The sequence below is a fragment of the Paraburkholderia madseniana genome (assembly GCF_009690905.1).
Taxonomy (GTDB): domain Bacteria; phylum Pseudomonadota; class Gammaproteobacteria; order Burkholderiales; family Burkholderiaceae; genus Paraburkholderia; species Paraburkholderia madseniana.
In genome coordinates, this window is sequence record NZ_VOSW01000038.1 from 1 (window position 1) to 57,671 (window position 57,671).

Consider the following 57,671-nt stretch of genomic DNA (forward strand, 5'->3'; position numbering starts at 1 on the left):
AGTGAACATCTGGCGCGGCAGCGTCGTCTGGTCGGCGCCCGCGAGGAACAGCGTGACCACCACTTCGTCAAACGATGTCGCAAAGGCGAAAAGCGCACCTGACATCACACCAGGTGCGATCACCGGCAGCGTGACGCGGAAGAACGTCTCAACCGGATTTGCGCCCAGCGACAGGCTCGCACGCACGAGGTTATGGTTGAAGCCCTGCAGTGTTGCCGCGACGGTCGTGACGACGAACGGGGCGCCGAGCGCCGCATGCGCGGCGATCAGACCGGTATAGGTGTTCGCGAGTCCGAGCGGGGCGAAGAACAGGTACATGCCGACGCCGACCACGACGACCGGCACGATCATCGGCGAGAGCAGCACAGCCATCAGCAGACCTTTGCCGTGGAAGTCGGCCTTAGTGAGGCCGATCGCAGCGAGCGTACCGAGCACGGTCGCGACGACGGTCGCCGATGGCGTGACGATAAAACTGTTCTTCGCGGCCATCCGCCACTCGTCCGAACTGATCAGGTGCTCGTACCAGCGCATCGAGAAGCCCGGAATCGGATAGACGAGAAATGTGCTCGACGAGAACGACAGCGGCACGATCGCGAGGACCGGCAGGATCAGATACAGCAGCGTCAGCACGACGAGCACGCGCAGCGCGACGTACCACGCCCGCTCGGCGAACGACATATGCGGCGCGAACAGCGGCCTGGCAAGTTTCATGGTCAGATTCTCCTTGTTTCGCGTAATCGTCGGCTCAACTGAGGCTGAGTTTTGAGCGCGTGAACCGGCCGTACACCGCGTACAGCACCAGCGTTGCCGCGAGCAGCAGCCCGCCGAGCGCGCACGCCATGCCCCAGTTGATCGTATCGTTCGTGTAGTAGGCGACGTAGTAGCTGACCATCTGGTCGTCCGGGCCGCCGAGCAGTGCAGGGGTGATGTAGTAGCCGATCGCGAGAATGAACGCGAGCAGCGCGCCGGCGGCGACACCCGGATAGGTCTGCGGCACGTACACTCGCCAGAACGCCGCGAACGGATGACTGCCGAGCGATACGGCCGCGCGCTGGTAGGTCGGCGGAATCGACTTCATCACGCTGTAGAGTGGCAGGATCATGAATGGCAGCAGGATGTGCGTCATCGAGATGTACACGCCGACGCGGTTGAACAGCAGCGCCAGCGGTTGCGCGATCAGCCCGCTGCCGATCAGCGCCTTGTTGACGAGCCCGTCGTTTTGCAGCAGCACGATCCACGCCGCGACCCGCACGAGCACCGAGGTCCAGAAGGGAATCAGCACGAGGATCATCACGAGATTCGCGCGGCGCTCGGACAGTCGCGAGACCCAGTACGCGAGCGGATAGCCTAGCAGCAGCGCGAACAGGGTGACCGCCATGCCGATCAGGAACGTGCGGCCGAAGATTGTGAGGTAGATCGACTGCTCGGGATCTGCGTGCACGATATGGCTGAAGCCGTCCTGCTTGTGGTCGAGTGCGGCGAGCAGATAGAACGGCGAGATCTGGCTGCCGTTTTTCGCGATCGCCTGCCAGTAGGTGGCGTCGCCCCAGCGCGCATCGAACTCGATCAGCTTCTCGCGCGTCTGCGCGGGCGTCAGCGGCTGGTCGCTGCTGCCCTTGAGCGGCATCGCGCGCGCCGTTTTCGCCACGAACGAACGAAAGCCGGGAATTTCCAGGTTCAGACGCGACGCGAGCGTACCCATTCCGTCGGTGCCGGCGAGCTTCGTCATGTCGGCTGCGAGCGCGGCGTAGGCCGCGTCGGGTGGTGGCACGTGACGGTCCCAGCCCGACAACGCCGCGACTGTGTTCGGCAGCGCCGTCGCGATCTCGGGGTTCTGCACCGCGCGTGTGAGCAGCGCGCCAATCGGCACGACGAAGATGAGCAAAACGAAGATCGCGAGCGGCGCGATCAAGAGGAGCGCCATCGCCCGTTTACGAGCCCCGGCTAAGCGGAGTTCGCGCTTGAGCGCGGCCGTCGACAGTGTCGACGAGGAAGGGGCGATCGTCATCGTATTCAACGTTTTTCTCCGGCCGGACCGCGACCCGGCGGAATGCCGCACGACGCGATGCGCGCCGCGCGGCCGGTTGGGTCAGAAAAACATCCGCACGCTTACTTCGCGGCCCATGCGGCGAAGCGCTGCTCGAGTTCGTCGCCGTGATCGGTCCAGAAGCCGATGTCCTGCAGGGTTGCGTCTTTGGCGTTGGTCGGCGAGTTGGGGAGGTTCGCGAGAGTCTTGGCGTCGAGCGATTTGAGCGCCACGACATCTGCCGGGCCATACGCGATATGTTGCGTGAACGCCACCTGCGATTTGGGCGTGAGCGTGTACGCAATGTACTGCTCGGCGAGCGCCTTGTTCGGCGTGCCCTTCGGAATCACCCAGTAGTCGAGGTCGTATATGCTGCCGTTCCACATGACCTTCAGGTTCTGGCCTTCTCTTTGTGCGGCGTCGATGCGGCCGTTGAACGCGGTCGACATCACGACATCACCGGCGACGAGGAACTGCGGCGGCTGCGCACCCGCCTCCCACCACTGGATGTAGGGTTTCAGCTCGCCGAGCTTCTTGAACGCACGATCCTGGCCGGTCTTCGTGGCGAGCACCTTGTACACGTCCTTTGGTGCAACCCCGTCGGCCATCAGCGCGAATTCGAGGTTGTAGCGCGCGCCTTTGCGCATTGCGCGCTTGCCGGGGAATTTCTTGATGTCCCAGAAATCGGCCCAGCTGGTCGGCGCCGTCTTGAGTTTGTCGGCGTTATAGGCAAGTGCCATCGACCACACAACGAAGCCGACCCCGCAGGTCTGCGGCGCTTCAGGGACCAAATCCGACTTCTTCGCGATCTTCGACCAGTCGAGCTGTTCATACAAGCCCTCATCGCAGCCGCGGTTCAGCTCACCCGACTCGACCTCGACGACGTCCCAGTTGACGTGCTTTGCCTCGACCATGGCCTTCACCCTGGCCTGCTCGCCGTTGTACTCGACGACAGTGACCTTGTTGCCGGTCGCTTTTTCAAACGGCTCGTTGAATGCGATGTTCTGCACTTGCCCCCAACTGCCTCCGAAGTTGACAACCGTCAGTTCCGCAGCGGATGCGGGTGCTCCGGACATCACCAGCGTGAGCGCGAGCACCGTGCAGGGCGCGGCAAAGTTTGCTCGAGTGATCATGGTTCCTTCTCCTCAATGACGAAAACGAATCGTTGTGTCGGACTGGCCAGCGTAGAAATCGTGTAGACAGCTACGCAAAAACGCGCAGATGTTCAGGCGCGAATGCGAGTGTCACGGGCGCGCCGGGTGCAAATCGTTCAAGTGCACCGGTACCGATCGGTACCTTGACGAAACATTCGTCTTGCCCTTTGAACGCGCAGCGCATCCGCACGTGGTCCCCGAAATAGATCAGACTGCGAGCCTCTCCCGCCAGCGCGTTTGCCGCTGCGTCGTTCGCTCGATCGCTGCCGTACACTACGTTCATGCGCTCGGGGCGAATGCATGCGATGGCGGAGGCGCCCGCCGCCGCGTTGCCGATATTGCGGCCGACGAGCCGCGTTCCGTCGTCAAGCCGGAAGTCGCAAAATTCGCCGTCCACTGACGCGATCGTCCCGCGCAACCGGTTGCTGTCGCCGACGAAGTTCGCCACGAACTCGTTGCATGGCGATTCGTACATACGGTCTACGGTGTCGAGCTGCTGCACGACACCTTTGTCGAATACCGCGACCCGGTCTGACATGGTGAGCGCCTCGTCCTGATCATGTGTGACGTAGACGAACGTCAGGCCGAGTTCTGCGTGCAGGGACTTCAGCTCGTACTGCATGTGCTCGCGCAGTTGCTTGTCGAGCGCGCCAAGCGGCTCGTCCATGAGCACGAGCTTGGGTTTGGACACGAGTGCGCGTGCGAGCGCGATGCGCTGCTGCTGGCCACCTGACAGTTGTGCCGGATAGCGCTTCTCGAAGCTTTCCATGCGTACCATCCTCAGGGCTTCGTTCACACGCGCGGCACGTTCGGTAGCAGGCACCTTGCGCACACTGAGGGGATACGCCACGTTCTGTCCTACCGTCAGGTGCGGAAACAACGCATAGTTCTGAAACACCATGCCAATGTCCCGCTTGTGAGGGGGGACGTTGTTGAGCAGCTTGCCGTCGAGGTGGATCTCGCCACCGGTAGGAAATTCGAAGCCTGCAAGCATCATCAGGCAGGTCGTCTTGCCGGAGCCCGAGGGTCCGAGCAAGGTGAGAAATTCTCCGCGGTAGATATCGAGATCGAGCGATTTGACGACGAGCGACTCGCCATCGTAAGTTTTCCTAACGCTTCGAAAGCTGACAATCACTTCTTGAGTCTTCGGCACAGCTGCCTCCGTTCAACGCGACAATTACCAACAGAATGCGGAGCGAAGCGGCGAGGTCAACCCGCGTCTGTGAGAGCCCGCTCCGCAACCTCGTCCACGGCCTGCTTCACGATGCCAACGATCTCGTCTGCCTCGTCGCGGCTCATCACGAGCGGCGGTGCGAAACCGAGGATGTCGCCGTGCGGCATGGCGCGCGCGATCAGACCTCGCTGCAGCGCGGCTGCGGCAACCCGCGGCCCGATCTTCAGAGCCGGGTCGAAGGGCTTGCGCGCCTCCTTGTCTGCCATGAATTCCAGCGCAGCCAGCATGCCCGTGCTGCGCACCTCGCCCACCAGCGGGTGTGAGCCGAACGCTTCACGCAGTTGCGCGCCGAAGTAAGAGCCAACTTGCGCGGCGTTTTCCACCAGCTTTTCGCGCTCGATGATCGTGAGATTGGCGAGCGCCGCGGCCGCACACACCGGGTGCCCGGAATAGGTCCAGCCATGTCCCATCGGTCCGTGCTCCTGCGAGCCCCGCGCAATCACATCCCAGACCTTTTCGCCCACGATGACACCTGAGAGCGGCGCATACGCGCTCGTGAGTCCCTTCGCAACGGTGATGAGGTCGGGCTGGATGCCAAAGTGCTGCGCACCCATCTTCGAGCCGAGCCGGCCGAAGCCGCACACGACTTCGTCGCAGATCAGGAGAATGTCGTGCTTTTTCAGCACCTGCTGGATCGCGGGCCAGTAGCCGGCTGGAGGCGGCAAGATCCCGCCGGTGCCCATTACAGGCTCACCGATGAAGGCTGCGATTGTGTCGGCACCTTCACGTTTAATCAGCTTTTCGAGTTCGTCCACGCAGTACGATACGAACGCGGCCTCATTCATTCCCGTGGGCGCCTTGCGATACCAGTGGGGGCAGACCGTGTGCTTCACGCGCTCGATCGGTAGATCGAAATGCTGATGGAAGCTCGGCAGGCCCGTGAGACTGCCCGTCACAATGCCCGAGCCGTGATAGCCGCGCTCGCGCGAGATGATCTTCTTTTTGTTCGGGCGGCCCAGCACGTTGTTGTAGTACCAGACGATCTTGATCTGCGTTTCGTTCGCGTCCGAGCCGGACATGCCGTAGTAAACCTTCTTCATGCCGGCCGGCGCCCACTCCATGAGGCGCGAAGACAGCTCGATGATTGCGTCCGACGAATGGCCGACGTAGGTGTGGTAATAGGCAAGCTGCTTTGCCTGCTCATACATGGCGTCGGCGACTTCGGTACGGCCATAGCCGATGTTCACGCAGTAAAGTCCCGCAAAGGCGTCGATGTATTGCCGGCCTTCATGATCTTCGATGCGGATGCCGCTGCCGCCGCGCACGATCTTGCCCGGCAGCGCGCCGCTTTGGTGATCGTGAGCGTGCGTGGACGGATGCATGAAATGCGCACGGTCCTGCTCGAACAGTGCGTCGATCGATTGAGTCATGTCGTCTCCTGATTCGGGCTCGAGCCGTGGCTTGGGTAGCGAGGCGCTGGCCCGGATAACAATGGTTTTATTGCATTGCACAGCGAATTTCTTCGGAAACCACCTAAATCGTCTTACATGGTAGACACAATCTACTATGGAAGATACACTAGCAGACAGAAAGTGAGCCATCAAGCGTTTTCAAAAAAGCTTGTGACGATGCGCTAGACTCTCGCCGACCCCCTTATGAACAGTCATAGATGAACAGTCTTATGGAACTTCCACCTGAAGCTGCAGGCGACCACGACGAGTTAAATCAGGAGTTTGGGCGCCGCATGCGCGCGCTGCGGGAGCGCGGCGAGCTGACACTCGAAGAGCTGGCGACGAGATCTGGCGTGAGCCGGGCCATGCTTTCAAAGGTCGAGCGAGGCGAAAAGAGTCCGACCATCGGGGTAGCAAAACGGATCGCGCACGCCCTCGAGACGACACTGAGCTTCCTTACCGGCGGCGTCGAGGATCGGCAAGCCGTAGCGGTAGTTCGGCGTGAACAGCGGCATATTTTCCGGGACAGCGAAACCGGCTTCGAGCGCCACATTCTTTCTCCGACCATGGTTGGTAGCCAGGTCGAGTTGCTCCAGCACTGGCTGCCGGCCGGCGTGTCCACAGGCATGATGCCGGCTTACCGAAGCGGAACAGAAAAGCACGTGACAGTGGCAGAAGGGGAGTTGATCGTTTCGTTGCCGGGCCAGGAAATTCGCTTGTCGGAAGGTGACACTCTGTTCTTCGAGGCCAGGGTCGAGCACGCCTTCAGCAATCGCTCCAGAAAGCATTGCTCCTATTACCTGGTCATCTCCCGGCGCGACGACAAGTAAGTCGGGCAAGCTGTGGCCGCCCAGAAAGGGTGGCCGTTGACATTCTCCTATCGTAGATATATTCTACTTGCACATCCCGGAAAGTGCCGGGAACCAGCCTCGCGGGTGTCTCGTTCCTTTGATCGCCCAGGTCGTGCCATCTCTTCATCCCGCTTTAGCAGTTTTCATAAGGAGTGCAAATTGGAAAACGCAAACCCGAATCTTGAAGTAGGGGAGCTCGACCTGAAGTTGGCCAATCTCCGCATCGGTGGTGCATTTGCCCTCGGCGCTGAGCTCGACGGCCGGATCGTGAATATCACGCAGGCTGGCGCTAACTTCGAGTTGCCGGCGCCGGCTGATATGGACGATTTGCTTCAGAACGACCGTGCTGCCGACGTATCGGCGATCGTGAACCGCCTTCGGCAGGACGGCGGAATCGAATCGGTTGAGGTACGTGAGGCTGCTTTCGCTCCCCTTGTCACGCGGCCGCGGAAGATCATCTGCGTGGGGTTCAACTACCAGGCGCATGCGGCGGAGACGGGAACGCCCATTCCCAAGGCGCCGCCAATCTTTAGCAAGTTTGCGAACGCACTCAATCACCATGACGGCGACATTGAACTGCCTACTATGGTAGACAAGGAGTTCGACTACGAGACGGAACTCGTGATTGTGTTCGGGCGGAAATGCAAGAACGTGTCGAAGGAGAATGCGCTATCCGTTGTTGCGGGCTACGCGGTCGGTAATGACTTCAGCGCCCGAGGTCTGCAGAACATCACGACGCAGTTTACGGCGGGGAAAATGTCGGATGGTTTTGCTCCGCTGGGCCCCTGGCTCGTTACCCGGGATCGCGTGCCGGACCCGAACAACCTGAGGTTGCAAACCTGGGTGAACGGCGAAATCAGGCAGGACAGCAGCACCGGCGAAATGATCTTCGACTGCCGCGAGATCATCCGCTACGTGGCCAGCATCATGACGATCGAGCCGGGCGACATTCTGTTTACTGGGACGCCGCCGGGGGTGATCTGGGGGAAAAAGGTGCCGCGCGACGAGCGTCAATGGCTTAAAGCGGACGACAAAGTGGTGTCCGCGATCGAAGGGCTCGGTGAGCTCGCCATTCATCTTCGCTGAGAACGGGGCAGCCATGAGCCATGACGCGACGATCGAGCGACTGTACGTTCTCGACGCAGGCATAGCGCAGGTCGACGATGCCTCGATTTACTCTCCCGGATTCAATGTCGGCAAGCCGATGACGTTAAGCTGCAATGCGTATCTCATCCGCCATCGCGGACAATGGATGCTATGGGACACCGGCACCCAGGACGATCTGATCGGCGAGCCGGAAGGCCGGATCATCGCCCACGGTATCCGCGGAACGATCAGCAAGACGATCGCGTCGCAACTTCAGGAAATCGGGGTTGAGCCTGATGAAATCGGTACGCTGGCGCTTTCGCATGCGCATTACGACCATGTAGGCAATTGTCGGCTGTTCACGAAGGCCGAGTGGATCGTGCAGACGGCTGAATATGAAGCCATGTTTGGCCCGGATCCTGACGCTTTCGGATTTAGGCCTGACCTGTACGGCATGCTGCGTAACAACAGGCTCAGGTTGATCGAGGGCGACCACGACGTTTATGGAGACGGCGCCGTCCGTATCATTTTCACGCCCGGCCACACCCCTGGCCATTGCTCGCTGTTGCTGAATCTTCCCGAGACCGGGCGAGTCGTGTTGAGTGGCGATATTGCTCACAATCGGCGTAACTTCCAATGCAGATGCGTTCCTTCTTTCAATGTCGACGCACAGCAGTCAATTGCGTCGATGAACAGGGTCGAAGAGCTTTTGGCGGCTGAAGGTGCGACGTTATTCGTCAATCATGATATTGCCCAGAATGCAACCTTGCCTCATGCACCTGACTGGCTCTCCTGATTGTGTATGTATTGGTCGGCGTCCGCACGGTGCAATGTTCGATTACGCGCATCGCATTGGAACGGCACAATTCGCAGCTGTTCGGCGGCGTCGTCCACAACGACGCCACGCGAGAACGTAATCTTGACGTGTAGATTGACCCGGAGCGCGGTTTCATGCTGTTCGATTCCGACAGCTAGGTCGTGGAGCTCGAGGCGGTGCCGAGCGTGCCGCTCGATATCGAAACCGGTCTTCGCGGGGAACGGCCAAGCACTTCTCGCATTGCTGATAACAGCGCGGGGATGCCAGGTCGTTCTGGCGCTGCTATCCCGTGCTGGCGAAGGCCGGCAATATTGGGCGACTCGGATCATGCCTTACTCAAGCTCTGCCTGGATCGCGTTGGATGGTCGCTGACGGTATCGATGACGGTACTCCGCAGAAGTCGTATTCGGATGCCCAGTTTTCGTAATGTTTGAACGAAAGCGCACATTGACTCTCCGATGCAGTCTGTCCAAAGCCGATAACTGCCGACTGGATTTTTCGGTATGGCTGACGGTATCGTCGCTACCCGACTGGGCGGAAAGGCCGTCTCCAGAAGGATCCCGGCCACCGATTGACGATCGAGTGGGAGTGATTCAAGGTGCTCCCGGGTCGTTCCGGGAGGTCCGGTTTTTCCTGTTTCTCCTTTAAAAAAGATGAGGTTATTGTCCGGTGTGGTCTGCTGTGATCCGGGCAATACCTGGTGGAAATGTCGGTATCGGTGACGGTACCGACATTTCTTCCTCGGACGGCCTTGTCCGATACCGTCAAATCAGTCTGACGGTATCGGTTGACGGTATACGTTCGAGGAGTCCCTATGCTCACAGACATGCAGTTGCGAGCGCTGAAGCCGGCCAAGAAGATCTACAAGGTTGCCGATCAGCGGGGGCAATATGCAGCAGTGATTCCTGCAGGCGCGGTGAGCTTCCGGTACGGACTACCGGGTGAACGGTCGCCGGGAAACCCTGGTTATCGGCCGCTACGATCCATCACTTTAAGCACGGAAGCCACGCAAGCCAGACGAACTCGGATTCGCAATGGCTATAGCCTCCCGGAAGCCCGGCTTCTACGCGACCAAGTCTACGGAGCAATCCAGCGCGGAGAGAGTCCTTCACGTTCGAAAGTCGAGAAACGGGTCGAGGCGACCGAGGTGCTAACGTTTGGTAAGTGGGCGGAGAAATACTTTGTGGAGACTGCTCTTGCCGACTCCACACGAGCGATGCGCAAATTGGTATAAGAGCGGAATCTCACGTCGGAATTTGGCCGGCTGAAGTTGGAAGAGATCACGCCCGCACGATTGATGGCGCGCTGCGAGAAGATCAAGGGGAGGGGCGCCGCGGCCCCTGCCGTGCGGGCGCGCGACATCGTTCTGCAGGTCTATCGTTTCGTGCAGGCGCGGGGACTAAAGGTGGACAATTCCGAAGGAACGGATGAAGGCCGGTCTCCCCCACATTGTCTATCTGAGTCAACAGGCTCTGGACATTCTGGTCGCATTCAAGACATGCTTCGGAGCGAGTTCGTACGTGCATTCCGGCCGCTATGAGACGGCCTCCCCAATAAGTTCGGCGACTCTGAACCGCGTCATTGACCGCACGGTCAAGCTGATACGCGACGGCGGGGCAGATTTTGATCCTTTCACGGTGCACGATCTGCGTCGGACGGCCAGCACGCTGTTGCACGAAGCAGGGTTCAACACCGACTGGATCGAGAAATGCCTCGCTCACGAACAGCGTGGCGTGCGCGCGGTCTACAACAAGGCGGAGTATGCAGAGCAGAGGAGGGCGATGCTCCAGGCGTGGGCAGATATGCTGGACGGCTGGATTGCTACGAATCCAAAGGCGAAGGGCGAAAGGCCATAGCTGACTGATGTTCGAAGCGCCGTGGTATGGGGCGAAGAGACCACGGTGCCGGGCGACACAAGATCCGGCAGCCGTCTCTCCAGTCTTTCGTTGTCAGCGCCGTTTCTCCCGATCACGGCTGCCTCGCCCTTGGTCTCGCCGCCCCTCTACCCGCGCCCTGAGTCTGAAAGTTGTCCACCCGATCAGCGAACCCGCGGTTTTGCTCGACAGACTTTGATTTCCGGGTAACCCGGTAACGGCAGCCGCGCAACTCTCTCTGCCTCGACGCGCTTGAGTCCAAGTGCCTGTAGCACGACCGCCGCAGCGCGCTCCGCGAAGTGCTGTTCTCCGAGTCCAGATGGCTTCTGCCCTTGGACGGCTGGTGTGACGGAGGCGGAAAAGTGCATTTCAGCGGCGATCGCCGCGAAGATGATGCCCGTAACGGAAATGAGACACAGAAAGTGGTCCGAGACGACAAAGCGTCTCGCGGAAATGCCACTTTGACTATCGCGCAGCAAACGCTGACCGAGACCCCAGTTCAGCGCATGCACCGAAAAACCCTCGCGGATCAGGAGCTGTCCCCACACCGGCTCGCGGCGGGCGCGCATCAGCGTATGGCGGACACAGATAGCGACCACTTCGGCCGGGTCGGACAGTCCGCTGGCCAGGCGATCAAGCGTATCGGCGAACTCTTCGAACACCCACTCGACGAGCGCGGCGAAGATCCCTTCCTTCGACTCGAAGTGATTGTAGAAGGAGCCGAAACCGACGTCGGCGGCCTCGGTAATGTCGTTGATGGTCACTGAACCTATCCCTTTTTCGGCCGTTAGCCTGAGCGCAGCGTCGAGCAGGCGGGTTCGAGTCTTCCGCTTGCGGCGGGCGCCGCGCGGCTGCCGCCCTTCGGTCGCCTCGGCCGGAGCTGGCAGCTTTTGTTTGCGCTGCCGGGTTGCACGGGAGTTCGGGGTATCAGGCATCTCGGTTCCAGATTTCTGTATCGTCATATTTTAGATTTACACGTCATAGTTGACAATATAATCAGTTATGGGTTTAATGTCACTGTCGCGAACGGATCAGCGACCGCATGGACAGACGAATTGAGTTGCGACGGTGCCTGGAACAGGGAGTTGCAGCGCTGAAAATGAGTCGTCCACTGCCATCCAGATCCACCAGCGCCGGGCTGGGGGGCGAGGACATGTTTTACGCTCGTTCTCTAGCTGTTTCGTGGGGAGTGGCCGCGTGCGATGACGAAGTACGAAGAGTTGCAAGCGGCTTGTATCAGACAAAGCGAGTAGGAATACTAAGTTGTAGGTATGCCGGATCTAGTGCTCGCGCACTTTGCAAAGCATGCTGCCAGACGCACCGTGTCTTCCGATGCCTCGCCCATTTTATTGCTGGACCATCACCTGCCTTGTGAACATCGTGAAACTTTCCGGTCTTAACGCGCAGACGCTTGCGCGTCCTTTCCTGCCGTCCGTCGTCCGACCATCCCTCCGGGGACGTCTTCTGATTGCGGCTTGCGGCGCAATGCTGCTAGCGGCCTGCCACCAGCGCGAAACCGTCGCTCCCGAGCTCAAGCCCGTCGTTGCTGTCACGGTTCATCCCGACGGGCGCACGGCGAGCGCCTCATTGCCGGCTCAGATACAGGCGCGGTATTCGACGCCTCTTTCGTTCAGGATTGGAGGCAAGGTCACCGAACGGCGGGTGCGCATCGGCGATACCGTCAAGTCGGGACAGACCGTTGCGCTGCTCGACCCTACCGACCTGCGCAACAACCTGGCCAGCGCGCGAGCGCAGCTCGACGCCGCCGAACATCGTCTCGTGTACGCCAAACAGCAGCTCGATCGAGATAAAGCTCAGGCGCAGGCAAACCTGATTGCACCCGCGCAGATGGAGCAGACCCAGGACGCCTACGCTTCCGCCCTCGCGCAGCGCGATTCGGCGCTCGCCCAGATGGCGCTCGCCACGGATCACCTGCGCTACGCCACGCTCACGGCAGACCACGACGGCGTCATCACGTCGGAGGACACCGACACCGGCCAGAACATTCAGGCAGATCAAGCCGTCTATCACCTCGACTGGACGGGAGACGTGGATGTTGTCTGCGACGCGTCCGAGCGGACGATTGGCGCATTGACCGTCGGCAGCAATGCGCGCGTGAGCCTGTCTGCGCTGCCTGGTAAGACCTTCGAGGCGCGCGTGCGCGAGGTGTCGCCCGCCGCCGACCCGCAAAGCCGCACCTGGCGCGTGAAGCTCACGCTGGCCGCGCCGAGCCCCGAAGTTCGCCTCGGCATGACGGCGAATGTTGCGTTCGATGCCGCCAGCGACGCGGCAACGGCACGTCCGTTCGCGCTGCCTGTGACGGCGCTCTTTCACAAAGGCGACGACCCCGCTGTGTGGGTGGTGCACGCGGGCAGCGACACCCTTGAGCTGCGCCCTGTCAGCATCGCGCGCTACGACGAACGCACGGTCTCTGTCACCGGCGGCCTGCACGACGGCGACCGCGTCGTGATGCAGGGCGTGCACGCAGTGAGCGCAGACCAACACGTGCAGGTGGTGGCCCCGTTGCATCCCGAGGATTTTTCGTCATGAACCCACGCGACCGTGAAACCGCGCATGAAAGCGCGACCGTCACCCCGTCCGACTCCGAGGCACATGGCGAAGGTGGCTTCAATCTCTCCGCGTGGGCGTTGCGCCATCAGCAGTTGGTGATCTTTCTGATCGGGCTTGCAACCCTGTTCGGCGTGATCGGTTATACGCAGCTTGCCCAGTCGGAAGACCCGCCGTTCACGTTCCGGACCATGGTGGTCAAAACTTACTGGCCGGGCGCGACTGCCCGCGAGGTGCAGGAACAGATCACGGACCGGATCGGCCGTCAGTTGCAGGCGGCACCGTATGTCGACAACATCAAGAGCTACTCACGGCCCGGCGAGTCGATGATCTTCTTCGCCATGAAGGATTCGGCCCCGGTCAAGGAGGTCCCCGAGACCTGGTACCAGGTGCGCAAGAAAGTGGGCGACATCTCGGCGACGCTGCCCAAGGGGACGGTTGGACCGTTTTTCAACGACGAGTTCGGTGACGTCTACACAAACATCTACGCGCTTGAAGGCGACGGCTTTACGCCTGCGCAACTGCACGACTACGCAGACCAGTTGCGCACGGTCCTGCTGCGCGTGCCCGGCGTCGCCAAGGTCGACTACTTTGGCGACCCGGACCAGCACATCTTCGTCGAGATATCGAATGCAGAGCTGACGGGGCTCTCTATCACGCCGCAGCAGCTCGCCCAGGCAATCGACGCACAAAATACCGTTACGCCCGTTGGCACCATTACGACGGCGGACGACCGGGTGTTCGTGCGACCGAGCGGCGCGTTCAAGGACGTGCAGGCGCTCGCCGACACGCTCATCACCGTGAACAAACGCACGTTCCGGCTCGGTGACATCGCGAAGATCACGCGCGGCTATGACGATCCGCCCGTCACCCAGATGCGCGTCGGGGGGCAGGCGGCGCTCGGCATCGGCGTGACGATGCAAAAAGGCGGCGACGTGATCAGCCTCGGCAAGGCGCTCGACGCGAAAACCGCCGAACTGCAGGCGGCCATGCCGGCGGGACTCAAGCTGGCTCCCGTCTCGAGCATGCCTCACGCGGTCAAGCATTCAGTGGACGAGTTCGTAAGGTCGGTCGGCGAAGCGGTAGCAATCGTGCTGGTCGTGAGCCTCGTTTCGCTCGGCCTGCGCACCGGCATGGTCGTCGTGATCTCGATTCCGATCGTGCTCGCCGTGACGGCGCTTTGCATGCATGTGTTCAATATCGGGCTGGACCAGGTCTCCCTTGGCACGCTCGTGCTCGCGCTGGGGCTGCTCGTCGACGACGCGATCATCGCCGTCGAAACGATGGCCGTGAAGCTCGAGCAGGGGTGGAGTCGCAAGCGCGCGGCGGCCTTTGCCTACACGAGCGCGGCATTCCCGATGCTGACTGGCACGCTCGTGACGGTATCGGGCTTCCTGCCAATCGCACTCGCGAAATCGAGTACGGGCGAATACACACGTTCGATCTTCGAAGTGTCGGCCATTGCGCTGATCGTATCGTGGTTCGCTGCCGTCGTGCTGGTCCCCTTGCTGGGCTTCCACATGCTGCCCGAGCGCAAGAGCCACGAGAGTGGCGGGCACCATCACGAGCACGATGTTTACAGCACCGGCTTCTACCGGCGCCTGTCGGGGTGGGTCTCGTGGTGTATCGAGCGTCGCTGGGCCGTGCTCGGCGTCACTGCCGTGCTCTTTGCGATCGCGATGGCGGCCTTCACGCGCGTGCCGCAACAGTTCTTCCCCAACTCTGAACGGCCAGAGCTGCTTGTGGACCTGCGGCTGCCGGAAGGTGCTTCGTTCGAGGCGACCCTGCGCGAAGCGAAGCGCCTGGAAAAGGCGCTCGACGGCCAGCCTGCAATCGAGCATTTCGTAGACTTTGTGGGCACCGGCGCACCGCGCTTTTACCTGCCGCTCGACCAGCAGCTTCAGCAGCCAAACTTCGCGCAGTTCGTGATCACGGCCAAAAGCGTTGAAAACCGCGACGAGTTGATGCACTGGCTCGATGCCAAACTCGGGAGAGAGTTCTCCGGCGTGCGCACGCGTGTGGCGCGACTCGAGAACGGCCCGCCCGTGGGCTTCCCGATCAAGTTCCGGGTGAGCGGCAACGACATTGCGACCGTGCGCTCAATTGCTGAAGAGGTCGCCGAGAAGGTCCGCGCCGATTCCCGCACGCGCGATGTGCAGTTCGACTGGGACGAGCCGGCGGAACGGTCGCTCTCGTTCGAGATCGATCAGAACAGGGCGCGCCAGCTTGGCGTGTCGTCGGAGGACGTATCGAACTTCCTGGCCATGACGCTTTCTGGCTACACGGTCACGCAGTTCCGTGAGCAGGACAAGCTGATCAACGTCGATCTGCGCGCGCCAAAGAGCGAGCGTGTCAATCCTGCGCAGCTCATGAGCCTGGCGATCCCGACGCCGAATGGCCCGGTTCCTCTCGGTTCCCTCGGACACGTTCGGAACACGCTCGAGTATGGGGTGATCTGGCAGCGCGACCGGCAACCGACGATCACCGTGCAGGCCGACATTCGGGGCAACGCGCAGGGCATCGACGTGACCCGCGATATCGAGCACGCGCTCGCGGAGCAAAAAGCCACGCTGCCGGTCGGCTATCGCATCGAGGTGGGCGGCTCCGTCGAAGAAAGCGTGAAAGGCCAGACCTCGATCAACGCCGAGATGCCGCTCATGATCATCGCCGTGCTGACGCTGCTCATGATCCAGCTCAAGAGTTTCCTGCGGACGTTTATCGTCGTGCTGACAGCACCGCTCGGGCTGATCGGCGTCGTGGCCGCGCTGCTCCTGTTCGGCAAGCCCTTTGGTTTCGTCGCGTTGCTCGGCGTGATTGCCATGTTCGGCATCATCATGCGCAACTCCGTGATTCTGGTCGACCAGATCGACCAGGACATCGCGGCGGGGCATGGGCGCTTCGACGCGATTATCGGTGCAACCGTGAGGCGCTTCAGGCCGATCATGCTGACGGCCGCAGCCGCCGTGCTCGCCTTGATCCCGCTCTTGCGCTCAGCTTTCTTCGGGCCCATGGCGACCGCGCTGATGGGTGGTATCACGATCGCCACGGCACTGACCATTTTCTTCCTGCCGGCGCTCTATGCGACGTGCTTCAGCATCCGGCGCGACGAGCGCGGGATACAACCGGTCGTCGTCGAGCATACGGAGATTTCATCATGAACTTTGCCTATAAGACATCCGTTATCGCCGTGGCTACGGCGCTCGCACTGACGGCCTGCTCGTTCGCTCCCAGCGGGGAGCCCCCGGTGATGCCTTCGCCCACGCATTACGGCGCGCAGGTGCAGCCGTCGAAGACTGTCGTGGCGGATGGCGTTGCGCAGCAATTCGATATCGGCTCGACTGCCGTTCTGCAATGGTGGCGGCTTTACCGGTCCGACGCGCTCGATGCGCTCGTCGACGAAGGATTGCGCAACAGCCCGACGCTTGCGGCCACGCAGCGGACGCTCTCCGCCGCGCAAGAAGAACTGCGCGGGCAAATCGGCTCGTCCACGCTGCCGTCGGTCGACGCTGCCGCCCAGGTCGAGCGTGCGCGTTCACCGGTCGTGCCCGGCATCGGCCCAAGCGAGGTCCGCTATAACTTCTTCGCCGGGCAGATTCAAGCGCACTACACGTTCGACCTCTTCGGCGCGACGCGTTACACCAACGCGGCGGCTACCGATCGCGTGAATGTGCAGGCATTTGAACTGGAAGCGGCCCGGCGCGCGCTCGCCGCCAACATCGTCGGCACGGCGATCAATGTGGCGGCGCTCGATCGCCAGATCGCGCTCACCGAACGGCTCATCGCCGTGGCGAGCGAAACTGCAAACGAGGATCAGCAACGGTACGCGCTCGGGTCCATTTCGCACGTGCAGGCGCTCAACTCGACGCAGGAGGCAGATTCGATCGCGGCGAGTCTTCCGGCCTTACGCCAGCAGCGCGCCACAGCCGTCCACGCGCTGGCGGTACTGATGGGCCGGACGCCCGATAACGCACCGACCGTTCCCGACCTCGACAGCCTGGCGTTGCCCGACCACGTGCCGGTCGTCGTGCCTTCGGACCTCCTGCGTTCGCGTCCGGACATTCAGGCAGCTGATGCCGCCGTGAAGGCCGCCGCGGCCGACGTTGGCGCTGCGACCGCGCAACTCTTTCCGAGCCTGTCACTGACGGCCTCGATGGGTCGCGGGGGCTTTAGCTGGCCCGCGATGCTCTCAGGTGCAGGCGGGCTCTGGGCGATCGGTGCGGGCCTGTCCCAGCCGCTCTTCCATGGTGGGGCGTTGTTCGCGCAACGCAGAGCCTCGATTGATACCTACGATGCGACGGTTCTGCACTACAAGTCGACAGTTCTGTCGGCATTCCAGGATGTCGCCGATTCGCTTGCCGCACTGGACAATGACGCGCAGACGCTGGCATTTGCCGAAAGAGCGGCACAGGCAGCCCAAGCTGCATTCGACGAAACGGCGTCGCGCGCCCGCCTGGGTTCCCTGCCGTCAACGGCACAGCACGCCAGCGAGCAGCGGTTTCTCAACGCACGGCTTAGCGCCGCCCGCGCCGGGAGTCAACGCATGAGCGATACCGCCGCACTCTTCCAGGCGATGGGCGAATTGCCTGCCGATCAGCCGCACGTGACGTCAAGAGAATGACCTTGTTTCCGCAATTCGGCGAGGGCCTTTGTCTCTTCGTGTCGCGTCGATGATCCCGGTCCATAACGCGTCTTGACTTCAACCGCCTCATTGCGCGTCGACTTCCGCCTCGACCAGTGGCAACGCGCGCATTGCAATCTTCTCTGCCTCTGTGCGCTTGAGCCCGAGTGTTTGCAGAAGCGTTGCTGCCGTACGCTCGGCGAAATGCTCTCCGCTGAAGCCGAACTCGTCGAGCAGGTCTGCCGCCGGCGCGCCCGGCGCGACGAAATTCAGCTCGGCCGCAATTGCCGCGAGCACCGTGCCGCCCACCGAAAGAAAGCCGATGAAGGGGTCAGCGACCACAAAGCGCTTGGCGGCGATGCCGTTTCCGATATCCCGCAGCAGCCGCTGGCCCAGCCCACGGCTCAGGATGTGAGCTGAAAACCCTTCACGTATCAGGAAGCGTCCCCAAACGGGATCGCGCCGCGCACGCATCAGGGTATGGCGCACCGAGACGGCAATTACCTCGGCCGGGTCGGACAGGCCGCCGGTGAGGCGATCGAGCATGTCGGCGAATTCCTCGAATACGTTGCCGACGAGCGTCGCGTAGATGGCTTCTTTCGACTCGAAGTGGTTATAGAACGAGCCATAGCCGGTGTCGGCGGCCTCAGTGATTTCGTTGATCGCCACGCCCTCCATGCCCTTTTCCGCCATTAGCCGGAGGGCAGCGTCGAGCAGGCGGGCGCGTGTCTCGCGCTTGCGACGCGCTCCGCGCGGCTCGCGCTCCTCGGGAACGGCGACCGGAGAAACGGGGTCCGCACGGGTGGAGCGCTTGGGCGCGGGCCGGTTTAAAGAGTTCGCCATGACGAGTTCCAGTCTTTGCTCATATCCAAGTATAGATTGGAATGTTTCTATTGACAAAGTTGTCATCGATGACTTTAATGTCAATAAGGCGCATGGTTGACGCCCGACAAACAAATAGACAGATGGAGTGACAGTGGAGACAGGAGCAATAAACACCACCGGGCCGTCCGGCCTGCAGGACCCGGTTCAGCCGCCGACGCGTGACCTGCCCGAGGCAATAGAGGTGCTGATAGTCGGGTGTGGCCCGGTCGGTGCGGCGACCGCCAATCTGCTGGCACGGCACGGTGTGAACGTGATGGTTGTAGACAAGTCGCGTGAAGTATTCATGGCGCCCCGTGCAATCGCACTGGATAACGAGGCGCTGCGCATCCTTCAGCTTGCGGGCGTTGGCGAGCGCGATTTCGAGACGATCGCCATACCGTACGTCCGCATGAGGTCGCCCATGCTGGGCCTGTTCGGCAGCGTGAATTCGCTGGGCAGCCTGGATGGCCATCCGAAGCTCGTCACGTTCTACCAGCCGGATCTCGAGCGGTGCCTGCGCGCCCGGCTCGAGACATATGACTGTGCGCATATTGCGCTGGGTGTCGGACTGAAGGGCTTCACGGAGGAACGGGACCATGTGCTCGCGTCGCTGGACCTCGGGGACGGGCGCACTCATGAGGTCCGTGCCCGCTATCTGGTCGGCGCGGACGGGGCGAGTTCGCTGGTGAGGCAGCTCATCGGCCAGGAATTCAAAGGTAAGACGTTCGCCGAGGACTGGTTGATCGTCGATGCCCGCTACGTACCGCGTCCGATCGATCACATCGAATTCATCTGCGATCACCGTCGGCCAATCCCGCATATGGTCGCGCCTGGCCACCGTGAACGCTGGGAATTCATGCTGCAGCCTGGAGAGCGACGCGAGGAAATGGAATCCGAGACACGCATCCGGGAGTTGCTCTCTCCATGGGGCAACGTCGAAGAGATGATCATCGAGCGCAAGGCCGTGTATCGCTTCCATGCGCGCACCGTTGACGCATTCAGCAAGGGGCGGGTGTTCCTCGCGGGCGACGCGGCCCATATCACGCCTCCATTCGTCGGGCAGGGGCTGGTAGCAGGCCTTCGGGACGCCGCCAATCTTTGCTGGAAATTGGCATGGGTGGTACACGGACGTGCCGACCCAAGGATTCTCGATACCTATGACGAGGAGCGGCGCCCGCATGCAAAGGCAATGATCAACCTTGCAAAATTCATGAGTAGGCTCGTCATGCCGCGAAGTGGCGCGGTTGCGCTGTTGACTCATGGGTTGATGCGACTTGCGGGACTCGTGCCGCGCCTGCGCGCGCAATTTGAGGAACTGCAGATCAAGCCGAAGAACGCATTTCGCAGTGGACTGTTCGCCAAGGGCCGCTCGTCGACCAGGCTTGTTCGTGGCGCAGTCATCGCGCAAGGCTGGGTGAGAGGTTCCGATGGCACCACGTGTCTGAGCGACGACGTGCTCGGGCAGGGTCTCACGCTGATCGGGTTTGGCGTGGATGCGGCGGCTGTGCTAGAGCACGCGACGGCCGCAGCGTTTGCGCGTGCCGAGGGGCGCGTTGTCCAGATTGCCCATCGGGGGCAACGGCTGCATCTTGCCGCGCTCGACAGTTGGGAAGACCTTGAAGGCGTATTTCTTCCGGGGCTGGTGCCCGTCGGGTGGGTTGCCGTAGTCCGGCCCGACAAGACGATCGTCCACGACGGTGCGGCCACCGACGTGAACCGTATCGTGCGCGAGAGTCTTGCCTTGCTGACGAACCCCGTCGGCGCGCCGGCTATGGAAGCCGAACACGCTATCCGAACCGTTTGATTTCCGTTCTGCCATGAAACTGACTACTGTACAGCCGTCCCGTCACCCCGATCCCACGACGAAAGCGTCGGCATTGGCCTATCTGATATTCGACCGGCCAGATCTCGAGAAAGCCGAGCAATTTCTCAATGACTTCGGGCTCCGAACGGTATCGCGCACTGATGCGCTCGTCCTACTGCGGGGAACGGGTGCTTCGCATTTCTGCTACGTCGTCCGAAAGGCGCCGAAATCCATGTTCGTCGGCTTCGGGCTACAGGTCGACAACATGGCCGATCTTGATGCGCTTGCAAAAGTGCCCGGCGCCTCTGAGGTCGAACGGTCGCAGTTGCCAGGCGGCGGCTATACAGTACGACTGACAGATCCTTCTGGCTTTCGCGTCGATGCAATATGGGGCCAGGCGCCAGCTTCGACGCTATCCCATCGGCCGCCATTGCCGTTCAACTCCGTGGATGCGGCCGTCCGAATTAACGGGACGCAGCGACCGCCCGAGTGCGCGCCCGAAGTTATCCGGCTCGGACATGTCGTGCTCGAACTCGCCGACTACCAGGAAACCTGCGCATGGTATACGCGGCATTTTGGATTCATCCCGAGCGATGTGCAGGTACTTCCCGATGGCTCGCCGGTCGTCGCGTTCATGCGGCTCGATCTCGGCGACAAGCCGGCCGATCACCATACGCTCGCGCTTGCACAAGGCTTCGTGCCCATCTACAGCCATAGTGCCTACGAAGTCGTGGATGCCGACGCGGTCGGCATGGGCCAGCGCGTCCTGCGCGAGAAGGGCTGGACGCACGCTTGGGGAATTGGCCGTCATATCCTGGGCAGCCAGATCTTCGACTACTGGCAGGACCCGTGGGGCGACAAGCATGAGCACTATTGCGACGGCGATCTCTTTACGGCCGATGCGCCGACCGGTGTTCATGCCGTGAGCCGTGAGGCGATGGCGCAATGGGGACCGACAATGCCGCGCAGTTTCACAAAACCCAGATTCACGCTTTCGAGCATCGTGGCGCTCTTCAGGAACCTGCGCCGCAGCCCCGACCTGACTCTGAGCAAGCTGCGGATGCTGGCAAAGCTTTTCGCTTGAACCAACCCCTTCCATAGAATCCGGAGATCGATAAATGGCACTTCACGTTCTGCATTACCTGCACCATGGCCGCGCCCAGTGGGGTGTGGTCGCTAATGGCACTATCACGCCGATTCCCGGCGAGTTCAAGACGACCGCCGAGTTTATCGAGGCCAATCCGGTCGAACGGCTGTTCGTGCTGAGCGGTCCGACGATTCCCGAATCGGAAGTGCAATGGTTGTCGCCCGTGACCGCCAATCAGCAGTTCATTTGCCAGGGCGCGAATTATCGCCAGCATATGATCGAGTCCGGCATGGACCCGGATGTGAAGAAATTCAATATGATCTTCACGAAGGCAACAAGCTGCATCGTTCCGGCCGACTCGCCCGTGGTTAAGCCAAACGAGGTGCAGTTCCTCGACTACGAGATCGAACTCGGTCTTGTCCTCAAACGCGACATTACGTCGCGCGAAACTGTCACTGACGGGAACCTGCATGACTACATCGCGGGCGCCGTGATCGTCAACGACTATTCCGCGCGCGATATCCAGATTCCACAGATGCAGTTCTACAAGGGCAAGAGCTATCGCACTTTTGGCCCTGTCGGCCCTTACCTTTGCCTCCTGGAGAAACAGGATATTCCAAAGCTGAAGGAGCTCGTGCTGACGCTGACGGTAAACGGAACTGTCCGCCAGAATGACTCCACGGCGGGCCTCGTCTACGGCCCGGCGGAGACCTTGACGGAGCTTTCCGCCCTACACGACCTGCGCGCCGGGGACCTGCTCGCGACCGGCACGCCCTCCGGTTGTGCGCTGACTATTCCGTCACCCGAAAAGCAGCGCGCCGCGGCGCAACTGCCTGAGGCGGAAAAGTGGCGGCTTTTCCTGAAGATGCAGGAGGAAAGGCCTCAGTATCTGCGCGTGGGTGACGTCGTGGAGGCGCATATCGCCAGCCATGACCGCTCGATCGATCTGGGCGTACAGCACAACGTCGTTATGGAACAGGCGGCATGAAAGGCGTCGCAAACGTACACGATGTCCTTGCCATTGAAACGCAGGGGCAACTGGCGGATCTTCCGTCGAGTACCTACGAGATGATCTGCCGGGGCGCCGCCATCAATCCAGTGGCACCCGCACTTTCGTTCTTTGCAACGGCCGACGACCACCGGAACGCTGAGTGCTGGACGTATGGTGAACTCGTGCGCGATGTCACGCGAACCGCAAACATGTTTGCGCGCCTTGGAGTACACCGCGACTCGGTTGTCGCATACGTTCTGCCCAACCTCCCTGAAACGCACTTGGTGATCTGGGGCGGGGAAGCCGCCGGGATTGTCTGCGCGATCAATCCGCTGCTTGAGGGCGAAGCCATCGGCGAACTGCTGAACGCCTCAGGTGCGAGCGTGCTCGTGACCCTGGCACCGTTGCCCGGAACTGACCTCTGGCAAAAGGTGCAAGCGGTGTTGCGCAAGGTGCCTTCCCTTCAGCATCTGGTGCTCGTGAATCCGGCCGACCGCATGCCGGGTGAAAAGGGATTTGCGGCCCGGATGCTTCAACGTGGCGAGTCTTCGAAACTGCATGGGCCTGGCGGCGTTCACGGTGCCGTTCCTGCGCATGTCGGCATCCACGATTTCAGCACCGCCATCGCGGGGGAGTCCGGGGTGGCGCTCAGCAGCACGCGTCGACTGAGCATGGATGATGTGTCGTCGTTCTTTTGCACGGGCGGTACCACCGGGCTGCCGAAGATTGCGGTTCGACGGCACGGCAACGAAGTGGCCAATGCGTGGAACGCGGGTCAATTCTTCGGCGAAAGCATTGGTCCGGGAAAAGCGATTTTTTGCGGACTGCCGCTTTTCCACGTGAACGCCGTGATGGTGACAGGTCTGCTGGCGTTCTCGCGTGGTGCCCACGTCGTGCTCGGCACACCGCAAGGCTATCGGGGCGAAGGCGTTGTAAAGCGTTTCTGGGAAATTGTCGAGCATTACCGCATCAACTTCTTCAGCGCTGTCCCGACACTCTACGGATCGCTGCTGGACGTTCCAGTTGGCGAGCACGATATCAGCTCGCTCGAGTATGGACTGTGTGGCGCCGCCCCCATGCCGGTGGAATTACTTCGCACTTTCCAGGATCGTACAGGAATAAGAATCCTTGAGGGCTACGGCCTCACGGAAGGTACCTGCGTTAGCAGCGTGAACCCTCCGCTTGGCGAGCGCAGGGTCGGTTCGATTGGTCTTCGTCTGCCCGGTCAGGCAATGAAAGCAGTGGTGGTCGATGAAACCGGCCGGTATGTACGAGATTGCGTTGCGGATGAGGTCGGCCAGCTGGTTATCTCCGGGCCAAACGTGTTCGTTGGCTATACCCGGCCGGAGCAGAATAGTGGCATCTGGATGGAAAGTGGTGACGGCGGCCGCTGGCTCAATACCGGAGATCTCGGACGGTGCGACCCCGACGGTTACTTCTGGCTCACCGGCCGGCAGAAGGAGTTGATTATCCGGGGCGGACACAACATCGACCCTGCGGCAATCGAAGAACCACTGCATCGCCATCCCGCAGTCCAGATCGCGGCAGCCGTAGGCCGTCCCGATATGCACGCGGGCGAGTTGCCGGTTGCCTATGTCCAGCTAAAGCCGGGCACAACGGCAACGGAAGCGGAATTGGCCGAGTTTCTGCGTCACGAGATCAACGAACGCGCCGCGTTGCCAAAGGGGATACGGATCGTGGATGCGATGCCGCTGACGGGCGTCGGCAAGATCTTCAAGCCCGCGCTAAAACGCCGCGAAATGGCAGACGCCCTGGAGTCGGCCCTCGTAGAGGCTGGCGTCGAGGATGCAACCGTTAGCCTCATTGATGACATCTCGCGTGGAATTTCACTTCACGTCGAACTTGGCGACCCCGCGTTCGAAGCATTGGCGACTTCCGCGCTCGGACGCTTTCCGTTCGCATTTTCGATCTCGGCCGCCGCGAGGCCAGCACGGGCGGAGCAACCGACGGGGACGGACCCGGCAGCAACAGATGCGTAGGGCAGGCCAACGTGACACGAGCCACGACCTCAAAGGGACGTGTTCGGTCGTGCGACCGGATTAGAGGTTGATCGGAAGTACCCGGCGCGATGCCACGTTGAAATGTCTGTCAGTGTATTAAATTTAGTATACCTATTCGTTTGGAAGGGAAAGAGGATGAGTATTGCATCGGAAAGGTCTTTGCGTTCGCAGGTTGAAAAATGGCTCGGGCCGACTTTCTCGACGCCGGTTCGGGTTACCCGATTCAGCCGCGCGCGCTCGAATCAGAAACCGTGCGTGCGTATCGAGCTACTGCTACCGACAGGCCCGCTTGGATTTTTTTTCTTCCGGCACCGCGACGGTACGTGGTGCGTGTTCCCGCCCGAGACGGAACGCCTGGCAATGCACTCTTACTAGAGTGCAGGGCGATGGGAGTAGGCGGGGGTGTAGCTATGCGAAAGGCGGACAACAATCAATTTAGCAGTTCGAACAGAAATACGCTGATTCACAAAAATTTCCAGACAAAGAGACAGGAGAAGAGGCATGAGGAATTACAAACGCGCGATCAGTTCGGTCGGTATGGCGGCTTGCATCTGCTCGGCTGGGCTTATCGACAATGCCGATGCGCAGTCGGCCGGAAGCATAACGCTGTCGACAGGATGGCTTCACATTGCGCCGCAGGGTGACGCAACGCCACTAACCGTGGAAAGCATTGGCGGGGTAGCAGTGAATCAGCAGCTATCTGGTAGCGGAGCGCATGCGAGTTCAACCGATACGGTGGGAATTACCACTGAGTACTACGTCACGGACAACATGGGTGTCGCCTTGCTTTTTGGACTACCAATGAAGGTGAATCTGATTGGCGACGGGACGCTGCAGAAGTATGGCAAGCTCGGCACAACAAGGCCCATGCCGCCCGCCATCGAACTTCGATACCACCTGTTTTCAGCCGAATCGAAATTCCGTCCGTTCATAGGGCTCGGCGTGAACTATACGTGGTTCACCCAGGTTCGGACAACCAATAGCCAGTTTGTCACTGATAGCCTTGGTCCAGGCGGCTCGGCACGTGCGACACTCAGTTCATCGTGGAATCCTGTATTCGAGGTCGGGGCAAATTACGCGATTACAAAACACTGGTCGGTCGGAACCTCTCTTGGCTACGTCCCGGTGAAAACCCACCTTACGTTATACGGGCAGACCGCAACGGGAACGCAGATCGTTTCCAAATCCACGCTCCGGCTCAATCCGCTTAACGTCTTCCTGAACGTCGCCTATACGTTCTAGCGCGTACAGATCGTCGATGCGCCAATCGAGGGGTTTGAACGCTCTTCAGGGACAGAGGCAAGCAAAATGTTTTCTGCTGCGTACTTGCGCCCGGTAGACTCTATTTTTCAGAAAGCTCGACCGTGATTTCAGGTGTCTCGCCTATTGCAGCGCTTGAGTGAGATTCGTGGATTGCCTGCTTCTATCACCGTTGATAACGATCCGAAGTTTGCCGGCAGGTTTGCATGCCGTTCCCGGCTGGTGCGGGAGTTCATGCGGGGTAGATCATGACCGGGTGCCATCCGGCAGCGCACGGAACGAAGAGCTTGTAATCACGAGAAGGAGCAGGGATGTTCAGCTTTCTGTCCACCCGATGAAGTACGAGCTGGGGCTGGCCACTGCGTTGGGCCCACGCGGTTGCAGCACGTGCTGCCATGCTTTCCGGACGAAGGCGTAGCCGGAGTTGAGATTATGGCTTCTGCAGGCTCTGCCAGGATTTCATAAAATCGTGGTGCGGTGCCCCCACTATGGCTGCCAGTCAGGGCGGCTGCTCGGACGAACGGCAGAGATGTCAGGCTGGCTGCGAACGGAACGGCCACACCGTAGCGACCGTTCTTCATTCGTATGATCAGAGAGCGGGGGCAACCTCATCGGGCGTCGGCGCATGCGCGGCAATCAAATTCGCGGACTTCAACTGCTGCCAAAATGCTGCGGGAATGGGAGCGGTTATCAGTGTTTGATTTTCGACGATGCGAGACGGACGGCTGGCGCCGGGGATGATGCCGGCGACCGCCGGATGGGCAAGTGAGAACTGCAACGCTGCCGCGCGAATGTCCACACCGAATCGGGCGCATACCTCTTTAATGCGCGCTACACGATCGATCATCGCTTGTGGCGCCAACTGATATTCGAAGTGAGTGCCACCCGCCAGCAAGCCGGAATTGTACGGGCCGCCGACGACGATGCCGAGGTTGCGTGTCTCGCAGGCGGGTAATAGCTTGCGCAGCGCCGCTTCATGGTCCAGTAGCGTATATCTGCCCGCGATCAGGAAACCGTCCGGATCGGCGCGCTCCAATGCGAGTTCACACGGCTCCACTCGATTCACACCGAGCCCCCATCCTTTGATGGCGCCTTCGTCACGGAGGCGTGTCAGCGCTTTTGCGGCGCCGGACATCGCTTCCTCGAATACCGCGCGCCAGTTGTCGCCATGAAAATCGACAGCGGGATCGTGAATCCACACGTAATCGAGCCGGTCGGTGCGCAGCCGCTTCAGGCTTGCTTCGATCGAACGCAAAGTACCTTCTTCCGTGTAGTCGTAGACGATCTTGTTAGGGAGTCCATACTCGAACAATCCGCCTTTCTCACCTAGATCGCGCTCTGCGGTTGATTCGTGTTCGTCGAGAATGAGGCGGCCAACCTTTGTGCCGAGCACATATTGGTCTCTTGGATGGGCCGCGAGCGCTTCGCCGAGCCTCAGTTCAGCAAGACCCGCGCCGTAGAGCGGCGCGGCGTCGAAGTAACGGATACCGCTTTGCCACACCGCGTCGACGGTGGCGAGCGCTTCGTCGTCGGGAATCGCGCGGTACATGTTACCAAGCGGCGCAGTGCCGAATCCGATACGGGATGGAATAGTGATTCGCATAGGTAGCCTTGAACGATCGTAAAAATCTCAATCCCAGGTCGGCGCGAGGCCGTCCGGATTGACTTCGCGGCCATTGCGCTCGAGCGCCGCGATCTGCGCGGTGTCGATCGCGCGGTAGCCGAGTTCAAGGCCGTTGCGGACCGAATCGATGACGACCTGACCTTGCAGGCGGAATGTCCCAAGGCCAAATGCGGGAATCGTGCTCATGATGTTCTCCAGTTGTTGGATGCGAACTGCTCAATCGACGATGGGATTCTGCCGTTTTTCATCCATGCGAAAAACGGTTGTATCCGTCAAACATATTTGATTTCAAATCAAATATTGGAATGCGTTCCGGTAGCCTGTGCTATGCATTTGCGTCTACCTGCATGCGGCGCTGACGGGCGACCTGCAGCACGACGAACGCGACGCCTGCCGCGGCGATCAGCAGCAACAGGAAACTGATCAGGGGGCCATCGAGCGAGCGGTTGGCGCAGTGTGCGCTCTTTACTTTTGCGGAAAAACCAGGTTATAAACGAAATTGTTTTGATTTGAAATCAACAATGAAAATCACGCTGGACGAATTGCAAACCTTCGCGGCCGTGGTCGACACCGGGTCGATCACGGCCGCCGCGCAGCAGCTTGACCTGACTGTGTCGGCCGCGAGCCGTACACTCGGCCGGCTCGAGGAGAAGCTGAAGACGACGCTGTTGCGCCGGACCACGCGCCGGCTCGAATTGACCGAGGAGGGGCGGGCGTTCCTGCAGGACGCACGGGCGATCATCGAGTCGGTGGAAAGTGCCGAGGAACAGATGGTGGCGCGGCGCGAGAAACCGTCGGGGCGGTTGCGGGTCGACGCGGCGTCGCCGTTCATGCTGCATGTGATTGTCCCGCTCGTGCAGGGATACCGCGAGCGTTATCCTGAGGTGGAGCTGGAACTCAACAGCAACGAGGGCGTGATCGATCTGCTCGAGCGGCGCACCGACGTCGCGATCCGGATCGGACGGCTGAAGGATTCGACGCTGCATAGCCGGCTCGTCGGCAACAGCAGGCTGCGCATTCTCGCGAGTCCGAACTATCTCGAGGTGAACGGCCAGCCGCGCAAGATCGAAGATCTCGGCAAGCACGCACTGCTCGGCTTCAACCAGCCGGAATCGCTGAATGTCTGGCCGCTGCTCGGCGCCGATGGTGAACCGTACCATATCGAGCCCACGGTCTGGTCGTCGAGCGGAGAGACGCTGAGGCAACTCGCGCTCGAAGGCAACGGGATCGTCTGCCTGTCGGATTTCATGACCACGCAGGACCGTGAAGCGGGGCGGCTCATGCAGATCCTTACACGTCACACGCAGGACGTGCGGCAGCCGATTCATGCCGTCTATTACCGGAATACGGCGATCTCATCGCGGATCGCGTCGTTCGTCGATTATCTGATCGAGGCGCTCGGCAGCGGAACGCCGGCGCGGCGGGCAGCAGCGTGGGCGGATCAGTGATGGACGCCTGAGACGCGATTGTCGCCAGACTGGGCGGCGGTGAGAAACGCGTCGAAGGAGAAGTCGCGCAGATTATGGCGACAGGGCAGACAGAAGATCTGCGCGAGGCGCTCTTTCACGGTGACTGCGGGTGTCTCGTGTCGTTCGACGGAAACACGGAGAGGATCGACCAGGAGCAGGTGCGCACCCGGCGGCCGCCATTTCCCGATGCTCCGCGTTATAGTATGCGGCACAGGGAAGGCGCGATGGTGCGCCTCGACATCGGGCAGGGTGCAAGTTGACCACAGAAACAAAGAAAAGAGCGCCGCGTCGCAAATCGAATGCAATTTCCGTGATGGACGTGGCACGCGCAGCGGGCGTATCGACTGCGACCGTTTCGCGCGTGTTGAACGGCAACGCGACGGTAGCGGCCGAACTGCAGAACCGCGTGCGTGAGATCGCGCAGACCCTCGGCTACACGCCGCACGCGGCGGCACGCGCGCTGGCGTCGCAGCGCTCGAAGACGATCGGCGCGGTGATTCCGTCGCTGGAAAACCAGAACTTCGCGATTGGTGTGTTCGCGCTGCAAAAGCGCATCGGAGAAGCCGGCTATACGTTGCTGCTTGGCTGTTCGTACTACGACCAGGAGGACGAGCTGAAGCAGGTGCGCGCGCTTATCGCGGACGGCATTGCCGGTCTGATGCTTGTGGGCCGTAACCACTCGCCCGCGCTTTATGAACTGATCGAGAAGGAGCAGATTCCGCTCGTCAACGGCTGGACCGTCGATCACGATCACCCCTATGTCGGGTTCGACAATGTCGCAGTGGGCCGGCGCCTTGCCGAGTATCTGCTCGAACTCGGGCACGTGCGCTTCGGCATGATTACCCAGATGACGCAGCACAGCGATCGCGCGGCTGATCGCATCATCGGCGTGCGCGCGGCGCTGCAGTCGCGCGGGCTGCAGTTGCGCCACGAGCATCTGATCGAGATGCCACATAGGATCATTGAAGGCCAGATGGCGATGAAGGCGCTGATGAACGGTCCCGAGCGTCCAACGGCCGTAATCTGCGGCACCGATCTGCTTGCAATCGGCGCGCTGGCCGAGGCGCGCGAGTCGGGTATCGACGTGCCGGGCGACCTGTCGATCGCGGGCATCAACGACATCGAGTTTTCCAGCTTCACGTCGCCGCCGCTGACGACCATGCGGCTTGCCGCCGATGAAATCGGCGCGCGCAGCGCCGAGTATCTGCTCGCCCGGATCGAAGGACGGCCCGTCAGTTCGCAGTACATCGTGCCGACCGACCTGATTGTGCGTGGTACGACGGCGCGTCCTCGCAGCACCTAGGTCGGCGGCCCACGGTTTCGACTGCGATTTGCGCCTACCACTTCGCGCCAAGTCGGAACTTGTGCAGCAATGGCTCCGTATACCCGCTGGGCTGCGACCGTCCTTCAAAAACCAGCGCCTTCGCCGCCTTGAACGCGAGCGATGTATCCAGGTGACCGCTCATGGGCTGGTACTGCGGGTCGTCGGCGTTCTGCGCATCCACCACCTTCGCCATGCGCTTGAACGTTTCGTTCACCAGCGCTTCCGACACCACCCCGTGACGCAGCCAGTTTGCAATGTGCTGGCTCGAAATGCGCAGCGTCGCGCGGTCTTCCATCAAACCGATATCGTGAATATCCGGCACCTTCGAACATCCGACGCCCTGATCGATCCAGCGAACCACGTAACCCAGAATCCCTTGCGCGTTGTTCTCGATTTCCTCGCGGATTTCCTCATCCGACCACTGCGCCTTTTCGACGACAGGAATCGTCAGCAGGCCATCGAGCAGTTCATCGCGTACGCTGTCGTAGCCGGTCCTTTCCAACTCTTGCTGCACGGCCTGAACGTCAACTTGATGGTAGTGCAGCGCGTGCAGCGTCGCGGCAGTCGGCGACGGCACCCAAGCCGTGTTCGCGCCCGCCTTCGGATGCGCGATTTTCTGTTCAAGCATTGCGTGCATCAGGTCGGGCATTGCCCACATGCCCTTGCCGATCTGCGCGCGTCCGCGCAATCCCGAGCTTAAGCCGGCCAGCACGTTATTACGCTCGTAAGCGGCGATCCACGCCGACGACTTCATGTCGCCCTTGCGCATCATCGGACCGGCTTCCATTGCGCTGTGCATCTCATCGCCGGTGCGATCCAGGAAGCCCGTATTGATGAACGCCACGCGCGCCGATGCCGCCGCAATGCACGCCTGCAAGTTGACGCTCGTGCGGCGCTCCTCGTCCATGATGCCCATCTTGATGGTATGGCGCGGCAGCCCCAGCAGATCTTCGACGCGGCCGAACAGCTCATTGGAGAACGCGACTTCGGCCGGGCCGTGCATCTTCGGCTTGACGATGTAAATCGATCCGGTCCGCGAATTGAGCTTGTTTTGCAGGTCGTGCATCGCGCCCAGCGATGTCATCACGGCATCCAGAATGCCTTCGGGAATCTCGCGACCGTCGTGATCGACGATCGCCGGATTCGTCATCAAATGCCCGACATTGCGGATGAACAGCAACGAGCGGCCATGCAGTTTCACGGTCGAGCCATCGGGCGCGGTGTATTTGCGATCGGCGTTCAGGCGGCGCGTGAAGGTCTTCCCGTTCTTCGTGACCTGCTCGGTCAGATCGCCTTTCGCAAGGCCGGTCCAGTTGCGGTAAAGCTGGACCTTGTCGGCGGCGTCGACGGCGGCAACCGAGTCTTCGCAATCGATAATCGTCGAGACAGCCGCTTCCATCAGCACGTCTTTCACGCGCGCCGCGTCGGTCTTGCCGATGGCGTCCGTTGCGTCGATCTGGATCTCGAAGTGCAGGCCGTGATGCTTGAGCAGGACGGCGGAAGGGGAGCCTGCGTCGCCCTGATAGCCAATGAACTGTGCGGGAACCTTCAATGCCGACGAGCCGTTCTTGAGCGTGACGGCGAGCTTGCCGCATTCCACGCGGTACGCGATGGCGTCGACGTGCGAGCCGTTGGCGAGCGGCGCCGCTTCATCGAGGAATGCGCGGGCGCGCGCGATCACGCGCTCACCGCGGACCGGGTTGAAGTAAGCGGTGCGCTCCGCGCCGTCGGTTTCGGGGATAGCGTCGGTGCCGTAAAGCGCGTCGTACAGGCTGCCCCAGCGCGCATTCGCGGCGTTGAGCGCGTAGCGCTGGTTCGAGAGCGGCACGACGAGTTGCGGGCCGGCTTGCCCGGCGATTTCGGTGTCGACGTTCTCGGTGGTCGCCTTAACGGCTGCGCTCGCCGGCACGATATAGCCGATGCCCTCGAGAAATGCGCGGTATGCCTTCAGATCGCGCACCGGCCCCGGATTTGCGCGGTGCCACTGGTCCAGCTCCGTCTGCAGACGATCGCGTTCTGCGAGCAGCGCGCGGTTCTTCGGGGCGAGGTCGTGGACGAGGGCAGCGAAGCCTTTCCAGAAGGCTTCGCTGTCGATGCCAGTCCCGCTCAACGCCTCGTCGTCTACAAATTTGCTCAGAACAGCCGCAACACGCAGCCCGTTGCGCTCGATCATTTCACCCATCATGTGCTCCAACAGTTTCAAGTATCAATCAATCAGCCGTTGAGGCTGTTTGCTGCGGTTCGGGCCACTTGCGAATCCTGATCCGGCTTGACACCGGACACGCCGACTGCGCCCACAACGTGCCCGTCGACCATGACGGGGACACCGCCTTCCAGGGTACCGGCCAGCGGTGCGCTCAGGAATGCGGTTCGACCGCCGTTGATCATGTCTTCGTACTGCTTCGATTCACGTCGGCCGAGCGCTGACGTACGGGCCTTTTCGGTCGCGATGTAAGCGCCTATCGGCGCACAGCCGTCGAGGCGGAGCAGGGCCAGCAGATGGCCTCCGTCATCCACGACCGCGATGGTGACTGCCCACTGGTTTTTCTCTGCTTCCGCGCGCGCAGCTTCGAGGATTCGGGTAGCTTCTACAACGGTCAATACGGGTTTGCTTTGCATGTCAGGGTTATCAAGTCTGTGTTTCGAAGTGAAGTGTCGCCACCGGCGCATGCCGGTGGCCGGGATACGTTTCGCGGCGGACCGGGTTATCCACCCAGCGCGCCCTGCGTGTTGACGTGCACTGCATAAATGGACTGCGACGACGCCATGAACAGCCGGTTACGTGCGCGTCCGCCAAAACACAAATTCGCGCAGCGCTCGGGCAGGGCGATCCGGCCAATCATCTTTCCTTGTGGCGAAATGACCATGACGCCATCGAGTTCGTCATTGCCCATGCCCCAGCCGCACCACAAATTACCGTCGATGTCCGCGCGCATTCCGTCGATTGTGCCGACTCCCGCGTCGTAGAACATCCGGCCTTTACCGATGCCGCGACCGTCCGCGTCCATTTCATAAACGTGAATCATCCGGTTGGGAACACCGCGCGATTCGATGATGTAGAGCAGCTTCTCGTCGGGTGAAAAGCACAGGCCGTTCGGCCCTTTCAAGTCGCGCGTGACTACGGACGCAATGCCTGTCACGCCATCGATCCGATATACGGAGTGCGGGAGTTCCTGCTCCGCCTTGATTCCTTCGTAGTGCCCAGAAATGCCCATCGGCGGATCAGTGAACCAGATCGAGCCGTCCGATTTCACCACCAGATCGTTGGGGGAGTTGAGCGGCTTGCCTTCAAAGGAATCGAGAAGGACGGTGATGCTGCCGTCGTACTCGGTGCGTGTGACGCGGCGGCCGTGCTCGCACGTAACGAGTCGCCCCTGCCTGTCGCGGGTGTTGCCGTTCGCGTAGTTGGAAGGTTTCCGGAACACGCTGACCACGCCCGTTTCCTCCTCCCATTTCAGCATCTGGTTGTTCGGAATGTCGCTCCAGAGCAGGTAGCGTCCATCGCCGAACCATACCGGACCTTCGGTCCACCGGTAGCCGGTAGCCAGCCGTTCGACAGCCGAAAAGGCCACGCGGTATTTATCGAAGGAAGGGTCTAGCGAAATCACCCGGGGGTCGGGGTATCGCTCAGCTTGTTGCCACATCTCAGTCTCCTGTTCGGGTGCCCGGCATTTCCGCCTATGCGGAGGCGCGACCGGTAGTATAAAGGAAATCGAGTAAGCGCTTTCTCTTGAATTTGGAAATGAAGTGCCATAAGATGCTTGAAATTGTTGAGTTTCAAGCAGCGGCGCATCGGCCGTAGTGGTTATGTAAGAAAGCGATTACTCTCGCCCTCTTTTTTTAACCGCCCGGCGCAAAATTTTTAGAAGGGCAATGCCTGATGACTGAGGTGACGAGCAAGAGCGCAACCGGGCCAGTGATCCGGTTGCATCCCGCTGACAATGTGGTGATTGCGCGCATCGACGTCGCGATCGGTACGCCGGTTCCAGCCGAAGATTTTGTTTGCCGCAGCCAGGTGGCCGCAGGCTATAAGATCGCGGCGACGCCCATCAAAAAAGGCGAGCCGGTTCGCAAATACAACGTGGTGATCGGTTTCGCCGCGACGGATATTGCGCCAGGCACGATGGTCCATAGCCATAACGTCGAGTTCCGCGAGTTCGACCGCGACTACGCATTTGGCGCGGATTATCGGCCCGTCGAGATGGTGCCCGAAGCCGAGCGCGCCACGTTCCAGGGCATCGCGCGCGATAACGGCGAGGTTGCCACGCGCAACTACATCGGCGTGTTGTCGACAGTCAATTGTTCGGCCACGGTCGCACACAGGATCGCCGAATGGTTCACGCCCGAACGGCTGGCCGACTACCCCAATGTAGATGGCGTGGTTGCGTTCACGCATTCGATCGGTTGCGGTATGGAGATGAGCGGCGAGCCGATGGCGCTGCTGCGCCGAACGATGGCGGGTTACGCGCGCCATCCCAATCTCGCCGCAGCGCTGATTGTCGGGCTGGGATGCGAGCGCAATCAACTGGCCGGACTGATGGATCAGGAAGGTCTGGAGGCTGGTTCGCGACTGCACACGTTCATCATGCAGGAGAGCGGCGGCACCCGCCGGACCATCGAGGCCGGCGTGGCTGCGGTAAAGGCGCTGTTACCCGATGCCAATCGCGCGAAGCGCACGACGGTTTCCGCAAGCCACCTGAAGATCGGTCTGCAATGCGGTGGCTCGGACGGCTTTTCGTCGATCACCGCCAATCCTTCGCTTGGCGCGGCGATGGACTTGCTGGTCCGTCATGGCGGCACGGCCATCCTCTCCGAAACACCCGAGATCTACGGCGTGGAACATACGCTCACGCGGCGTGCGGTCAGCCGCGAAGTCGGCGAGAAGCTCGTTGAGCGGATCCGCTGGTGGAAAGACGAGTATTCGGTCGGTCGAGACGTTCAGATCAATGGCCAGGTCAGCCCTGGCAATCAGGTGGGCGGACTGGCGAACATCTTCGAAAAGTCGATTGGATCATCGATGAAAGGCGGCACCGGCCCGCTGATGGAAGTGTATCGATACGCCGAGCGGGTGAAGCAACCTGGACTCGTTTTCATGGACACGCCCGGCTTCGACCCCGTCTCCGCGACGGGTCAGATTGCAGGCGGCGCAAATCTTATTGCCTTCACCACAGGGCGCGGTTCGATGTTCGGCGCCAAGCCCGTGCCATCGCTGAAGCTCGCCACCAACACGCCGATGTACACCCGTCTGACTGAAGACATGGATCTGAACTGCGGCGGAATCCTGGATGGCATTGCGTCGGTCCAGAGTACGGGCCAGAGAATCTTCGACGCGATTCTTGCGGCCGCGTCGGGCGAGCGCACAAAAAGCGAAATGCTCGGGCTGGGTGATCACGAATTCGTGCCATGGCAGATCGGCATCATGAGTTGAGTCCGCAGTGGCGCAGCGCATCGCGAGGGCGAACGGCCATTTACACCCATAAGTAAAACCGCCGCCCTGTAGCTAGTCGAACAAAATTAGCGGAGACAGCCCTTGAGTACCCAAACCCCGGCAATACACATACCTGACAGCGCGGCAAGCAACTCGATCTACACGCGAGTGACCTGGCGCTTCATGCCCTTGCTGTTCGTCTGCTACGTGGTGGCCTATCTGGATCGGGTCAACGTGGGCTTCGCCAAGCTCCAGATGCTCAGCGATCTGAACTTCAGCGAGGCGATGTACGGCTTCGGCGCCGGTATCTTTTTCATCGGGTATTTCTTCTTCGAGGTCCCGAGCAACTTGCTGCTGCACCGGCTCGGCGCGCGCCGCTGGATCGCCCGGATCATGCTTACGTGGGCCGTGCTCTCGGCCGCGACCGCGTGGGTCACCACGCCCACGATGTTCTACGTATTGCGTTTCTTTCTGGGTGTGGCCGAAGCGGGCTTTTTCCCGGGACTGGTGCTGTATCTCACCTACTGGTTTCCATCGCACCGGCGCGGCAAGATGATCGCTTTTCTGATGGCGGGCAATCCGGTGGCGGGCATTGTCGGCGGCCCGATATCGGGCTTCATCATGCAGCGCCTGGCGGGGAACGCGGGGCTTGCCGGCTGGCAGTGGCTGTTCATTCTGGAAGCCGTCCCCGCGCTGATCCTGGCAGCCGTCATTTTCTGGTTCCTCGACGACCGGGTGAAGGACGCAAAGTGGCTGCCGGTTGAGGATCGCGACTTCATTGCATCGGAAATCGATGCGGAAGCACGCACCAAAAGCCACGGTTCCGTGCGCGAGGTCTTCACGTCGCTCAAAGTCTGGACCTTGTGCGCGATTCTGTTCGGTATCGTGATGGGCTCTTATGCCGTTGGCTTCTGGCAGCCGACCATCATAAAGAGTTCGGGCATCACGGACGCCTTCACCATCGGCCTGCTCACTGTCGTGCCTTATCTTGCCGCCCTGATTCTGATGATTGTGGTCGGCCGCCACGCGGACCGCACGCGTGAACGCCGCTGGCACGTCGTGTTGCCGCAATGCATGGCGGCTGTAGGTTTCGTGATGTGCGCCTACGCGGGCAGCAATACGTATATTGCGTTGCTTGGCCTGACGCTTGCTGCTTCGGGCGTGATTACGGCTTTACCCATGTTCTGGGCACTGCCCACGTCCTTTCTCGGCGGCACCGGTGCGGCCGCCGGCATCGCATTGATCAATTCGACGGGCAATCTCGCAGGCTTCGTAAGCCCCACGCTTGTGGGGTGGCTAAAGACGGTCACGCACTCACTCGATTCGAGCCTGTTCCTGATTGCGGGGTCGCTGATTGTCTCCGCATGCCTCATCTTGACGCAGCTTCCCGCCAGACTTGTCAACAGGTAGCACCTTGATGGCACTCGAAAGAAGTGCCAGATAGCAACGTTCGGTATCGTTAATTACACGGAATAGAGACAACATGAAGACTGGGAAGTATCGCTACGTCGTCGCCTTGCTGCTGTTTATTGCGGGCGCGATCAATTACATGGACCGCGCGGCGCTCGGCGTGGTCGCGCCTGTTCTCAACAAGGAGCTGAACCTTTCACCGTCGCAACTCGGCGTCGTGTTCAGCAGTTTTTTCTTCGGCTATTCCATCTTCGCATTCGTCGGCGGACAACTCGCCGACAAGTATGGACCGCGTCGGGTCTTCTCCTGGGCGATGGGGGCGTGGTCCATTCTCTGCGGGTTGACTGCGGCCGCGACTGGATTCGGCACGCTGCTGATCTCACGGGCGCTGTTCGGCTTCGGCGAAGGTCCGATGAATTCGACGACCAACCGGACCATCACCAATTGGTTTCCCCGGCATGAAACCGCGACCATGGTCGGCTTTACGTTTTCGGGCCAGACGGTAGGCAGCGCGATTGCTGGACCGGTGGTCGGGCTGATCGCCATTGCCTACGGCTGGCGCACGTCGTTTGTGATCATCGCGGCGTTCGGGCTGGTGTGGATCGTCGCCTGGCGTATCTTCGCGACCGACAAGCCGGCGCAAAGCACGCGGGTCGGTGAGGCCGAACGCGAGATGGTCGAAGCGAGCCGCAGCGCGGCACACCCGGCAGAAGGCGGCGACGAAAGCACACCGCTGCGCAGCTACCTGTTTCGTCCGAGCACGCTCGCGCTTGGCGTCGGCCTGTTCGCGGTGAACTACACGCTGTTCGTGTTCATCTCGTGGATGCCGAGCTATTTCACCAACGCGCTGCATCTCGACATGAAGCACATGAGCTTTCTGAGCGCGGTGCCATGGGCATGCGGCGGAATCGGATACTTCGGCGGCGGGCTGGTCGCCGACGCATTTTTCAAGCGCATGAGCAACAAGCTGATGGCGCGCAAGGTCTCGGCGATCGTGCCGCTCGCGCTGTCGGGTCTCGCCCTGGTGGGCGTCAGCATGGTCGATTCCGTGATGCCCGCAGTCCTGCTTGTCGCGTTCGCCGTGCTGTTCCTGACGGCTTCGTCGCAAGCGTGCTGGGCCACCATGCACGAACTAGTGCCAGGCAGGCATCTCGGGGGCGTAAGCGGCTTTGTTCACCTGATGAGCAACATTTCGGGCATCGTCGGTCCGACCATGATGGGTTTTGCGGTCCAGTACTTTGGCGGTTACAGCAGCGGCTTCATGCTCGGCGCGGCGGTCGATCTGGTCGGCGTGCTGGCGATGCTGCTGGTCATCGGCCGGCGCGCGGCAGGCGAGACAGCCGAAACAGCCGAGACGCATACGACCGCCACATAAGCTCCGTCCTGCCACGCAAGCCGTCAGGTCGGCGCAGGCGGGACGGTGCGCGCGGCCGCACGATCGGTCCCGTGAGCATCGTTATCTTTTTCGAGTCGATCTACTGTTATGAAACACGTCATCGTTGAACCTGAGCAAACCGATTATCAGACACGTTCGCGGATCGTTTCGGTGGAGGCGCGCACCATCCGCGTGCCGCTTGACCGCCACACTGCATTCTCGACCCGGCTCGTCACTGCCCGCGACTACACGGTCGTGCGCGTCACAACAGCCGATGACCATTACGGCATCGGCTTTTGCTACAGCGGCAACCGCGCCGGCATGCTGGTCACGTATGCCGTGCGCGAATTGTTTGCGCCGCTGTTGCGCGGGCGCTCCGCGCTCGATGTCGAAGGCTCCTGGTGCGCCATGTACGACGAGTCACTGCTGCAAGGGCGTGCCGGCTCGGTCATGCGGGCGCTGTCCATCATCGACATCGCCTTGTGGGACCGGAATGCGCGCGCTGCGGGCCTGCCGTTGAGCCGCTATCTCGGCGGCACATGCAGCGCCACCGTGCCGGCCTATGCCAGCGGCGGTTACTACCTCGAAGGCAAGACGCCCGAGCGTCTCGGCGAGGAGATGGCGGGATACGTGGCACAGGGGTTTCGCGCCGTGAAGATGAAAGTGGGGCGGCTCGATCCGCGCAGCGAGGAAGCGCGGATCAGGGCAGCACGAGAAGCGATCGGCGACGACGTGCTGCTGATGCTCGATGCCAACAACGCCTGGGCCGACGTTCCGACCGCGCTCGAATACATGCGCCGGTACGAACCGTTCAACCCGTACTGGATAGAAGAGCCGTTCAGTCCGGACGACATCGAGAGCCATGCGCAACTGAGCCGGCGCACGCCGGTGACCGTTGCGACCGGTGAGATAGAAGCAGGGCGCTGGCGGCATCAGGAGCTGCTCGACAAACGCGCGGCCATGATCCTTCAGTCGGACGCGGCGGTATGCGGCGGGATCAGCGAATGGCGGCGGATTGCGGCGTCGGCCGCGGCCGTGGGCGTGACGATGTGCCCGCACTGGTTCCACGATCTGCACGTGCATCTGGTGGCGTCGACGAGCAATGCGCGTTATGTCGAATTTTTTCCTGACGATCAGGTGCTGAATTTCCGTCGGCTGGTGGATACGCAACTGTCGTTCGCAGACGGCAAGCTGACCGTGCCGACTCGTCCAGGCCTCGGATTCGACTTCGATGAAGCCGCGCTGAACGAATACGCGCTGGACGATTGGGCGTGAAGCCGAAGCAATGAATAGCTAGAAAAAGACCGCCGGTTGCGCATGCAGCCGGCGGGTGTTTCTTCAGGGCATCAGGCGGTGACTTCGATTCCCGGCATCGAAAAGCCGATTTCGCTGAGTGCGGCGGCGAGCGCATCGCATTGCACTGGCGTCAGATCGACGAGAGGAGGACGTACGACGCCCCACTCGGGGTCGTTCGAATAGACGCCTATCGCTGCCTTGAGCGCAGGGATCATCGGGAGCTTGGCGAACACCGCACGCGTGGCATCCAGTGCTGCCTGACGGGCATCGGCGTCGGCCGATTGCCAGTGACGATACAACTGCACGATAGCCGCCGGATTGACGTTTCCGGTTGCCGTGATGCAGCCGACGCCGCCCGCGCGCATGGTGGCCAGCAGGAAGGTCTCGCTGCCGGCGAACACATCGAAGCCATGCGGCTGGAAGCGCTCGAGCATCGCCTGCGTGTTGCTCCAGTCGCCCGAGCTGTCCTTCACGCCGGCGATCACGCCCGGGAAAGCAGCTAACAGCCGCTCGATGAGCGCGAGGCTGAGCGGCACCTGGGACACGGGCGGGATGTGATACAGATAAATACGCAGTGCGTCGGAACCCACGCGCTCGATGATCTGCGCATAGCTGCGGAACAAGCCTTCGTCGGTGACACCCTTGTAGAAGAACGGCGGCAGCGTCAGCACATTGTTTACGCCCAGCGAAAGCGCATGGCGTGTCAGTTCGACTGTGTCGGTGAGTGCCGAGCAGCCGGTGCCCGGCATCAGGCGATCCACCGGAATGTCTGCGCCAACCAGCGTTTCGAGCAGCTTCATTTTCTCGCTGACTGCGAGCGAATTCGCTTCTGAGTTGGTGCCGAAAACAGCGAGTCCGACGTCCTGTTCGATAAGCCATCGGCAATGACGGACATAGCGGTCGTGATCGGGAAGAAGGTCGTTTGTGAACGGCGTGACCACGGGCGAGTAAACGCCGCGGGGCCGGTTGACTGAGGTCATCGCGTGTTCCTTTTGATGGGGGAGAGGGTGCTTCGCGCCATTCAGTTGGCGATCTGTTGAGCGGACAAGCGGGCTTGGCGTGCTTCGGGATTGACACAGGTCGACGAGAGCTGGCCGTCGAGTGCGTCGATGAGATTGCGCACCGCACGCATGGCCATGTTCTCGCGCGTCTGTTGCGTAGCGGAACCGATATGCGGCACCGCTACCACGTTCGGTAACTCGAGCAGCAGCGAGTCCGGCGACACCGGTTCGCGTTCGAACACATCGAGACCGGCGCCGAGAATGCGGCCTTCACGGAGATGCGCGATGAGGGCGGCCTCGTCGACGACCTGTCCGCGAGCACAGTTGATGAGAATGGCCGACGGCTTCATGGTCCCGAGCTCGGCGCTGCCGATCAGGCGCTCGGTGGCGGGCGATAGCGGAACGAGCACGCAGACGAAATCCGCAGTCGCGAGCAGTTCGGGAAGCGGCCGCCATTGCGCGCCGTAGCGCTCCTCGGCTTCGGGGTTGCGGGAGCGATTGGAATAAATCACGTCCATGCCGAAGCCGAGGGCGGCGCGCTTGGCGACCGCGCTGCCAATGCGCCCAAGCCCGACGATTCCGAGGGTTTTGTGATGCACGTCGACACCGAATTGCGCCTCGCCGACAGTACGCGTCCACCGGCCGCGCCGCGTCCAGTCGGCGAGTTCGGAAATGCGCCGGGCGGTCGCGAGGATCAGGCTGAACACAAGGTCAGCAGTGGTTTCGGTGACTTCTTCAGGCGTGTTCGTCAGAACGATGCCGCGGCGCGAGAGTTCGGGGACATCGAACGCATCGAAGCCGGCCGAAATGGTGGACGCGACCTCAAGCAAGGGCGCCGCATCAAGAATCTCAGGCGTTATCTTGAGATTGTTGCCGACCATGCCATGAGCCGTGCCCAGGGCGCGCCTGAATGGCGCGAGATCGCCGGAGGAAACGTCGACCAGCTCGACGGAACAGTGCTCACGAAGAAGCCCCAGCACGGCAGGAGGCAACGAACGATAGGCCACGACATGCTTCATGAAGACCTCGGCGGAATGCTGTTAGAGAGAGTTGCCAGGCGGCATCGACCGCCACAAAAAAGAATCGCTTGCGGACAGACTATAAGTATCGGTAAGATTCCCGTCAAGATTATTGATAATCTCATCGAAGATTTAGGAGCGAAAATGGGCGAGAAGAAAAGCGGCTTGCGGCAGGGCCTGACGAACTACGGCGATGAAGGTTTCTCGCTTTTTCTGCGCAAGGCGTTCATCAAGGGCGCGGGCTATACCGACGACGCGCTGTCGCGTCCGATCGTGGCTATCGCGAACACGGGCAGTGCCTACAACCCATGCCACGGCAACGCGCCGCAGTTGATCGAGGCGGTCAAGCGCGGCGTGATGCTGGCTGGCGGGCTGCCTGTCGAATTCCCGACGATTTCGATCGCCGAGAGCTTTTCGCATCCGACCAGCATGTACCTGCGCAACCTGATGTCGATGGACACGGAGGAGATGATCCGGGCCCAGCCGATGGATGCGGTGGTGCTGATCGGCGGCTGCGACAAAACCGTCCCGGCCCAGTTGATGGGTGCGGCGGCGGCGGGCGTGCCCGCTATTCAACTGGTGACGGGCGCCATGCTCACGGGCTCGCATCGCGGTGAACGGGTGGGGGCATGTACGGACTGCCGTCGTTTCTGGGCGAGTTTTCGCGGCGACCAGATCGACGAAGCCGAGATCGAAGCGGTCAACAATCAGCTCGTCGCGACGGTCGGGACCTGTTCGGTGATGGGAACGGCCAGCACGATGGCCTGTATTGCGGAAGCCTTGGGCATCATGCTGCCGGGTGGCGCGTCTGCGCCTGCCGTGACTGCCGATCGCATCCGCATTGCGGAGCGCACCGGCGCGCAGGCCGTGGCGATGATCGGGCGGGACCTGAGTCCGGCGGCCATCCTGACGCCCAAGGCGATCGAAAATGCGTTGCGGGTGCTGCTCGCAATCGGCGGCTCGACCAACGGCATCATTCACCTCACGGCAATTGCGGGCCGGCTCGGGATTCGCATCGACCTTGAGCAGCTCGACCGGATGGCGCGCGAGACGCCGGTCCTCGTCGATCTGAAACCGTCCGGACAGCACTACATGGAAGACCTGCATCGCGCCGGCGGCTTGACCACGGTCATGCGCGAGATGAAAGACCTGCTGCATCTCGACGCGCTCACTGTGACGGGCCGTACGCTCGGTGAGGAGCTGGATCTCGCCCCCGCGAGCTTCCCGCAAGACGTAATCCGCCCGTTTGACCGCCCGATCTTTCCGCAAGGCGGTATCGCGGTGTTGCGTGGCAATCTCGCGCCGGGCGGCGCGATCATCAAGCAGTCAGCGGCAAGCGCCAGCCTGATGGAGCACGAAGGGCGGGCAGTCGTCTTCGAGGACGCGGAGGATCTGGCTCGCCGTATCGACGATCCGGAACTGGACGTGGAAGCGCACGACGTACTCGTGCTCAAGCGGATCGGTCCGGTCGGTGCACCCGGAATGCCGGAAGCGGGCTACATTCCGATCCCGCGCAAGCTCGGCCGCCTGGGTGTCAAAGACATGGTGCGCATTTCGGATGGACGCATGAGCGGCACGGCGTCCGGGACAGTGGTCCTGCACGTCACACCCGAAGCGGCGATCGGCGGTCCGCTTGCGATCGTACAAACGGGCGACCGGATTCGCCTGAGCGTGGCGGAACGGTCTATCGAACTTGCCCTCAGCGACGAGGAAATTGCAGCTCGTCTGGCCGCGTTGCCGGCCCGCCAGGTCGATCCCGAGGAGCGTGGGTATCGCAAACTCTTCCTGACGACGATCACTCAGGCCGACGAGGGCTGCGACTTTGACTTTTTGCAAGCTACCCGGATTAACGCGACCGTTCCCGGCAGCGGAAACAAGGGATAAAGGTCATATTTTCGTATAGGCTCGCGGGTTAGATCATTTTGCGGACCCTTTTATGAGCAACGCTGCCAAGCCCAAACGCTCCGATGCACCCACTGCGAAGACGGTCGAACGCGACCGCAATGTCGACGAGACGCTGCGCAGCGTCTCAGACGAGCTCGAGGAGCAGATCGTCCTTGGCGTTCTGCATCCACGGGAACGGCTTGTGGAAGACGATCTGTGCGAGCGCTTCAACCTGAAGCGCCACGTCGCACGCCAGGTGCTGGCGGAGGTGGAGCGGCGCGGCCTGGTGGAGCGCCGCAAGAATGTGGGCGCGGTGGTCAAGTCGTTTACGCCGCGCGAGGTTACCGAACTGTATGCGCTACGCGAACTGCTGGAAGCAGACGCGGCGAGGCGCATCGTTTTTCCGGTCACTAGCGAAGCGCTCGATGCGTTAACGGCAATACAGGCGGAGCACGACGAAGCAGCCGTCGCCGGAGATCTGCGGCGTGTGTTCCGCGCGAACATGGCCTTTCACCATGCGTTCTTTGCGTTGTCGGAAAGCCAGGTTCTAACCGAGGCGATTCACGAGTATGAGCGCCGTACGCATGCCATCCGTTCGGTATCGATCGTGTTTCCTCAGTATCTGGAGAAGGCTCGCGCCGAGCATCACCAGATGATCGAGGCGCTCCGAACCGGCGACCGGGAATCGTTGATCAAGTTATGCCGGGAGCACCTGGTGCCATCGCGCGATGCATATCTTGAAGCGCATCACCGCCGCTCGGCCGGCTACGCCGTACAGAAAGGCGAAACCGATTAACCGTATTTACCTGAATCACAGAGAGGGTATCAATGACTCGAGTACTGATTACCGGCGCGGCCGGTCACATTGGACGCGTGCTCCGCGCCGGTTTCCAGGGCCACTATGCACTGCGCCTCGCCGACATTGCGCCGCAGGCGGAGGCGCAGGCAGGCGAGGAAATCGTGACCGCGGACATCACGCGGCTCGAGGATCTTCTGCCGGCCATGAAGGGTGTCGATGTTGTCGTGCATCTTGCGGGCATTCCTGACGAGGATCGCTGGGAGCGCATCCGTGATATGAACATCGAGGGATGCTACAACGTGTTCGAAGCGGCGCGGCAAGCGGGCGTCAAGCGCGTGGTGTTCGCGAGTTCGAACCATGCAGTGGGTTTTCATCGTCGCGACCGGATGATCGATAACAGCGTCGAGCCGCGCCCCGATAGCCGCTACGGCATCTCGAAGGTGTTCGGCGAGGCGCTTGGCCGGATGTACGCCGACAAGCATGGCATGTCGGTTGCATGCATCCGGATCGGCTCGTTCCGTCCGGACGACCGGCCAACCGCGCCGCGGCACCTCTTCACATGGATCAGCCATCGCGACATGGTGCAGGTGGCGCGCCGCTGTATCGACTATCCGGACTTTCACTTCGCGGTCGTGTATGGCGTATCCAATAACGCGCGCAATCGCTGGGACAATGCCAACGTGCGCTATCTCGGGTTCGTGCCGCAAGACGATGCCGAACTGCACGCGGCTGAGATCGAGGCGATGGGAAAGGTGGAAGATGCGCGTGAAGCGCTGTTTCATGGCGGCTTCGGCTGCCTTGTCGAATTCGACGGGGATCCGCTCCGGATCGATTGAGCATGGCGGACCCCGTCGGACGATTGCGTCGCGTTAAAGCAGGCTCAACCGACTAGCGGGCCCACCTCGAAACTGAAGTTCGCAACGCCATCCACTCCGCCTGCGACCTTGTCGCCTGGGCGGAGTGCGCCGACGCCAGCGGGTGTTCCGCTGAAAATCAGGTCTCCCGGCTTCACAGTCACGGCCTGAGATACGTAACTGATGATGTCCGCGACAGGCCAGATCATCTCGCTGAGATCGCCTTGCTGGCGGACTTCGCCATTCACGGACAACCATATCCGTCCGCTGGACGGATGTCCTAACTCCGACGCCGGTTTGATCTCGCTCACCGGCGCAGACGCGTCAAAGCCTTTCGCCCAGTCCCACGGACGGCTCAGTTTCTTCGCCGTCGCCTGGAGATCCCGGCGTGTCAGATCGACTCCGACTCCATAACCCCAGACAAAATCGAGCGCGTTTTCGGGGGCGATGGCCTTTCCCTCCCTGCCGAGCGCAATGACGAGTTCAATCTCATGGTGCAAGTCGGAAGTAAGGGGAGGGTACGGAAGCACGCCGGTCGCTGGCACGACGGCATCGGCAGGCTTGGAAAAAAAGAACGGAGGATCCCGGTCCGGGTTGGCACCCATTTCGCGCGCATGCTCTGCGTAGTTACGCCCGACACAGAACACGCGGCGCACGGGAAAGCGGCTCGTCGAGCCGCTGACAGCAACGGAGGTAATCGTGGGTGGTGTCACTGAATATTCGGTCATGGTAAGCCTCGCGAGTAGTATTGGCCTACCGACGATATCGCCCTGCGAACGCGCCGTGCAGGACAAATCCGCTGAACACCAGGACGATCTTACGGTGCTCCTTCGCGCGCGGTTGCGCCACCGTCTCGTTGAACCGCACGCCGGTGCATGTCGCGAAAGTCGCTCGGCGATTGACCGACTGATTGACGAAACCGCCTCGAAAAATAGGCTTCGTCGCGATAGCCGACCAGAAACGCAATGTCCTTGATGCGCCGGTTGTCGTTTGCCAACAGATCCTTTGCGCGTGCGATGCGTCGCTCGGTCACCCACTCGACAAATGTCCTGCCTGTCTCCTTCTTGATCAGATGCGTAAGGTAGTTCGGCGATAGAAACGCAGCGGCGGCGGCAGAGGTCAGAGACAGTGCGTCGCTCGCGAGATGTGCATTGACATGACGGTCCACGCGGATCAGAGCGTCTCGTCGGCCGAGTCTTTGGGCATTACGCGAGGAGAGCCGAAGCAACTGATCCGCATGTCGTTGGCATACGATCCCGATAAGCTGAAGAAGGTATCCGCGCAGAAGAGCGGTTGAACCGAAGCGCCGCATCTCATTGACCTCCAGCATGCGTGACAGAACCGGCTCGATTTCGGCGAGATCGGCGTCCTCCAGAATGAAGTCGATGTACTCCTGAAGCCTGAATGGGGCGAGTTCGGGAGCCTGCGTGATCGACACATCCTCGAGGTCAAGGGGATCCGCGATTCCGTCCGTATTGGCGCGTAGAAACGCTTGCGTAAAGTTGATGACAATGAAGCGCGAATGCGCGGGGTGCGGTATCAGATGCAAGCGATGCGGCAGGATAAAGGCGACCGCACCCGCAGGAAAGGGCCTGCGCACTCCGCCAATATGCTGTTCGGTGTCCCCGCCGAGGTTGATCTGAATTTGAAAATATTCGTGCTTGTGCGGCTCTTCAATCGCGGGGCGCGACGCTTGGTCGCGTATGTAGAAATCCAGACGATCGCTTCGCTCAGGCATCGCATAGGTGCGTGATACCACCACCGGTGATGCGTTCATGACTGTGTACTCCGATTGATTCATGCTTGCCGGTGCGTTGAATTCTTAACGGCGCCCTTGCGCCGACTACCCCGGAATCAGCACGCGACTGCGTGTGAGCACCTCTTTTGCCAGCTCCACGATGGTATCCGCGCCGCTAAGACACTCTTCCTGATAGGCGACAAAAAACCCCTGCTGAGTGATCGGCCGTTCAGTGTTCAGCACGTGAATCAGCCCGGCATCGATCTCCGCGAGCATGATTGCGGGCGACAGCACGGCCGCCGCATGTCCGGCCGCGACCAGCCGCGACATCATCGTCAGGGAATTGCATGAGCTGATGTTGTCCGGATTGCAACCGGCGCTGCGGAACCAGTTCATTACAAGCGAATGGTTCGATGACGGTTGCGAGACGGTGATGATCGGTACCGACGCAAGATCATGAGGCGCGACATTGCGGTTGGGCACGAGTTGCGGCGACGCAACCCAATGCAGATCGGTGTAGCCGATGGCGGTCTCGACCACGTGAGGCGCATCGGTGGAATCGTTCAGTATCGCTATGTCCAGTTCGTGCGCGCCAAGCTTGCGTCCGAGTGTGACACCCACATCGATCGTGAGTTCGATCTTCATGTGCGGATATCGCGTCTTGAGTTGCGTCAGTAGATCTGCAAGCCCCGCGTGGGCGATGGACTCAATCGCGCCGAGCCGTAGAAGCCCGTACATGGGGTCGGTACGCTTCGCTATCTGTTCGAGCTTTTCGGCGAGCTTTAGCACCTGTTCCGCATTGGCGAGCGCATCGCGGCCTGCGAGCGTGAGTTCGGAGCGGGTCCGACTGCGCGTGAAGAGCTGCACGCCGAGATGTTCTTCGAACTCCTGGATGCGTGCCGAAATGGTCGGCTGCGTGAGGTGCTGATGACGCGCCGCCGCATGAAATCCACCTAACCGCGCCACCCAATAAAAGGTCTCAATTTGCTGAAGAGAAATGCGCATGATCGAAGGTTTCTATCAGATGGTCTCGCTAACTTTGATTATCTCCCGGAAAAATTGCATGCGTATAGTGGTCCACTCTTTTCGTTGCACCGTAACGTAGTGCGTCGTTGGTCATTTTGCAGCAGGGCAGTCCGTAGCTCCGATCGACCCGCCGGCTAAAGGAGATGCCGTTTGAAGCAAAAGAAGCAAGGCCACCGTGATAGACCCCAAGACGGCATAGACCCTGGCCGCAGCAACTGGGCGACCGACCTCGCGACTACGCCGGCCTCATCCGGCGAATCTTCTTTCCTCGAGGAGCGGGCGCGCGTCGCCGGTACCGGGCAGCCGTGCTTTCCGGTTCCGCCGAAGGCGACCGACAGTCATCACCATATCTACGATGCGCGGTATCCAGTCGATCCGTCTGCGCAATTGCAGCCGCCTGACGCAACGGTCGCCGACTATCGCGCGCTGCAGCGGAGGCTGGGCGTCGAGCGACATGTCGTCGTTCAACCGTCTACGTATGGAACCGACAATCGTTGCCTGCTCGATGCCCTGTCGCAGTTCGGAAAGACCGCACGCGGCATCGCGACCGTGCCCGTCACCGTGACGGATGGTGAGCTGGCCGGTCTTCACGATACGGGCGTACGCGGGCTGCGGTTTAACCTCGAATACCTGGTTGGCGTCACGGTATCGATGATGGAGCCGCTCTCGAAGCGGATCGAACCGCTCGGCTGGCACATTCAGGTCAATGCCACCGCTGCACAGCTACTCGCGCACCGACAGTTGCTTGCTAATCTGTCGTCGCCGCTCGTGATCGATCATATGGGGCAGATTCCGCAACCGGGCGGCGCGGAGCATGCCGCGTTCCGGATGGTCGAGGCGCTGCTGGCCAACGGCCGTACCTGGGTCAAATTGAGCGGACCCTATCTCGTGTCGCGAAGCGGAGCGCCGGTCTACGCCGACGCCGGAAGGGTCGCGCTCAGGTTTGCCCAGCTTGCCGCGGACAGGATGCTGTGGGGATCGGACTGGCCTCATCCGACGCAAGCGGCCGATAACAAGCCGGACGCCGCCCGCTTGCTGGACGATCTGACGCTGTGGATACCTGACGAATCGACGCGGCATCGAATCCTCGTCGAAAATCCTGCAAGGCTCTACGGCTTCTAACGTGCGTGCGTACGGTGCGCCGCCTGCTTCAGCGCGTGCCGATGTAGGCAACCACGTCGATCTCCACGAGCACACCCTGCAGACCGGCTTCCACCGTCGTTCGCGCCGGTTTGTGCTGGGCAAACCAGCTTGCATAGAGTGCGTTGAAGCGGCTAAAAAGCGTTAAGTCGGTTAGATAGACTGTGACCTTGACGACGTCATCCAGTCCGGCGCCGGCGGCGGCCAGTACCCGCTCGACATTGGCGAGCGTCGCACGGGTCTGCTCTTCGATCGAGTCGCCGATCACCTTCCGGTCGGCGTCGCGCGGCGTCTGGCCAGACAGGAAGACGAAGTCGCCCGCGACCATCGCTGAAGAATAGTGCCCGCCTGGTTTGAGGTCGGTTGGATTGACACCACGCAATGCGCGGCGCGTGCCACAGTCGTTCATGTTTTTCCCATCGCCTTGATGTGGCGTTTTTCCGACTTGCCGCATGACGTGCGCGGCAAATCGCGTTGTATCACGTCAATCGACGCCTACCCGCTGCGGGTCTCGCGGCCTAGCGACGGCTCCCGAGTTGCTCACGCACTTCCCACGACCCTTCGGTGTTAAGCACCATCGCGCTAGGGTAGAGATAGGCAGTCGTGCAAGCGTGGCGCGGCAGCAGCATCACCCGGTCGCCGACAGCCAGATCGGTGTCTTCGACCACAACGTGCTCTTCGCTCATCATGACGATCTTGCCGTCCCAGCGAAAGCGCTCGGCCAGCGGCTTGTCCGGCGAGATGGCCTTCGAGCCCGCATCGAGCGTGGCGGTTGTGCTGTTGCGTGAAATCACCGTTGCCAGTACATATGCGCTTGGCGTCCAGCCGAGCGCGGGCAACTCCAGGTCGTGTTGAGCGCTCGAATAGGTCCAACTGCCCGGGGATACGAAGTCGGCGAGCGTGCGCGGCCACAGATCGAACGTATAGCTGCCCCCGGCGATGAGTTTCGTCGACAGTCCGTCTGCATCGGCTGCGCGCGTCAGCGCCGCCACTTTCTCCACGATGGCGGCCACCCGCGTGCGGCGTGCGGCACTGTCGAGATCATGGATGTGGCCGTCGTAGACATGCCATCCTCCAAAGCAGCCGATTGTGGCCAGTTCGCGGGCCAATTGCAGCGTCGCCGCTGCTATCGGCGCGCCAGTTCTGCCCATGCCGGCATCCAGATCGATGAGCAGGGCGAGATTGGTCAACGGCGCCCCGTTCGTCGCGAGACGCCACGCGGCTACGCCAGCCGCCGAGTCGACGAGCGCGTCGACCCGTGCGTCCGGATGAGCGTGCGCCAGCGCGAGCAAGGTACGGATATGAGCGCGGTTCACGGTCGGATACGCCCAGACGACGTGTTTCGCGCCGGCCTCGAGCACCATCGCCACTTCCGCCACGGTAGCGGCCTTGAACGCGGTTACGCCTTCGCGAATCAACCGCTTGACGACCCATCCGGCGCGATGCGTCTTCACATGCGGCATGAGCCGCTCAACCCCTCCACACGCACGGGCAGTCGCATACAGGTTATCGACGATGCCGCGCTCGGATACGATGAAACACGGTGTCTGCAATTCATCTGGCAAGCTGACTGCCCACGACGGCGCACGTTGGAGAGTGGTGCTCGAAAGGTCGGACATGGTTGGGACGTTAAGAAATAAAAAGGGCGTCGCGCTCACGCGTGCGACGGCGCTGCGAGGTATCCGTCGACGTGCGCTCTGAGCTGACTGAGCACTTCTGCATGCTGTTCCCACGACAGCCGGTCGACGCTCATCTTCGGCGTCGCGGGGCGGTCGACGCGGCTATCGTCAACCGCCTGCCCGAGGTCGACGGCCGCGGCGAGATACGCCCGGTCGCGCTCCGGTGTGAAGTCGGTGAGCAGTCGCGCCGCTGCCTCTCGCGGCGCGACCATCGCCATTGCGGATACCAATCCCCAGCCGCCCCAGTTCGAGACGCTGGAAACAATCAGATAGTCCGCGGGAATGGCTGCGCTGATCAACGGGCCGTTGGGAATGTCGTCGTGGACGATTTCCTCGGGTAGCACGCCCATGCCGATTTCATTGCCGCCGTCGCCGATGCCGATCGTGACCCACGGACGCGGCCACTCGGGATCCTCGAACAGAAGGTGCAGCGGAGCGGTATCGTCGGACATGTCCGCGCCGTACTCGCGATGCGGCTTGCCGTCGCTCGCGGGCGACACCCGCTCGATCGCGACCATATGCGTGATCGGACGTTCGGCCTCGCTTAGCCTGGCTCTCAGCGACTTGACCGATGCCGCGCTCACCGAGGTGATCTCGAACGCCACGTCTTTCGGCAATTCCGTGGTGACCGCCCAGACGGCCTTGCAGCATGGCGCGTCCGAGATCACTGTCACCGGTATGCCGAGGTTCGAAAGTGCGGCGGCCAGGTGGGCCATGCCGCCCAGTCCGTCCGTCTCCGGCGAGGGCGGGACGGCATTGCGTATGAAGAAACCGGTCACGATACCGACGTGGGCGTTCGGCGTGCTCATGATCGAACGCGCGGCCGCTTCCAGCTGACCTTCAACGAACCGCTTCATGCGGCCAATGTCGCGCCGGACGGTTTGGCCAATGATGTCTTCGACTTTTGCTATTCCCATTATCCAATCTCAGTAGCAACGTTGTTCATGCGAGGCGCGACGATCGTTCAGACCGGAATCTTCGTTTCATAGTCGATTCCGATCGAACAGAGCAGCAGGCCGACGCCCATTGCGGCGAAACACATCAGCGCGAGGAAATAGGAGCCGGTGAATTGAACGATTGCGCCGATCGCAATCGGGATCACCATGCCGCCGATATTCCCGCCGAAGTTAAGCAGTCCGCCAAGCGTGCCCACCTTGTTGCGTGAGGCGAGCATCGCGGGGATCGACCAGTACAGACCGCCCCACCGCAGAAAGAAGAGCGTGATGGACAGCAGGATCACAACCATCGTGGGGCTTGTCGCATGTGCCACCGAAAACACCGCAATCGTGGCAACCACGCCGGCGATGCCGAAAATCGTGCGCATGACGCGGTTCGGCGCGGCGCCGCTGGCGAGCCACTTGTCGGCAACATAGGCACCGCAGAGTTCGCCGATAAACCCGCAGAAGAAGATCACGAAGCTGGCGCCGCCCATCTGCTGAATATTGAAGCCCTGCACCTTCTGCAGATAGGTGGGCATCCATGTCAACAGGCCGTAGTAAAGCGTCGTGCAACACATGAAGCCGACGAACATCAGCAACACTGAGCGATACCTGAAGAAATCGAGCGAGTTGCCTGACAGGTTTTTCGCTTCCTTTTCATCTTCCTTGCGCCGGGATAGTTCGATGTGTTCCGCTTCGGCTTCATTGACGCCGGGATGTTCGTGCGGTTGATTCTTGATGTAGTACCAGGCGCCGACGCCGCACAGGATCGTGCCGACGCCGGCGATCGCGAATGCGGTTCGCCATGAGTGCGCGACCACGATCAGCCAGGTGATCAGCACCGATCCAAGCGCTGCGCCGAGCGGCGAGCCGCCATCCATCAGCGATGCGCCACGGACCCGCTCATGCTGCGTGAGCCACATTGCATTGAGCGCACCTCCCGCTGAGGCCACGGGCGCTTCTGCGACACCGAGTCCGAGCCTCGTAGCGAGCAAGGACATCGCATTGGTCGTCAATGCACCGAGGCCTTGGAAGGCACCCCAGAGCAAAGTGCACAGCGCGAGGACCAGGCGCGGCTTGAAGCGGTCGACCGCCATTCCGCCTGGAATCTGCATCAGCGTGTACGACCAGAAGAACGAACTCATAATGATGCCTTGCATGACCGGCGTAAGCGTGAACTCGCTTGCGATCATCGGCATTGCGACGGACAGGGATGCACGATCGATGTAGTTGACCGTGACCAGCAGCAACATGATGAGAAAAATCTTCCAGCGAACTGATGTCTTCGGCTGGGCGTACGCCACGACCGCTGCAGGTGCTCTGCTCATGCCTGTTCTCCTGATTCGCTGTTTGAATGTCAGATACACGCCCGGCGCGTTGCGCATCGGCGATGTATGGACCGGTCATCTGCCACGCCGCAGGCGCCCGTTCCGTGCTGCTTGAAATTGAGTATAGGTGCGTGGTTCCGAGTGCAGATAATCGAAAGTGGCCCGGGCAATCGATAGAAATCGCTGATCACGGGTGCACGCCTCGTGCAGGTTTCTTTTTCACGTGGCATTGCGCGTTACAGGTTCCGCGTTCGAGAGCTCGTCGAAATGATGGCCGGGAGCGGTCTGTTGTTCGCACAGACGACGATCATGCGCTGGGTCAAAGGGGATTGGGTGAGGAACAGGCCTGCGTATCAATTGGTTGCGGGTTCGCTCCTTCGCACGAGATTGATGGTGGGTACAAGCATCAGGGAGACGACCGCACCGATCGATATCATCAGGATGGAAGAGAACGTGAGATGGAGGGACTGGTGGAGCGCAAGTCTCACCGCAGCGTTGACGATAGCGTCGGCCGGTACCGAGCCAAGAAGCTGTCGCAACTGATCGGAGGTAACCGCTGCGGTGCCGGTCGAATGAGCAAGCCCATAATTCAGAACCGCACCAAACACGGCTGCACCAAGCGTACTGCCGAGGTTACGGGAGAAGAGGTTGGACGCCGTCGCGCTGCCGCGTTCCGACGGCTTGACGATTTCCTGGATCAGAATAAGCGAGCTCACGCTAACTACTCCCATTCCAAAGCCCATAATCAACGAGCCGATTCCTGCAAACAGCGGTGTGCTCTGTGGGGTCAGGGCCGCGAAGACCATGGCGCCAATCGGCAAGAACACGCTGCCGCCGATGAGGGTGCGCCGCAGTCCGAGCCGATGGAAGGAGCGTGCTGCAATGGTAGCGCCGGTTGGCCAACCGACCATTATCATAGTCAACGCGAGGCCTGCCACCACCGGGGACCTGCCCAAGACGCCCTGTACATACATGGGAAGGAAGCTGGTCAGCCCCATTAGCGCCATTCCCGAAAGGACAGTAGCTGCATTGCAGGCCGCGATTGGCCGGTGCCCCCACAAGGAAAACGAAATCATGGGGTCGGCGGCCCGTTGCTCCTGGAGAATGAAGAGTGCGCCGCATATCACGAACAGAGCGAACTCGAGGATGGTCCAAGTACTGACGAATGTCCCGGCATTCGTCAGCGCCACCATGAGAGCGCCGATGCATGCAGCGAAGAGCGTTGCACCGAGGATATCGATCGAAGGGCGTTCGCGCCTTTCCTCTTCATGTAGAAAGACGATGAAGCCGGCGGCGGAGGCGAGGCCAATTGGGATATTGATCCAGAAGATCCAGGCCCATGAAAGGTCGCGAATGAGAATGCCACCTGCCATCGGTCCGACGACCGCAGCGATGGCCCAGACACTGGCGAGATAACCCTGAATTTTCCCTCGTTCGCGTGCTGGATACAGGTCGCCCACGATAGTGAGCGCAACAGGCTGGATCGCTCCAGCGCCGACACCTTGAATCATTCGAAACGCGATCATTGCGGGCATGGACCGTGCAAAACCCGCGAGCACTGATCCCACCAGAAAGATCGCGATGCCAACGAGCATGGTGGGCTTACGACCGTACAGGTCAGCGAGCTTGCCGAATACGACCGTCATCGCGGTCTGCGTGAGCAGAAACGAGGAGAAGACCCAGCTATAAAGATGCAGCCCGCCCAATTGAGTCACGATCTGTGGCATCGCTGTAGACACAATGGTCGCTTCGATAGCGACCATTGCCATTGACGCCATGACCGATGCAATAACGAGCGGTCGTACTGTTTTCAGGTGTTGTGACATGCCGTTTTGTAGAAGGGGCGTCGTCCGCGGTCAGACTTGCTCCTGTAACTTGAGTGGATCTCGGGCCATTCCAGAAATCTGGCGTGACGCGGCCATGAAGATCAGGACGTCTCGATAAGCGGATTGGGGCGAGTCAGCGGATCGCGCCCACGGACGATATACTCTATCAAATCACAAGTCTTCATGTGAAGACTTATCTGATAATTATTGGGGGTCGGAGAGTCATGAAGGTCAAACCCAACGATGTCAAAAAGCGATTTGACGGGACGGGAGGGCTCTGTCGGCGGTCAAGCGGAAATACGGTTTTTTTAGTTGAAAGACCGCAGATAGTCGATTGAAAGGAGGCTCAGTACGTTTTATTGCGAGTACTACGACGCGCCGGTAGCTGCGGCTCTTCTTATACTCTTCGTATGAAGACTTGAGGATGGCGCCGACCTATGCGATCGGTATCGCTACACATGCACTTGAGATCGTCGCCGAGACTGCCCACGAGCCAGGTCGGAGCGTGCCGACCGTGTCGCGCAGGGCCGTCATTCGGCGCGAAGAGATACGCTATCCACGAGCCCCGACAAAACGCGCGCGCACCGGCTTCAACACGAACATGGCAAGCGCGGCGGTACTCAGATCGAGCACAATCGCGCAGCCGAACACCGGCACCCAGCTGCCGGTGTGCTGATGCAGCAGCGCGGCCAGCGGGCCGCCGAAGATCGAGCCGATCCCGAACGAGATGTAAAGCCAGCCATAGTTGGCGGTGGCATATCGGGTACCAAACGTATCGGTCAGGGTCGAAGGGAACAGCGAAAAAATTTCGCCCCAGCCGAAGAACACCACGCCGGACAGCAAGACGAACAGGACCGCGTTGTCGCGCGTCATTAGCCAGAGTGCCATCGCCACACCTTCCAGTGCGAACGCGAAACACATCGTGTTTTCGCGCCCCAGACGATCCGATATCCAGCCGAACAGCGGACGGGTCAGACCGTTCGTGAAGCGGTCGATCGTCAGTGCCAGCGGCAACGCGGCGAGCCCGAAGACCAGTACCTTGCTGACGCCGAAGTCAGCGGCGAAGCTTGCCATCTGCGACGTGACCATGAGGCCCGAGGTGGACATCATCGTCATCATCACGAACATCAGCCAGAACAGCGGCGTCTTGAGCATCTCGGACGGGCGGAAGTCGCGCGTCGCGACCGCTGTCCGGGAGACTGCCGAGCCGATACTGTCCGCCGCAGGCGGTACCCGCAGGCCCTGCGAGGCGAGGAGGCCGACCACTGCGAAGATGATGCCGTACAGCCACAACGTGGATTCGACACCGTGCGTTGCCAGTGATGCAGAAATTGGAAAGGTGGTGGCAATTGCGCCCATGCCGTAGCCTGCGGCCGCTACGCCGGCGGCGAAGCCGCGTCGATCGGGGAACCAGCGAACCACGAATCCCACCACGCCGACGTAGACGATGCCGGTACCGAGACCGCCGATGCAGCCATACGTGAGGTACAGCATCGACACACTGTGCGCATACGAGGCTAACACCCAGCTCACGCCTGCCAGCAACGTACCAATCGAGATCAGCATGCGCGGCCCGAAACGGTCGATCAGCGCACCCTGGAACGGTGAGAAAAATGCCTGCAGCAGCACCAGCAGTGAGAAGGTCACTTGCAGTTCCGGCAGCGCGATGCCGAGCTTCGCCATGAGCGGCTTCGTCATCAGAGTCCATACATATTGCGGACTCGAAATCGTCATCATGCAAATGAGGCCGAGTCCGAGCTGGATCCAGCGGGTATGCGCGGCTGTTTGCGCGACGGGCGAGGCGGCGCCTTTCAATGATTGCGTGCGGGTGTTCAAAGTGCTTCTCCGTTTCGGATTGAAATATCAACAGATGGAGGACGTGCGCCGTCCTTGCCGTCGGCGCGAACGCTCGCGGGTGGTCGATTCAAAAGGGTGCAGGCGGCGCGGCCGCCCGCTGTTTAGCCGGCGCGCTTACCAGCCAGCCGCGGCCCCGTCGCTGCGCGGGTCATAGCCTGCCTCCAGACATCCGTTGCCGTGCCGGACGATTGCGCCGGCGTGGCCCATTGCTTCGTCGTATGGCAGCATCTGCTCGACGTCATGGCCGAGACGGCGCAGCGCATCGAACGTGTCGGCGGGAAACCGAGCTTCAAGCTTGAGTGATTCATTGGATCGCCCCCAAGTCCGGCCTAGCAGCCAGCGAGGCGCATCGATAGCGGCTTGCGGATTCCAGCCAAAGTGCGCGATCCGCGAAAACACGGCGCTTTGCGATTGCGGCTGGCCGTCGCCGCCCATGTTTCCGTACACCATCGTGCGTCCGTCATCGAAACGCGCGAGTGCCGGGTTCAGCGTGTGAAACGGCCGTCGCCCCGGCGTAAGCGGATTGCGCGCAGAGGGATCGAGCGAGAAGCTACAGCCGCGGTTTTGCCAGTTGATGCCCGAATCTGCAAGCACGAGGCCGCTGCCGAACTCGTGATAAATGCTCTGGATGAAGCTGACGGCCACGCCATCGGCGTCGATCACGCCGAGCCATACTGTGTCGGCCGGTCCGAGACCGCGGCCCCACGGGGCCGCCGCCGACATCGAAATCTGCTCGGCCATCGCGTCGAGGACCGGCGGCGCGAGCAGCGCCTGCGGATCGATGTCCATGTAATCCGGGTCGGTGATGTGCTTGTCGCGGACGGCGAACGCGAGCTTGGTCGCCTCCACGCATGCGTGGACGTACTCGGGCCCGAGCGGATCCATATCGTCGCGCAAGACACGGTCGAGCACACCGAGAATCTGCAGTGAGACAAGCCCTTGTGTAGGCGGCGGCATGTTGTAGATCGTGCCAAGCGAATGCGTGAGTGCCAGCGGCGTGCGCAGCCTTG

General features: G+C 61.1%; 46 protein-coding genes and 1 pseudogene (1 of these 47 running past the window's edge). 23 read left to right on the forward strand and 24 right to left on the reverse strand.

All coding sequences use genetic code 11. From position 1 onward, the window contains the following. The 5 genes from FSO04_RS20480 to FSO04_RS20500 all read right to left on the reverse strand — a co-directional run. On the reverse strand, window positions 1–711 hold a 711-nt coding region (locus tag FSO04_RS20480; protein ID WP_154561881.1), incomplete at its 3' end, for an ABC transporter permease. 34 nt (window positions 712–745) lie between these two features. Further along, window positions 746–2,008 carry an ABC transporter permease gene (locus tag FSO04_RS20485; RefSeq protein ID WP_166618224.1) on the reverse strand — a complete coding sequence of 421 codons (1,263 nt, stop codon included), beginning with the start codon at window positions 2,006–2,008 and terminating at the stop codon, window positions 746–748. Between the two features lie 101 nt (window positions 2,009–2,109). Next, on the reverse strand, window positions 2,110–3,159 hold the full coding sequence (locus FSO04_RS20490; RefSeq protein ID WP_154561885.1) for an ABC transporter substrate-binding protein: 1,050 nt from the start codon (window positions 3,157–3,159) through the stop codon (window positions 2,110–2,112). Window positions 3,160–3,229: 70 nt separating this feature from the next. Beyond that, the gene (locus FSO04_RS20495) at window positions 3,230–4,333 is read right to left on the reverse strand and encodes an ABC transporter ATP-binding protein (RefSeq protein WP_233464925.1); all 1,104 of its coding nucleotides are present in this window, start codon (window positions 4,331–4,333) and stop codon (window positions 3,230–3,232) included. Between the two features lie 56 nt (window positions 4,334–4,389). After that, entirely contained in the window at window positions 4,390–5,784 is a 1,395-nt protein-coding gene (locus FSO04_RS20500; RefSeq protein ID WP_154561887.1) for an aspartate aminotransferase family protein, read from the reverse strand. Between the two features lie 251 nt (window positions 5,785–6,035). Here FSO04_RS20500 and FSO04_RS20505 point away from each other — a divergent pair, with 251 nt between their 5' ends. The 5 genes from FSO04_RS20505 to FSO04_RS49075 all read left to right on the forward strand — a co-directional run bounded on the left by FSO04_RS20505 (window position 6,036) and on the right by FSO04_RS49075 (window position 10,415). Beyond that, the gene (locus tag FSO04_RS20505; protein WP_233464926.1) at window positions 6,036–6,635 is read left to right on the forward strand and encodes a helix-turn-helix domain-containing protein; all 600 of its coding nucleotides are present in this window, start codon (window positions 6,036–6,038) and stop codon (window positions 6,633–6,635) included. A gap of 180 nt (window positions 6,636–6,815) precedes the next feature. Next, window positions 6,816–7,742: a fumarylacetoacetate hydrolase family protein gene (locus tag FSO04_RS20510; RefSeq protein WP_154561891.1), complete on the forward strand. Its 927-nt coding sequence runs from the start codon at window positions 6,816–6,818 to the stop codon at window positions 7,740–7,742. 13 nt (window positions 7,743–7,755) lie between these two features. After that, window positions 7,756–8,538 carry an N-acyl homoserine lactonase family protein gene (locus tag FSO04_RS20515; protein ID WP_154561893.1) on the forward strand — a complete coding sequence of 261 codons (783 nt, stop codon included), beginning with the start codon at window positions 7,756–7,758 and terminating at the stop codon, window positions 8,536–8,538. Between the two features lie 835 nt (window positions 8,539–9,373). Further along, a complete protein-coding gene (locus FSO04_RS49070) occupies window positions 9,374–9,793 on the forward strand; it encodes an integrase arm-type DNA-binding domain-containing protein (RefSeq protein WP_323138096.1) in 420 nt (139 codons plus the stop codon). A gap of 193 nt (window positions 9,794–9,986) precedes the next feature. Beyond that, on the forward strand, window positions 9,987–10,415 hold the full coding sequence (locus tag FSO04_RS49075; protein ID WP_323138095.1) for a tyrosine-type recombinase/integrase: 429 nt from the start codon (window positions 9,987–9,989) through the stop codon (window positions 10,413–10,415). Window positions 10,416–10,597: 182 nt separating this feature from the next. Here the strand turns inward: FSO04_RS49075 and FSO04_RS20525 are convergent, their stop codons facing one another. Then, window positions 10,598–11,368, reverse strand: a complete 771-nt coding sequence (locus FSO04_RS20525) for a TetR/AcrR family transcriptional regulator (RefSeq protein ID WP_154561895.1) — start codon at window positions 11,366–11,368, stop codon at window positions 10,598–10,600. A gap of 397 nt (window positions 11,369–11,765) precedes the next feature. Between FSO04_RS20525 and FSO04_RS20530 the strand changes: the two genes are divergently transcribed. Genes FSO04_RS20530 through FSO04_RS20540 form a run of 3 tightly spaced genes read left to right on the forward strand, consistent with a single transcriptional unit; the run spans window position 11,766 to window position 17,619 of the window. Next, window positions 11,766–12,983 (forward strand): efflux RND transporter periplasmic adaptor subunit, encoded by a 1,218-nt coding sequence (locus FSO04_RS20530; protein WP_154561897.1) that lies wholly within the window; start codon window positions 11,766–11,768, stop codon window positions 12,981–12,983. Further along, window positions 12,980–16,159 carry an efflux RND transporter permease subunit gene (locus FSO04_RS20535; protein ID WP_154561898.1) on the forward strand — a complete coding sequence of 1,060 codons (3,180 nt, stop codon included), beginning with the start codon at window positions 12,980–12,982 and terminating at the stop codon, window positions 16,157–16,159. Before FSO04_RS20530 ends, FSO04_RS20535 begins: the two co-directional genes overlap by 4 nt. Then, window positions 16,156–17,619: an efflux transporter outer membrane subunit gene (locus FSO04_RS20540; RefSeq protein ID WP_154561900.1), complete on the forward strand. Its 1,464-nt coding sequence runs from the start codon at window positions 16,156–16,158 to the stop codon at window positions 17,617–17,619. Before FSO04_RS20535 ends, FSO04_RS20540 begins: the two co-directional genes overlap by 4 nt. Window positions 17,620–17,706: 87 nt before the next feature. Here the strand turns inward: FSO04_RS20540 and FSO04_RS20545 are convergent, their stop codons facing one another. After that, entirely contained in the window at window positions 17,707–18,462 is a 756-nt protein-coding gene (locus FSO04_RS20545; RefSeq protein ID WP_154561902.1) for a TetR/AcrR family transcriptional regulator, read from the reverse strand. A 172-nt stretch (window positions 18,463–18,634) separates the two neighbouring features. Here FSO04_RS20545 and FSO04_RS20550 point away from each other — a divergent pair, with 172 nt between their 5' ends. The 5 genes from FSO04_RS20550 (at window position 18,635) to FSO04_RS20570 (ending at window position 25,628) form a co-directional block, all read left to right on the forward strand. Continuing rightward, window positions 18,635–20,287, forward strand: coding sequence for a bifunctional 3-(3-hydroxy-phenyl)propionate/3-hydroxycinnamic acid hydroxylase (locus FSO04_RS20550; protein WP_154562024.1), 1,653 nt, complete (start codon window positions 18,635–18,637; stop codon window positions 20,285–20,287). Window positions 20,288–20,300: 13 nt separating this feature from the next. Next, complete coding sequence (locus FSO04_RS20555; RefSeq protein WP_154561904.1) at window positions 20,301–21,371, forward strand: VOC family protein; 1,071 nt, start codon at window positions 20,301–20,303, stop codon at window positions 21,369–21,371. A 34-nt stretch (window positions 21,372–21,405) separates the two neighbouring features. Next, window positions 21,406–22,362, forward strand: a complete 957-nt coding sequence (locus FSO04_RS20560) for a fumarylacetoacetate hydrolase family protein (protein ID WP_154561906.1) — start codon at window positions 21,406–21,408, stop codon at window positions 22,360–22,362. Beyond that, window positions 22,359–24,365 carry an acyl-CoA synthetase gene (locus FSO04_RS20565; protein ID WP_154561908.1) on the forward strand — a complete coding sequence of 669 codons (2,007 nt, stop codon included), beginning with the start codon at window positions 22,359–22,361 and terminating at the stop codon, window positions 24,363–24,365. Before FSO04_RS20560 ends, FSO04_RS20565 begins: the two co-directional genes overlap by 4 nt. 522 nt (window positions 24,366–24,887) lie before the next feature. Continuing rightward, on the forward strand, window positions 24,888–25,628 hold the full coding sequence (locus FSO04_RS20570; protein WP_154561910.1) for an OmpW/AlkL family protein: 741 nt from the start codon (window positions 24,888–24,890) through the stop codon (window positions 25,626–25,628). Window positions 25,629–26,235: 607 nt separating this feature from the next. Here FSO04_RS20570 and FSO04_RS20575 read toward each other — a convergent pair. Both FSO04_RS20575 and dkgB read right to left on the reverse strand, forming a co-directional pair. Next, window positions 26,236–27,249: an aldo/keto reductase gene (locus FSO04_RS20575; protein ID WP_154561912.1), complete on the reverse strand. Its 1,014-nt coding sequence runs from the start codon at window positions 27,247–27,249 to the stop codon at window positions 26,236–26,238. Between the two features lie 90 nt (window positions 27,250–27,339). Further along, window positions 27,340–27,456 (reverse strand): annotated as a pseudogene (gene dkgB / locus FSO04_RS20580) (2,5-didehydrogluconate reductase DkgB); the annotation flags it as partial. A gap of 335 nt (window positions 27,457–27,791) precedes the next feature. Between dkgB and FSO04_RS20585 the strand changes: the two are divergent. Together FSO04_RS20585 and FSO04_RS20590 are read left to right on the forward strand one after the other, a co-directional pair. After that, the gene (locus tag FSO04_RS20585; RefSeq protein ID WP_154561914.1) at window positions 27,792–28,718 is read left to right on the forward strand and encodes a LysR family transcriptional regulator; all 927 of its coding nucleotides are present in this window, start codon (window positions 27,792–27,794) and stop codon (window positions 28,716–28,718) included. A gap of 334 nt (window positions 28,719–29,052) precedes the next feature. Then, a complete protein-coding gene (locus tag FSO04_RS20590; RefSeq protein ID WP_154561916.1) occupies window positions 29,053–30,042 on the forward strand; it encodes a LacI family DNA-binding transcriptional regulator in 990 nt (329 codons plus the stop codon). 34 nt (window positions 30,043–30,076) lie between these two features. On the opposite strand, the gene FSO04_RS20595 is transcribed toward FSO04_RS20590, so the two are convergent. The 3 genes from FSO04_RS20595 to FSO04_RS20605 form a co-directional block, all read right to left on the reverse strand. After that, window positions 30,077–32,245 carry a malate synthase G gene (locus tag FSO04_RS20595; RefSeq protein WP_154561918.1) on the reverse strand — a complete coding sequence of 723 codons (2,169 nt, stop codon included), beginning with the start codon at window positions 32,243–32,245 and terminating at the stop codon, window positions 30,077–30,079. Between the two features lie 32 nt (window positions 32,246–32,277). Beyond that, window positions 32,278–32,682: a heme-binding protein gene (locus FSO04_RS20600; protein ID WP_154561920.1), complete on the reverse strand. Its 405-nt coding sequence runs from the start codon at window positions 32,680–32,682 to the stop codon at window positions 32,278–32,280. An 86-nt stretch (window positions 32,683–32,768) separates the two neighbouring features. Then, complete coding sequence (locus FSO04_RS20605) at window positions 32,769–33,707, reverse strand: SMP-30/gluconolactonase/LRE family protein (protein ID WP_154561922.1); 939 nt, start codon at window positions 33,705–33,707, stop codon at window positions 32,769–32,771. Window positions 33,708–33,943: 236 nt separating this feature from the next. Between FSO04_RS20605 and FSO04_RS20610 the strand changes: the two genes are divergently transcribed. From FSO04_RS20610 to FSO04_RS20625, 4 genes are all read left to right on the forward strand, one after another. Continuing rightward, entirely contained in the window at window positions 33,944–35,491 is a 1,548-nt protein-coding gene (locus tag FSO04_RS20610) for a UxaA family hydrolase (protein WP_154561924.1), read from the forward strand. Window positions 35,492–35,593: 102 nt separating this feature from the next. Further along, window positions 35,594–36,901 carry an MFS transporter gene (locus FSO04_RS20615; protein ID WP_233464928.1) on the forward strand — a complete coding sequence of 436 codons (1,308 nt, stop codon included), beginning with the start codon at window positions 35,594–35,596 and terminating at the stop codon, window positions 36,899–36,901. A 73-nt stretch (window positions 36,902–36,974) separates the two neighbouring features. Further along, window positions 36,975–38,276, forward strand: a complete 1,302-nt coding sequence (locus tag FSO04_RS20620) for an MFS transporter (protein ID WP_154561926.1) — start codon at window positions 36,975–36,977, stop codon at window positions 38,274–38,276. 108 nt (window positions 38,277–38,384) lie between these two features. After that, on the forward strand, window positions 38,385–39,551 hold the full coding sequence (locus FSO04_RS20625; protein WP_154561928.1) for a mandelate racemase/muconate lactonizing enzyme family protein: 1,167 nt from the start codon (window positions 38,385–38,387) through the stop codon (window positions 39,549–39,551). A 71-nt stretch (window positions 39,552–39,622) separates the two neighbouring features. Here FSO04_RS20625 and FSO04_RS20630 read toward each other — a convergent pair whose 3' ends face one another. Next, complete coding sequence (locus FSO04_RS20630; protein WP_154561952.1) at window positions 39,623–40,552, reverse strand: dihydrodipicolinate synthase family protein; 930 nt, start codon at window positions 40,550–40,552, stop codon at window positions 39,623–39,625. Window positions 40,553–40,593: 41 nt separating this feature from the next. Continuing rightward, window positions 40,594–41,592: a 2-hydroxyacid dehydrogenase gene (locus FSO04_RS20635; RefSeq protein WP_154561954.1), complete on the reverse strand. Its 999-nt coding sequence runs from the start codon at window positions 41,590–41,592 to the stop codon at window positions 40,594–40,596. Window positions 41,593–41,736: 144 nt separating this feature from the next. Between FSO04_RS20635 and FSO04_RS20640 the strand changes: the two genes are divergently transcribed. The 3 genes from FSO04_RS20640 to FSO04_RS20650 are packed head-to-tail and all read left to right on the forward strand — an operon-like array spanning window position 41,737 to window position 45,111. Beyond that, window positions 41,737–43,476, forward strand: coding sequence for an IlvD/Edd family dehydratase (locus FSO04_RS20640; RefSeq protein ID WP_154561956.1), 1,740 nt, complete (start codon window positions 41,737–41,739; stop codon window positions 43,474–43,476). A gap of 52 nt (window positions 43,477–43,528) precedes the next feature. Then, window positions 43,529–44,272, forward strand: coding sequence for a GntR family transcriptional regulator (locus FSO04_RS20645; protein ID WP_154561958.1), 744 nt, complete (start codon window positions 43,529–43,531; stop codon window positions 44,270–44,272). 32 nt (window positions 44,273–44,304) lie between these two features. Further along, window positions 44,305–45,111 (forward strand): NAD-dependent epimerase/dehydratase family protein, encoded by an 807-nt coding sequence (locus FSO04_RS20650; protein WP_154561960.1) that lies wholly within the window; start codon window positions 44,305–44,307, stop codon window positions 45,109–45,111. A 44-nt stretch (window positions 45,112–45,155) separates the two neighbouring features. Here FSO04_RS20650 and FSO04_RS20655 read toward each other — a convergent pair whose 3' ends face one another. The 3 genes from FSO04_RS20655 to FSO04_RS20665 form a co-directional block, all read right to left on the reverse strand. After that, a complete protein-coding gene (locus tag FSO04_RS20655) occupies window positions 45,156–45,857 on the reverse strand; it encodes a fumarylacetoacetate hydrolase family protein (protein WP_154561962.1) in 702 nt (233 codons plus the stop codon). A gap of 89 nt (window positions 45,858–45,946) precedes the next feature. Then, window positions 45,947–46,906 (reverse strand): AraC family transcriptional regulator, encoded by a 960-nt coding sequence (locus FSO04_RS20660; RefSeq protein ID WP_233464929.1) that lies wholly within the window; start codon window positions 46,904–46,906, stop codon window positions 45,947–45,949. 66 nt (window positions 46,907–46,972) lie between these two features. After that, window positions 46,973–47,872 carry a LysR family transcriptional regulator gene (locus FSO04_RS20665; protein ID WP_154561964.1) on the reverse strand — a complete coding sequence of 300 codons (900 nt, stop codon included), beginning with the start codon at window positions 47,870–47,872 and terminating at the stop codon, window positions 46,973–46,975. A 171-nt stretch (window positions 47,873–48,043) separates the two neighbouring features. On the opposite strand from FSO04_RS20665, the gene FSO04_RS20670 reads away from it, so the two are divergent. After that, window positions 48,044–49,015, forward strand: coding sequence for an amidohydrolase family protein (locus tag FSO04_RS20670; protein ID WP_154561966.1), 972 nt, complete (start codon window positions 48,044–48,046; stop codon window positions 49,013–49,015). 28 nt (window positions 49,016–49,043) lie between these two features. Here the strand turns inward: FSO04_RS20670 and FSO04_RS20675 are convergent, their stop codons facing one another. From FSO04_RS20675 to FSO04_RS20705, 7 genes are all read right to left on the reverse strand, one after another. Further along, window positions 49,044–49,442 carry a RidA family protein gene (locus tag FSO04_RS20675; protein WP_166618223.1) on the reverse strand — a complete coding sequence of 133 codons (399 nt, stop codon included), beginning with the start codon at window positions 49,440–49,442 and terminating at the stop codon, window positions 49,044–49,046. 109 nt (window positions 49,443–49,551) lie between these two features. After that, a complete protein-coding gene (locus FSO04_RS20680; protein WP_154561970.1) occupies window positions 49,552–50,652 on the reverse strand; it encodes an alanine racemase in 1,101 nt (366 codons plus the stop codon). 35 nt (window positions 50,653–50,687) lie between these two features. After that, a complete protein-coding gene (locus tag FSO04_RS20685; protein ID WP_154561972.1) occupies window positions 50,688–51,629 on the reverse strand; it encodes a glutamate cyclase domain-containing protein in 942 nt (313 codons plus the stop codon). Window positions 51,630–51,676: 47 nt separating this feature from the next. Next, window positions 51,677–52,978, reverse strand: a complete 1,302-nt coding sequence (locus FSO04_RS20690; RefSeq protein WP_154561974.1) for an MFS transporter — start codon at window positions 52,976–52,978, stop codon at window positions 51,677–51,679. Window positions 52,979–53,331: 353 nt separating this feature from the next. Next, window positions 53,332–54,804, reverse strand: coding sequence for an MDR family MFS transporter (locus tag FSO04_RS20695; protein WP_154561976.1), 1,473 nt, complete (start codon window positions 54,802–54,804; stop codon window positions 53,332–53,334). 552 nt (window positions 54,805–55,356) lie between these two features. Then, window positions 55,357–56,640 (reverse strand): oxalate/formate MFS antiporter, encoded by a 1,284-nt coding sequence (gene oxlT, locus FSO04_RS20700; RefSeq protein ID WP_154561978.1) that lies wholly within the window; start codon window positions 56,638–56,640, stop codon window positions 55,357–55,359. A gap of 135 nt (window positions 56,641–56,775) precedes the next feature. Further along, window positions 56,776–57,671: the 3' portion of a gamma-glutamyltransferase family protein gene (locus tag FSO04_RS20705; RefSeq protein ID WP_233464930.1), read on the reverse strand. It continues 724 nt past the right edge of the window; 896 of the gene's 1,620 nt are visible here — the last part of the coding sequence; its start codon lies off the right edge, out of view; the stop codon is at window positions 56,776–56,778.

Bases quoted from the DNA above. Each gene is read 5' to 3' on its own strand.
- FSO04_RS20595 (WP_154561918.1), bottom strand. From the start codon at position 32,245: ATGGGTGAAATGATCGAGCGCAACGGGCTGCGTGTTGCGGCTGTTCTG.
- FSO04_RS20515 (WP_154561893.1), top strand. From the start codon at position 7,756: ATGAGCCATGACGCGACGATCGAGCGACTGTACGTTCTCGACGCAGGC.
- FSO04_RS20650 (WP_154561960.1), top strand. From the start codon at position 44,305: ATGACTCGAGTACTGATTACCGGCGCGGCCGGTCACATTGGACGCGTG.
- FSO04_RS20690 (WP_154561974.1), bottom strand. From the start codon at position 52,978: ATGAGCAGAGCACCTGCAGCGGTCGTGGCGTACGCCCAGCCGAAGACA.
- FSO04_RS20500 (WP_154561887.1), bottom strand. From the start codon at position 5,784: ATGACTCAATCGATCGACGCACTGTTCGAGCAGGACCGTGCGCATTTC.
- FSO04_RS20600 (WP_154561920.1), bottom strand. From the start codon at position 32,682: ATGCAAAGCAAACCCGTATTGACCGTTGTAGAAGCTACCCGAATCCTC.
- FSO04_RS20530 (WP_154561897.1), top strand. From the start codon at position 11,766: ATGCCTCGCCCATTTTATTGCTGGACCATCACCTGCCTTGTGAACATC.
- FSO04_RS20590 (WP_154561916.1), top strand. From the start codon at position 29,053: ATGGACGTGGCACGCGCAGCGGGCGTATCGACTGCGACCGTTTCGCGC.
- FSO04_RS20665 (WP_154561964.1), bottom strand. From the start codon at position 47,872: ATGCGCATTTCTCTTCAGCAAATTGAGACCTTTTATTGGGTGGCGCGG.
- FSO04_RS20570 (WP_154561910.1), top strand. From the start codon at position 24,888: ATGAGGAATTACAAACGCGCGATCAGTTCGGTCGGTATGGCGGCTTGC.
- FSO04_RS20620 (WP_154561926.1), top strand. From the start codon at position 36,975: ATGAAGACTGGGAAGTATCGCTACGTCGTCGCCTTGCTGCTGTTTATT.
- FSO04_RS20605 (WP_154561922.1), bottom strand. From the start codon at position 33,707: ATGTGGCAACAAGCTGAGCGATACCCCGACCCCCGGGTGATTTCGCTA.
- FSO04_RS20565 (WP_154561908.1), top strand. From the start codon at position 22,359: ATGAAAGGCGTCGCAAACGTACACGATGTCCTTGCCATTGAAACGCAG.
- FSO04_RS20660 (WP_233464929.1), bottom strand. From the start codon at position 46,906: ATGAACGCATCACCGGTGGTGGTATCACGCACCTATGCGATGCCTGAG.
- FSO04_RS20585 (WP_154561914.1), top strand. From the start codon at position 27,792: ATGAAAATCACGCTGGACGAATTGCAAACCTTCGCGGCCGTGGTCGAC.
- FSO04_RS20630 (WP_154561952.1), bottom strand. From the start codon at position 40,552: ATGACCTCAGTCAACCGGCCCCGCGGCGTTTACTCGCCCGTGGTCACG.
- FSO04_RS20560 (WP_154561906.1), top strand. From the start codon at position 21,406: ATGGCACTTCACGTTCTGCATTACCTGCACCATGGCCGCGCCCAGTGG.
- FSO04_RS20635 (WP_154561954.1), bottom strand. From the start codon at position 41,592: ATGAAGCATGTCGTGGCCTATCGTTCGTTGCCTCCTGCCGTGCTGGGG.
- FSO04_RS20545 (WP_154561902.1), bottom strand. From the start codon at position 18,462: ATGGCGAACTCTTTAAACCGGCCCGCGCCCAAGCGCTCCACCCGTGCG.
- FSO04_RS20525 (WP_154561895.1), bottom strand. From the start codon at position 11,368: ATGCCTGATACCCCGAACTCCCGTGCAACCCGGCAGCGCAAACAAAAG.
- FSO04_RS20625 (WP_154561928.1), top strand. From the start codon at position 38,385: ATGAAACACGTCATCGTTGAACCTGAGCAAACCGATTATCAGACACGT.
- FSO04_RS20645 (WP_154561958.1), top strand. From the start codon at position 43,529: ATGAGCAACGCTGCCAAGCCCAAACGCTCCGATGCACCCACTGCGAAG.
- FSO04_RS20685 (WP_154561972.1), bottom strand. From the start codon at position 51,629: ATGGGAATAGCAAAAGTCGAAGACATCATTGGCCAAACCGTCCGGCGC.
- FSO04_RS20680 (WP_154561970.1), bottom strand. From the start codon at position 50,652: ATGTCCGACCTTTCGAGCACCACTCTCCAACGTGCGCCGTCGTGGGCA.
- FSO04_RS20610 (WP_154561924.1), top strand. From the start codon at position 33,944: ATGACTGAGGTGACGAGCAAGAGCGCAACCGGGCCAGTGATCCGGTTG.
- FSO04_RS20575 (WP_154561912.1), bottom strand. From the start codon at position 27,249: ATGCGAATCACTATTCCATCCCGTATCGGATTCGGCACTGCGCCGCTT.
- FSO04_RS20540 (WP_154561900.1), top strand. From the start codon at position 16,156: ATGAACTTTGCCTATAAGACATCCGTTATCGCCGTGGCTACGGCGCTC.
- FSO04_RS20535 (WP_154561898.1), top strand. From the start codon at position 12,980: ATGAACCCACGCGACCGTGAAACCGCGCATGAAAGCGCGACCGTCACC.
- FSO04_RS49070 (WP_323138096.1), top strand. From the start codon at position 9,374: ATGCTCACAGACATGCAGTTGCGAGCGCTGAAGCCGGCCAAGAAGATC.
- FSO04_RS20505 (WP_233464926.1), top strand. From the start codon at position 6,036: ATGGAACTTCCACCTGAAGCTGCAGGCGACCACGACGAGTTAAATCAG.
- FSO04_RS20655 (WP_154561962.1), bottom strand. From the start codon at position 45,857: ATGACCGAATATTCAGTGACACCACCCACGATTACCTCCGTTGCTGTC.
- FSO04_RS20555 (WP_154561904.1), top strand. From the start codon at position 20,301: ATGAAACTGACTACTGTACAGCCGTCCCGTCACCCCGATCCCACGACG.
- FSO04_RS49075 (WP_323138095.1), top strand. From the start codon at position 9,987: ATGAAGGCCGGTCTCCCCCACATTGTCTATCTGAGTCAACAGGCTCTG.
- FSO04_RS20695 (WP_154561976.1), bottom strand. From the start codon at position 54,804: ATGTCACAACACCTGAAAACAGTACGACCGCTCGTTATTGCATCGGTC.
- FSO04_RS20490 (WP_154561885.1), bottom strand. From the start codon at position 3,159: ATGATCACTCGAGCAAACTTTGCCGCGCCCTGCACGGTGCTCGCGCTC.
- FSO04_RS20640 (WP_154561956.1), top strand. From the start codon at position 41,737: ATGGGCGAGAAGAAAAGCGGCTTGCGGCAGGGCCTGACGAACTACGGC.
- FSO04_RS20675 (WP_166618223.1), bottom strand. From the start codon at position 49,442: ATGAACGACTGTGGCACGCGCCGCGCATTGCGTGGTGTCAATCCAACC.
- FSO04_RS20485 (WP_166618224.1), bottom strand. From the start codon at position 2,008: ATGACGATCGCCCCTTCCTCGTCGACACTGTCGACGGCCGCGCTCAAG.